Annotated in this window: 38 protein-coding genes and 2 pseudogenes; 23 read left to right on the top strand and 17 right to left on the bottom strand. The window is 73.3% G+C overall.

What is annotated here, in order from left to right:
• The coding region (locus IF83_RS32620; RefSeq protein WP_158711118.1) for a zinc ribbon domain-containing protein at positions 1 to 209 on the top strand (209 nt) is incomplete at its 5' end.
• Between the two features lie 75 nt (positions 210 to 284).
• On the opposite strand, the gene IF83_RS0127255 is transcribed toward IF83_RS32620, so the two are convergent.
• The 4 genes and pseudogenes from IF83_RS0127255 to IF83_RS0127240 all read right to left on the bottom strand — a co-directional run bounded on the left by IF83_RS0127255 (position 285) and on the right by IF83_RS0127240 (position 3,190).
• Positions 285 to 716: an ATP-binding protein gene (locus IF83_RS0127255; RefSeq protein WP_030548651.1), complete on the bottom strand. Its 432-nt coding sequence runs from the start codon at positions 714 to 716 to the stop codon at positions 285 to 287.
• A pseudogene (locus IF83_RS30740) lies at positions 716 to 1,122 on the bottom strand (pyridoxamine 5'-phosphate oxidase family protein). The gene IF83_RS0127255 and the pseudogene IF83_RS30740 overlap by 1 nt, the downstream one beginning before the upstream one ends.
• Positions 1,119 to 2,852 carry a SulP family inorganic anion transporter gene (locus tag IF83_RS0127245; RefSeq protein WP_030548649.1) on the bottom strand — a complete coding sequence of 578 codons (1,734 nt, stop codon included), beginning with the start codon at positions 2,850 to 2,852 and terminating at the stop codon, positions 1,119 to 1,121. Before IF83_RS0127245 ends, IF83_RS30740 begins: the two are co-directional and overlap by 4 nt.
• Positions 2,849 to 3,190 carry an ArsR/SmtB family transcription factor gene (locus IF83_RS0127240; RefSeq protein WP_030548647.1) on the bottom strand — a complete coding sequence of 114 codons (342 nt, stop codon included), beginning with the start codon at positions 3,188 to 3,190 and terminating at the stop codon, positions 2,849 to 2,851. The genes IF83_RS0127245 and IF83_RS0127240 overlap by 4 nt, the downstream gene beginning before the upstream one ends.
• 814 nt (positions 3,191 to 4,004) lie before the next feature.
• Between IF83_RS0127240 and IF83_RS0127235 the strand changes: the two genes are divergently transcribed.
• The 11 genes from IF83_RS0127235 to IF83_RS0127185 all read left to right on the top strand — a co-directional run bounded on the left by IF83_RS0127235 (position 4,005) and on the right by IF83_RS0127185 (position 13,346).
• On the top strand, positions 4,005 to 4,355 hold the full coding sequence (locus IF83_RS0127235) for an ArsR/SmtB family transcription factor (protein WP_030548645.1): 351 nt from the start codon (positions 4,005 to 4,007) through the stop codon (positions 4,353 to 4,355).
• A gap of 229 nt (positions 4,356 to 4,584) precedes the next feature.
• A complete protein-coding gene (locus IF83_RS0127230; protein ID WP_030548643.1) occupies positions 4,585 to 5,067 on the top strand; it encodes an NADH-quinone oxidoreductase subunit B family protein in 483 nt (160 codons plus the stop codon).
• The gene (locus tag IF83_RS0127225; RefSeq protein WP_030548641.1) at positions 5,064 to 7,109 is read left to right on the top strand and encodes a proton-conducting transporter transmembrane domain-containing protein; all 2,046 of its coding nucleotides are present in this window, start codon (positions 5,064 to 5,066) and stop codon (positions 7,107 to 7,109) included. Before IF83_RS0127230 ends, IF83_RS0127225 begins: the two co-directional genes overlap by 4 nt.
• On the top strand, positions 7,106 to 8,071 hold the full coding sequence (locus tag IF83_RS0127220; protein ID WP_030548639.1) for a respiratory chain complex I subunit 1 family protein: 966 nt from the start codon (positions 7,106 to 7,108) through the stop codon (positions 8,069 to 8,071). The genes IF83_RS0127225 and IF83_RS0127220 overlap by 4 nt, the downstream gene beginning before the upstream one ends.
• Positions 8,068 to 8,778 carry a hypothetical protein gene (locus tag IF83_RS0127215; protein ID WP_030548637.1) on the top strand — a complete coding sequence of 237 codons (711 nt, stop codon included), beginning with the start codon at positions 8,068 to 8,070 and terminating at the stop codon, positions 8,776 to 8,778. The genes IF83_RS0127220 and IF83_RS0127215 overlap by 4 nt, the downstream gene beginning before the upstream one ends.
• The gene (locus tag IF83_RS0127210; protein ID WP_037681633.1) at positions 8,778 to 10,403 is read left to right on the top strand and encodes a proton-conducting transporter transmembrane domain-containing protein; all 1,626 of its coding nucleotides are present in this window, start codon (positions 8,778 to 8,780) and stop codon (positions 10,401 to 10,403) included. The genes IF83_RS0127215 and IF83_RS0127210 overlap by 1 nt, the downstream gene beginning before the upstream one ends.
• 3 nt (positions 10,404 to 10,406) lie before the next feature.
• The gene (locus tag IF83_RS35385) at positions 10,407 to 11,882 is read left to right on the top strand and encodes a hydrogenase large subunit (protein WP_030548633.1); all 1,476 of its coding nucleotides are present in this window, start codon (positions 10,407 to 10,409) and stop codon (positions 11,880 to 11,882) included.
• A 15-nt stretch (positions 11,883 to 11,897) separates the two neighbouring features.
• Positions 11,898 to 12,278 (top strand): type 2 periplasmic-binding domain-containing protein, encoded by a 381-nt coding sequence (locus IF83_RS0127200; protein WP_030548631.1) that lies wholly within the window; start codon positions 11,898 to 11,900, stop codon positions 12,276 to 12,278.
• A 28-nt stretch (positions 12,279 to 12,306) separates the two neighbouring features.
• Positions 12,307 to 12,447, top strand: a complete 141-nt coding sequence (locus IF83_RS33905) for a hypothetical protein (protein ID WP_158711117.1) — start codon at positions 12,307 to 12,309, stop codon at positions 12,445 to 12,447.
• Positions 12,448 to 12,553: 106 nt separating this feature from the next.
• Entirely contained in the window at positions 12,554 to 13,084 is a 531-nt protein-coding gene (locus IF83_RS0127190) for a hypothetical protein (protein WP_158711116.1), read from the top strand.
• Positions 13,047 to 13,346: a hypothetical protein gene (locus IF83_RS0127185; protein ID WP_030548627.1), complete on the top strand. Its 300-nt coding sequence runs from the start codon at positions 13,047 to 13,049 to the stop codon at positions 13,344 to 13,346. The genes IF83_RS0127190 and IF83_RS0127185 overlap by 38 nt, the downstream gene beginning before the upstream one ends.
• Before the next feature lie 28 nt (positions 13,347 to 13,374).
• Here the strand turns inward: IF83_RS0127185 and IF83_RS0127180 are convergent, their stop codons facing one another.
• Positions 13,375 to 14,730 carry an amidase gene (locus IF83_RS0127180; protein ID WP_244177226.1) on the bottom strand — a complete coding sequence of 452 codons (1,356 nt, stop codon included), beginning with the start codon at positions 14,728 to 14,730 and terminating at the stop codon, positions 13,375 to 13,377.
• 215 nt (positions 14,731 to 14,945) lie between these two features.
• Positions 14,946 to 15,278, bottom strand: coding sequence for a hypothetical protein (locus IF83_RS35105; RefSeq protein ID WP_244177225.1), 333 nt, complete (start codon positions 15,276 to 15,278; stop codon positions 14,946 to 14,948).
• Positions 15,279 to 16,333: 1,055 nt separating this feature from the next.
• Between IF83_RS35105 and IF83_RS0127170 the strand changes: the two genes are divergently transcribed.
• Both IF83_RS0127170 and pulA read left to right on the top strand, forming a co-directional pair.
• Positions 16,334 to 18,058, top strand: a complete 1,725-nt coding sequence (locus tag IF83_RS0127170) for a carbohydrate-binding module family 20 domain-containing protein (RefSeq protein WP_030548623.1) — start codon at positions 16,334 to 16,336, stop codon at positions 18,056 to 18,058.
• A gap of 211 nt (positions 18,059 to 18,269) precedes the next feature.
• Complete coding sequence (gene pulA, locus IF83_RS0127165) at positions 18,270 to 23,633, top strand: pullulanase-type alpha-1,6-glucosidase (protein ID WP_030548622.1); 5,364 nt, start codon at positions 18,270 to 18,272, stop codon at positions 23,631 to 23,633.
• Positions 23,634 to 23,736: 103 nt separating this feature from the next.
• Here pulA and IF83_RS0127160 read toward each other — a convergent pair whose 3' ends face one another.
• The gene (locus IF83_RS0127160) at positions 23,737 to 24,438 is read right to left on the bottom strand and encodes a TetR/AcrR family transcriptional regulator (RefSeq protein WP_030548620.1); all 702 of its coding nucleotides are present in this window, start codon (positions 24,436 to 24,438) and stop codon (positions 23,737 to 23,739) included.
• 217 nt (positions 24,439 to 24,655) lie between these two features.
• On the opposite strand from IF83_RS0127160, the pseudogene IF83_RS35585 reads away from it, so the two are divergent.
• Positions 24,656 to 24,970: pseudogene (locus tag IF83_RS35585) on the top strand (three-helix bundle dimerization domain-containing protein); the annotation flags it as partial.
• 56 nt (positions 24,971 to 25,026) lie between these two features.
• The gene (locus IF83_RS0127155) at positions 25,027 to 25,209 is read left to right on the top strand and encodes a hypothetical protein (RefSeq protein ID WP_030548618.1); all 183 of its coding nucleotides are present in this window, start codon (positions 25,027 to 25,029) and stop codon (positions 25,207 to 25,209) included.
• Positions 25,210 to 25,337: 128 nt separating this feature from the next.
• Here the strand turns inward: IF83_RS0127155 and IF83_RS0127150 are convergent, their stop codons facing one another.
• Positions 25,338 to 28,445: an alpha-N-acetylglucosaminidase gene (locus IF83_RS0127150; RefSeq protein WP_030548616.1), complete on the bottom strand. Its 3,108-nt coding sequence runs from the start codon at positions 28,443 to 28,445 to the stop codon at positions 25,338 to 25,340.
• 171 nt (positions 28,446 to 28,616) lie between these two features.
• Between IF83_RS0127150 and IF83_RS0127145 the strand changes: the two genes are divergently transcribed.
• Positions 28,617 to 29,174, top strand: coding sequence for a hypothetical protein (locus tag IF83_RS0127145; RefSeq protein ID WP_078843930.1), 558 nt, complete (start codon positions 28,617 to 28,619; stop codon positions 29,172 to 29,174).
• Positions 29,175 to 29,373: 199 nt separating this feature from the next.
• Here the strand turns inward: IF83_RS0127145 and IF83_RS0127140 are convergent, their stop codons facing one another.
• The 3 genes from IF83_RS0127140 to IF83_RS0127130 are packed head-to-tail and all read right to left on the bottom strand — an operon-like array spanning position 29,374 to position 32,816.
• Positions 29,374 to 30,867 (bottom strand): DUF1996 domain-containing protein, encoded by a 1,494-nt coding sequence (locus IF83_RS0127140; RefSeq protein WP_030548612.1) that lies wholly within the window; start codon positions 30,865 to 30,867, stop codon positions 29,374 to 29,376.
• A 51-nt stretch (positions 30,868 to 30,918) separates the two neighbouring features.
• A complete protein-coding gene (locus tag IF83_RS0127135) occupies positions 30,919 to 31,575 on the bottom strand; it encodes a LuxR C-terminal-related transcriptional regulator (protein WP_030548611.1) in 657 nt (218 codons plus the stop codon).
• Positions 31,539 to 32,816 (bottom strand): sensor histidine kinase, encoded by a 1,278-nt coding sequence (locus tag IF83_RS0127130; protein WP_030548609.1) that lies wholly within the window; start codon positions 32,814 to 32,816, stop codon positions 31,539 to 31,541. Before IF83_RS0127130 ends, IF83_RS0127135 begins: the two co-directional genes overlap by 37 nt.
• Before the next feature lie 484 nt (positions 32,817 to 33,300).
• On the opposite strand from IF83_RS0127130, the gene IF83_RS0127125 reads away from it, so the two are divergent.
• Together IF83_RS0127125 and IF83_RS0127120 are read left to right on the top strand one after the other, a co-directional pair.
• A complete protein-coding gene (locus IF83_RS0127125; RefSeq protein ID WP_158711115.1) occupies positions 33,301 to 34,041 on the top strand; it encodes a hypothetical protein in 741 nt (246 codons plus the stop codon).
• A 439-nt stretch (positions 34,042 to 34,480) separates the two neighbouring features.
• On the top strand, positions 34,481 to 36,289 hold the full coding sequence (locus IF83_RS0127120) for a PepSY-associated TM helix domain-containing protein (protein ID WP_078843929.1): 1,809 nt from the start codon (positions 34,481 to 34,483) through the stop codon (positions 36,287 to 36,289).
• 158 nt (positions 36,290 to 36,447) lie between these two features.
• On the opposite strand, the gene glnII is transcribed toward IF83_RS0127120, so the two are convergent.
• The gene (gene glnII, locus IF83_RS0127115) at positions 36,448 to 37,467 is read right to left on the bottom strand and encodes a glutamine synthetase (RefSeq protein WP_019709377.1); all 1,020 of its coding nucleotides are present in this window, start codon (positions 37,465 to 37,467) and stop codon (positions 36,448 to 36,450) included.
• Positions 37,468 to 38,009: 542 nt separating this feature from the next.
• Here glnII and IF83_RS0127110 point away from each other — a divergent pair.
• On the top strand, positions 38,010 to 39,011 hold the full coding sequence (locus IF83_RS0127110; protein ID WP_030548603.1) for a TerC family protein: 1,002 nt from the start codon (positions 38,010 to 38,012) through the stop codon (positions 39,009 to 39,011).
• Between the two features lie 37 nt (positions 39,012 to 39,048).
• On the opposite strand, the gene IF83_RS0127105 is transcribed toward IF83_RS0127110, so the two are convergent.
• Positions 39,049 to 39,657, bottom strand: coding sequence for a class I SAM-dependent methyltransferase (locus tag IF83_RS0127105; protein ID WP_030548601.1), 609 nt, complete (start codon positions 39,655 to 39,657; stop codon positions 39,049 to 39,051).
• A 403-nt stretch (positions 39,658 to 40,060) separates the two neighbouring features.
• On the opposite strand from IF83_RS0127105, the gene IF83_RS0127100 reads away from it, so the two are divergent.
• Positions 40,061 to 40,531 carry a DUF6507 family protein gene (locus tag IF83_RS0127100; protein WP_279617235.1) on the top strand — a complete coding sequence of 157 codons (471 nt, stop codon included), beginning with the start codon at positions 40,061 to 40,063 and terminating at the stop codon, positions 40,529 to 40,531.
• On the opposite strand, the gene IF83_RS0127095 is transcribed toward IF83_RS0127100, so the two are convergent.
• Complete coding sequence (locus IF83_RS0127095; protein WP_030548597.1) at positions 40,507 to 41,325, bottom strand: SGNH/GDSL hydrolase family protein; 819 nt, start codon at positions 41,323 to 41,325, stop codon at positions 40,507 to 40,509. The two genes, IF83_RS0127100 and IF83_RS0127095, sit on opposite strands and share 25 nt — an antisense overlap.
• Positions 41,326 to 41,960: 635 nt before the next feature.
• On the opposite strand from IF83_RS0127095, the gene IF83_RS0127090 reads away from it, so the two are divergent.
• Positions 41,961 to 42,182 (top strand): hypothetical protein, encoded by a 222-nt coding sequence (locus IF83_RS0127090; protein ID WP_030548595.1) that lies wholly within the window; start codon positions 41,961 to 41,963, stop codon positions 42,180 to 42,182.
• A 231-nt stretch (positions 42,183 to 42,413) separates the two neighbouring features.
• Here IF83_RS0127090 and IF83_RS0127085 read toward each other — a convergent pair whose 3' ends face one another.
• Complete coding sequence (locus tag IF83_RS0127085) at positions 42,414 to 43,847, bottom strand: NAD(P)-binding domain-containing protein (protein WP_030548593.1); 1,434 nt, start codon at positions 43,845 to 43,847, stop codon at positions 42,414 to 42,416.
• Positions 43,848 to 44,052: 205 nt separating this feature from the next.
• On the opposite strand from IF83_RS0127085, the gene IF83_RS0127080 reads away from it, so the two are divergent.
• Complete coding sequence (locus tag IF83_RS0127080; protein WP_030548591.1) at positions 44,053 to 44,421, top strand: ArsR/SmtB family transcription factor; 369 nt, start codon at positions 44,053 to 44,055, stop codon at positions 44,419 to 44,421.
• Between the two features lie 244 nt (positions 44,422 to 44,665).
• On the opposite strand, the gene IF83_RS0127075 is transcribed toward IF83_RS0127080, so the two are convergent.
• Both IF83_RS0127075 and IF83_RS0127070 read right to left on the bottom strand, forming a co-directional pair.
• A complete protein-coding gene (locus tag IF83_RS0127075; protein WP_078843932.1) occupies positions 44,666 to 45,292 on the bottom strand; it encodes a GNAT family N-acetyltransferase in 627 nt (208 codons plus the stop codon).
• 299 nt (positions 45,293 to 45,591) lie between these two features.
• Positions 45,592 to 46,122: a DinB family protein gene (locus IF83_RS0127070; RefSeq protein ID WP_030548588.1), complete on the bottom strand. Its 531-nt coding sequence runs from the start codon at positions 46,120 to 46,122 to the stop codon at positions 45,592 to 45,594.
• Positions 46,123 to 46,348 lie beyond the last annotated feature (226 nt).

Genomic DNA, 46,348 nt, shown 5'->3' with positions numbered 1-46,348 from the left:
TGGTCTTCGTTGATCCCGCGTACACGTCGCAGACGTGCGCCGAGTGCGGCCACGTCGACAAGCGCAACCGTGTCGACCAGGGGCTTTTCATCTGCCGGGAGTGCGGGGTCGTTGCCCACGCCGACCGGAACTCTTCCCACAACACCGCCACCCGTGGCGAGACCGTGTGGAACGCGGGGCGTGAGTCACGCGTCCCTGCCACCCCATAACGGGGTGTCTGGACGGAGGAGCCAACCCAGCAGCCAGTTGGACGCTACCTCCAAGCCCGGTCCTTTAGGGCCGGGTCAAGTTGACAGGGGAAGGGTGATCCAGATGCTCTTGCCCTTGCCGTCAGCGTCGCCTCGGACGACCGCGGTGCCGCTCAGGCCGAGGGTGAGCTCCATGACGGTGGCCAGGCCGCCGCCACCGACATCGGCGACCGCGCCGTACAGCGGCGGCTGGTGGGGGTGACGGTCGTGCACGGCGAAGGCCAGACAGCCCTTGCCCGCCGCGTAGATGACGGTCACCTGCGGGGAGAGCACCGCGGCGTGCCGGACGCTGTTGGTGACCAGCTCGCTGAGGATCAGCAGAGCGGGGCCGATGGTGGGGTGGCGCGGGTCGATGCCCCACTCGGCCAGGGCCTGCTGGGCGGTCTCCCGGGCAGTGCGGACCGCGGACGGCATGGTCGGCAGGGTCAGCACGTGCCGGTGGGACAGGGCTTCGAGCCGGGCGCTCATCACCTCTCCGCGCGGGCGAGGCGGAATCCGGTCACGGACTTGGGGTGCAGACGCAGCAGCGTGTCGTGCGGGCCATGGGTCCAGCCGGCCAGGCTGCGCTGGTAGTGGGCGGCCTCGTCGGGATCGGTGATCACGTCGACGGGGCCGGCGACGGTGACCGTCCAACCGGTGCCGGTCGCCGTGCGGAGCTCGTCCACGTGGTACGTCGCGGTGGACGGCACCGCGACGGCCGGGCCGGGTGTGCCACCACCAGGCGGCCGTATTCCCATGTGTGCCAGCCGGGCCGGATGACCATCTGGTCCCGTTGCGTGTACACCAGCCGTCCCAGCGTGCTGCCCTCCAGCAGCCACAGGGCCTCTGCCCCGGAGACCTCGACCATGCGCAGCGATGCCGGCGGAGTGCTCATCCAACGGTTTCCTCTGTTTCCTCGCTGACGGGCCGCGACTTCTGGGCGGGCAGCGGCGGCATGACACCGGCGCACTCCACGTAGGTGCGCGCGCCCTGGATCGCCTCCGGCGTCGTGGCGTACTCGCGCCCCTCCAGACGCAGCAGCTCCAGCGCGCCGACGGAATCCAGGACTTGGCGCTGGCCGGCGCGTATCCCCGAGGTCATGACGACGATGCCGCGCCGGTTCAGCTTGTCCACCACGTCCTTGAGGACCAGGGCGCCAGTGGCGTCGATGGTCGTTACCCGGGACATGCGCAGGATGATCACGCGGACGTCGGCGACCTCGGCCAGCTCCAGCAGGAAGCGGTGGGCGGCGGCGAAGAACAGGGGCCCGTCGATCCGATAGGCCACGATGTGCTCGGCCAGCAGGGCATGCTCCTCGGCGCTGTGGTCACCATGGTCGAGGGGGACCTCTTCGAGACGGGCCTGCTTGGCGACCGCACGCAGGGCGAGGGCTCCCGCGACCACCAGGCCGATGATCACCGCGTACACCAGGTCGAGGGCGAGCGTCGCAACGGCGGTGAGGACGAGGACCAGCGCGTCGGAACGGGTCGCCTTCGCCATCGCCCGCAGCGAGCCGACCTCGACCATGCGGATCGCCGTGGCCAGCAGCACGCCCGCCAGCGCGGCCAGCGGGATCCTGGAGACCAGGGGCGCCGCCGCGAAGACGATCACCGCGAGGACCGCGGCGTGGACGAGGGAGGCCAGCCGGGAACTCGCGCCAGTGCGGACGTTGACCGCGGTCCGTGCGATCGCGCCGGTGGCGGGGACGCCGCCGAACAGCGGGGAGGCGATGTTGGCCAGGCCCTGCCCGAACAGCTCACGGTCCGGGTCGTGCTTCTGCCCGACCGTCATGCCATCGGCCACCGACGCCGACAGCAGCGATTCCAGGGCGGCCAAGGCCGCCACTGCGACCGCCGGGGCGAGCAGGGAGCCGAGCGCGCCCGGGTCGAAGAAGGCGAGGGACGGCGCGGGCAGGCCGGACGGCAGGTCACCGATCGGCTTCGCCGCATCCAGGCCGGCGGCCTGCGCCACGATCGTCGCCGCGATCACCGCGAGGATGGAGAAAGGGATCGTGGGCCGCAGGCGGGCGCCGATCAGCATGGTGGCGGCGACCGCCAGGGCGAAGGCGGCGGCGGTCCAGTTCGGGTTCTTCGCGAACTCATCCAGCGCGTGCCAGGTCACCACGAGGACGCGGTCCCCCTCGGGCTTGGGCACACCAAGGGCGTTCGGGATCTGCTGCAGTCCGATGACGCAGGCGATGCCGAGGGTGAAACCTTCGACGACGGGGGCAGGCACGTACCGCATGTACTTACCGGCCTTGAGCACCGCGAGCGCGACGAGCATGACGCCGGCCATCAGCCCGACGGTCAGCACCCCGCCCGGCCCGTACTCGGCGACGATCGGCACCAGCACCACCGTCATCGCGCCGGTCGGCCCGGACACCTGCAAATTCGACCCGCCGAAGATCGCGGCGAGCGCACCGGCAATGACCGCGGTCGCCAGCCCCGCCTCCGCGCCGAGCCCGGAGGAGACGCCGAAGCCGAGAGCCAGCGGCAGCGCGACGACCGCCACCGTGAGGCCGGCCAGCAGGTCCCGGCGCGGGTCCCGGCGTATCTCCGCCAGATCGGCACGGCCGGGCAGCAGCGAAGTGAACCGGGCAGCGACCCGGCCAAAGGAGATCCTCATCGCGCCGCGGCCTCGGCTTCCCGCAGTTCGGCCAGCAGCTCGTTCTGCCCGGTGAGCATCTCGGTCAGGATCCGGCGCGCGGCCACCATCAGGTCCGCGACGTCCCCGCTCGCCAGCGCGTACACCACCGTCGAGCCCTCGCGCTTCGAGCCGACGATGCCCGAGCGGCGCAGCACCGCCAGCTGCTGGGACAGGCTGGAGGGCTCCACCTCGATCGCGGCCAGCAGCTCCCGTACCGGCATCGGCCCGTCCTGCAACAACTCCAGCACCCGTATCCGCACGGGATGCCCCAGCATCCGGAAGAACTCTGCCTTGGCCTGGTACAGCGGAACCGACACGACCCCTCGACTTCCCGAACAGCGCCCCACCCCGGGGGCAAGCGAAGGCTGTGCCCGCGGCTACCTACGGACACAGCCAACACAGCATCTAACGAATTGCGAAATTTTGCAATTAAGCATTCATTTGTCGCCTGGGTGACCGGACGATGGGTATGGGACAGGGCTGCCGACGGGTGAACGGCGGTGCCCCTCACCCGTCGCGGATCAGGCTTTCTTGACCACGCTGGACTTCAGCGCGGGGCGCAACCTGCCGTCCGGCCATTGCCCGCCCCGCGGCGATCACGGCGACCGGATGCTCGGGGCTGCCGTAGCCGTGCGCGGTGAGCCAACTGCCGATCGCCGTGAACGTTGCGCAGACGGGCGCCAACCACAGCCACGCCGGGCGGAGCCGCGGCCGTGATCGCCGCGGCGTTCGGGGACGGAGGCACGAGGCGGGCGACGAAGGGCGCTCGGCGCGGGTGGGCGGGGGAAAGAGACCAGGGGCTGTCGGGCGTGACGGCACGCCGTGCGACAGCCATCCGGGCCGACGGCGGTGGGGAGGCGGCACGCGGAGCACTTGTACCAGGCGGCGCTCGCGCCGCGCAGCGGAATGATTCTCACGCAACCCTCCTCATGCCACGTATGGACTTGCTAATCTCAGCAATTGCTGAGGTCGTTACCGCTGGTTTCGGGCGGCTCGGTTCTCGTGCGCGGATTCGGCGTGACCGTCGCCGCACTTGAGGATGGGGTCCGTGTGTTTGACGAGTAGGTGGATGCGATGCGCCGGGGACCGGCCGGTGCGGCCGTGCTGCTGTGCCGGGGAGGCGACGGCGCGATGAGTACGCCGCTGTGCCAGCTGAAGGCCGAGTTCTTCAAGACGCTGGGGCATCCGGCGCGCATCCGGGTGCTGGAGCTGCTGAGCGAGCGCGAGCACGCGGTGGCGGAGATGCTGCCCGTGGTGGGTATCGAGCCGGCGCACCTGTCGCAGCAGCTTGCGGTGCTGCGGCGGGCGAATCTGGTGGTGACCCGCAAGGAGGGGCCGACCGTGTACTACGCGCTGACCAGCCCGCACATCGCCGAACTGTTCGGGGTCGCCCGCACCGTCCTGTCCGGCGTGCTCGCCGGGCAGGCCGAACTGCTGGCTGACTTACAGGCCGCCCAGGCGGAGGCGGAACCGCCGTCGTAGCGACGGCCCTCGATCGGCGGCCGTCTCCTTCAGAGTTGACAGCGCTCTGTGGTGCGGGAGGCGGCCGCCTTCACCCCGCGGATCCCGGCTCACGGGGTATACGCCCTAACCCGAACGAACGATGCAAACTCGGTAAAAAGTAGGAAAAGTAGCGTAACTCCGGCTTCGGGAAAGCCCGTTAGCCACCCTGCGGAAGCAAGTCCTCACCAGCGACAGGAGAGGGGCGGTCATGAGTCTGCTGCGCAAGATCCGCGACACCGGGCGGGTGGCCGAGCCCTCCCCACCAAAGCCGGAGGGCGAACAGCCGCCCGCAGCCGAGGAGTTCGGCGGCTCGGTGCAGGTGCGCTGTGTGGACGCCGGTTCCTGCAACGGCTGCGAGATCGAGATCGCGGGTGCTTTCAACCCGGTCTACGACGCCGAACGCTACGGTGCCCGGCTGGTCGCCTCACCCCGGCACGCGGACGTGGCCCTGGTGACCGGGCCGGTGACCCGGAACATGGCCGAGCCGCTGCGGCGCACGGTCGCCGCGATGGGTGAGCCGCGGCTGGTGGTGGCGGTCGGCGACTGCGCGATCAACTGCGGGGAGTTCGCGGGCGGGTACGGCGTCGAGGGCGCCGTCTCCGATGTCGTGCCGGTGGATCTGGCGGTGCCGGGGTGCCCGCCGGAGCCGGAGAAGATCGTCGCGGCGCTGCGGAGGGTGACCGGACGGTGAGCCTGATTCCGGCCGCCCTCGCCGCGGCCACCGCACTGGCAGTGGCGGGCGCTGCGGCCGGGCTGGTCCTGCCGCAGTGGATGCGCGGTGCGGTGGCGGGTGTCCTGACGGCGGGTGTGGGGGTGGCCGGTGGCACAGCGGGTGTGGCTGCACTGGGCGGAGGCCGGTGGTCGGCCCATGTGCCCGGGCTGATTCCGCTGACCGGGGCGCACCTGGCGGTGGACGCGCTGTCCGGACTGTTCATGGCGGTGGCCGGGGCCGTGGTGGCGGCGGTGGCGGTCTACGGCGTGGGCTATGTGGCCGGGCACGGATCGCATGGGGCGCACGGGCTCGGTTCGCGGGGCGCACAGGCGGTGCTGGCGCTGTTCGCACTGAGCCTGGTCCTGGTGCCGGCGGCGGCCTCGGTTTCGACGTTCCTGCTGTTGTGGGAGCTGATGGCGCTCACCTCGCTGCTCCTCGTCCTGGCCGAGTACCGTGCCAGGACTTCCGTGCGGGAGGCGGCCGTCTGGTACGCGGTCATGACCCACCTGGGGTTTGTCCTGCTCCTGGTCGGCTTCATGGTCTACGCCGCCCAGGCCCGCGGCGAGACCTTCGCCGCCCTGCGTTCCGGGACTGGCGCCATGTCGCCGGCCGTGCGTGGTCTGGTGTTCGTGCTCGCCGCCGTGGCGTTCACGTCGAAGGCGGGCCTGGTGCCGCTGCACGCCTGGCTACCGCGGGCGCATCCCGAAGCGCCCAGCGCCGTCTCGGCGCTCATGAGCGCGGCCATGGTCAACCTCGGGATCTACGGCCTCGTCCGCGTCGGGTTCGACCTGCTCGGCGGGGGGCCGGCCTGGTGGTGGCTGCTGGTGATGGCCATGGGCGGGCTGTCGGCGGTGTACGGGATCCTGCAGGCCGCGATGGCCTCGGACATCAAGCGGCTGCTGGCATACTCGACGAGCGAGAACATGGGGCTCGTCGTGCTCGGCGTGGGCGCGGCCGGACTGTTCCACCACGCCGGGAACAAGGCGCTGGCCGGACTCGCGCTGGCCGCCGCACTGCTGCACGTCGTCAACCACTCCGCTTTCAAGGCCCTGCTGTTCGGTGCGGCAGGCTCGGTGCTTCGCGCCACCGGAGAGCGGAACCTGGATCTCCTCGGCGGGCTGCGCGCCCGGATGCCGTTCACGGCGGGGCTGTTCGCGATCGGTGCGCTGGGCGCGGTGGCGCTGCCGCCCGGCAACGGGTTCATCAGTGAGTGGCTGCTGCTGCAGTCGATGATCCACGGGCTGGCCGTGCCCGGGGTGACCACGGCGATCGTGCTGCCCCTGGCGGTGGCGGTGATCGCCCTGTCGGCGGGCCTTGCGGCGGCGGTTTTCGTCAAGGCGCTCGGCGTGGGCTTCTTCGCCCGGCCACGCGGTGAAGGAGCCGCCGCGGCCAAGGAATCGCCCGTGCTGATGCTGGCCGGGATGGGGCTGCTCGCGGCCCTGTGCGCGGCCCTGGCCCTGGTGCCGGGCCTGCTCGGCGACGGCCTGGACCGCGCGGTCGCGGCGGTCGGGTTCGCGGGGACGCGGCCGGTGTCCGGCGGCGGGCTGCGGGTGCGGCTGGAGGAGGTGTCCGCCACGCTCTCCCCGCTGTGGGTGGTGGCGGCCCTTGTGGTCGCGCTGGGCGCGGTCATGGCGACGGCGGGCTGGGCGGCGCGGCGCCGGCAGCGGCGCAGGCAGGCAAGGCTGTGGGACTGCGGGGGCGGGGCGCCGACGCCGCGGATGGCCTATACGGCCACCTCGTTCGCAGAACCGCTGCAGCGGGTCTTCGACGACGTGCTCGCCCCGGAGCAGGACGTGGACGTCACGCCGGTGCGCGAGTCGGCGTACCTCGTGGAGCGGGTGAAGTTCCGCAACCTGGTGCCCGACCGGATCGAGCACCGCCTGTACCGGCCGGTACTCGACCTGCTGGCCGCGGCCGGGCAGTCGGCGCGGCGGCTGGCGGGCGGCAGCGTGCACGCCTATCTCGGCTACGGCTTCTTCGGGCTGGTCGCCCTGTTTGTGGTGCTGGTGGTGGGCTGGTGAACACGGTCGGATACACGGCGATCGTCCTCCAAGTGGGCGCGGTGGTGGTCGGCGCGCCTTTGCTGACCGGATTGATGCGGCAGACCCGGGCCCGCCTGGAGGGGCGGGCCGGGGCCGGGGTGCTGCAGCCGTGGCGGGACGTACGCAAACTGCTGCGCAAGGAACCGATCACCCCCGTCGGCACCGGCCCCGCCTTCCGCTGGGCGCCGCTGCTCCTGGTCGCCACCTCGCTGGTGCTGGCCGTCCTGGTGCCACTGATCTCCACCAACACGCCGGTGCGGGGGCGGGCGGATCTGATCGTGGTGGTGGCGCTGCTGGCGCTGGGCACGCTGGCGCTGGCGCTCGCGGGCCTGGACACCGGCACCGCGTTCGGCGGCATGGGCGCCTCCCGGGAGATGACCATCGCCGCGCTGGTGGAACCGACCATTCTGATGGCGGTGTTCGCGCTGTCGATACCGGCCGGGTCCACCAACCTGCCGGTCATCGTCGCCGGGGCAGCGGACCAGCCCGCCCGGCTGGCTTCCCCGGCCGGGCTGCTGGCCATCGCCGCGCTCGCCGTCGCCGTGCTGGCCGAAAGCGGCCGGCTGCCGGTGGACAACCCCTCCACCCACCTGGAGCTGACCATGGTCCACGAGGCCATGGTGCTGGAGTACGCGGGCCCGGACCTTGCGCTGGTCGAGTTCGGTGCCCAGCTGCGGCTGAGTGTGCTGCTAGGGCTGTTGGCCTCGTTGTCCGCCCCGTGGGGGATCGCCACCAGCGCCTCGCTCATGGCCGTGCTGCTGGCCCTGTCGCTGGTGGTGCTCAAGGTGATGGTCCTCGGCATGGCGCTGGCGGCGGCGGAGGTGTTCTGGGCCAAGGTGCGGCTGTTCCGCGTACCCGAACTCCTGGCCGGCTCCTTCCTGTTGGCGCTGCTCGCGGTGACCGTTTCGTACTTCCTGGGCGGAGAGGGGGGACAGTGGTGAGCGAGAGTCTGTTCACGCAGCTGCTCGATCTGGCCTGCGGGGCGTTCCTGCTGGCCGCCGTGGTGGTGCTGTGGCGGCGCGAACTCGCCGCGATCGTACGGCTCTTCGCCCTCCAGGGTGTCGCGCTCGCGGCCATCGCCCTGATCCTCGGGCTGCACGAGGACCGGTGGGGCCTGATCGTGGTGGCCATGGGGATTGGTGCCCTGCGGGCCGGCCTGCTGCCGTACCTGATCCGCCGTGCCCTGAGAGCGTTCGTCGCGGAGCGGGACGGCGGGGACGGCGGGCTCGGCAGGCACGGCGGGAGCGAGGAGGCGCGCGAGACCCAGCCGCTGGTCAACGTCGCCGCGTCCCTGCTCACCGCCGCCGCGCTGACCCTGCTCGCCTACGCCGTCGCCAGCCCCCTAGTCGAGCTCGATCCGACCCCGGCCACCCGTGCCCTGCCGGTCGGCCTGGCGGTCGTACTGATCGGCTTCTTCGTACTGGTCACCAGGCGCCGCGCACTGGCCCAGGTGGTCGGGTTCCTGCTGCTGGACAACGGCATCACCGCCACCGCGTTCCTGGCCGCCTCAGGGGTGCCGCTGATCGTCGAACTCGGCGTCTCCTTCGATGTGCTGCTCGCCGTCCTGGTCCTGCAGGTGCTCACCGTGCGGGTGCGGGAGACGTTCGGCACCACCGACATCGACGACCTGCGGGAGCTGCACGACTGATGACCTCTGCCACGACCGCGCTCCTGCTCACCGCGCCCGTCGCCGTACCGCTGGCGGTGTCCGCCGCGTACGCGCTGACCGCCCTCGTCAGGCGTGAAGTGCCTCATCCGCAGCGTGTGGAGAAACCGCGGCCGGCCAAGAAAGCCGTCGCTGTGGGAGTGGCTACGGGCCCGTCGCACACGGGGAAAGCAGCAGACGCCGGGGAGCCGCTGGTTGAGTCCCCGGCACGAAGACGCCATAGCGCCGACTGGGCCCCACTCGCCTCCCCGGCGGTGATTCTCGGCTGCGCGGCGCTGCTGGCCGGTCAGCGCGTCGACGGCGGGTCCGTGTCCGCGTACTCCGGGCTGCTGCGTGCTGATGCGCTGACGGTCTGGATGCTGCTGGTCGTCGGCGCCGTCGCCGTCGTCGCCTGTGCCTCGGCGCCCGCCCATCTGGCGGGGGAACGGGCCGCTGGGAGCGCGACGGCATGGACCGTGTGGCGTTACCACGTCCTGGTCCAGGCGTTCCTGGGCTCCATGTGCCTGGCCGTGGTGACCGCGAACCTGGGCGTGCTGTGGGTGGCGATCGAGGCGACCACCGTCGTCACGGCGTTCCTCGTCGGCCACCGCCGCACCCGTACCTCCGTCGAGGCCGCCTGGAAGTACGTGGTGATCTGCTCGGCCGGGATCGCGCTCGCCTTCCTCGGCACCGTGCTCCTCTACTATGCCGCCCGGCAGGCCGGTATCGCGGAGACGTGGGCGCTGGACTGGCCGACTCTGCTTGCCCGCGCGGACCGTTTCGATCCGGCGGTCACCCGGCTCGGCATCACCCTCGTCGTCCTCGGCTACGGTGCCAAAGCGGGCCTGGTGCCGCTGCACGCCTGGCTGCCCGATGCCCACAGCCAGGCCCCTGCCCCGGTCTCGGCGCTGATGTCCGGGGTGCTGCTGGCCGTCGCCTTCGCCGCGATCCTGCGCTACCGCGTCATCGCGGATGCCGCCCTCGGCCCGGACTTCACCCGGGTCCTGCTGGCCGGAATCGCGCTGCTCACCCTCGCGCTTGCGGCCGGGCTGCTGCTGGCCCAGCGGGACTACAAGCGGATGCTGGCCTATTCGAGCATGGAGCACATGAGCCTGGTCGCCCTGGCCGCGGCGATCGGCAGCCCGCTCGCCCTGTCCGCCGCCCTGCTGCACATCGCCGGGCACGGGCTGGCCAAGGCCACCGCGTTCTGCGCGTCGGGGCAGATCCTGTATCTGCGAGGTACGTCAAAGATCGGGCGGGTGCGCGGACTGCTCGCCCAATCACCGTGGCTGGGTGGGCTGTTCGGGCTCGCCATCGTCGCGCTGCTGGGTTTCCCGCCGTTCAGCCTCTTCGCCTCCGAACTGGGCATCGCCCGCGCCGGATTCGCGGCCGGAGCGGGACCGGGCTGGGCCACGGCCACTGCCTTGCTGCTGGTCTTGATCGCCTTCGCGGCGCTGGCCGCCCGCACCGCACGCATGCTGCTCGGAGCCGGGGAGCCGACCGGGGAAAGCCCCTCCGCCGTGTGGCCCCTCGTGATGGGTCTGGTGGCCTGCGCCGCCCTCGGTATCGCCGCCGGCCCGCTGGGCGACCTGCTCACCCAGGCCGCCGCCGTCCTCGAAAGGCCCTGAGTGATGCGCACCGTGCACGACGTCAACGCCGCCGAACTCCCCAAGCGGGCCGAGGCGCTGCTGCGCGAGGGGCACCGCCTGGCCCTGGTCGCCACCCACCACGACGCAGACGCCGTACGGATCGTGTATCTCTTCGTCTCCGGACCGCCCGACACCCGCATCGAGCTCCACGTGCGTCTCGACCCCGCCCGGCCCGAGGTGCCCAGCCTGGCCCATCTCTCCTTCCCCGCCGGCCGGTTCGAACGCGAGATGCACGACCTGCACGGCATCGTGCCCCTGGACCACCCGCAGCCCAGACGGCTCGTACGCCACTTCCACTGGCCGCGCGGCTGGTACCCGATGCACCCCGACGCCGGGGCCCCGCCGGCCTTCGGCGAGCAGGAAGGGCCCTACCCGTTCCTGGAGGTCACCGGCGACGGCGTGTACGAGATTCCCGTCGGGCCGGTGCACGCCGGGCTGATCGAACCCGGGCACTTCCGGTTCTCCGTCGTCGGCGAGACGATCCTCAAGCTCAAGGCCCGCCTGTGGTTCGTCCACAAGGGCATTGAGAAGCTCTTCCAGGGCCGCTCGGTGGCGGCCGGACTCCCGCTCGCCGAACGCATCAGCGGCGACACCGCCGTGGGCCACGCTCTCGCCTACTGCCTGGCCGTCGAGGAGGCCACCGGCGCCGTCGTCCCCGAACAGGCCCAGTGCGCCCGCGCCCTGCTGCTCGAACTCGAACGCCTCCACAACCACGTCGCCGACCTGGGCATGCTCTGCAACGACGTCGGACACGGCATCCTCAACTCCCATGCTCAGCGTGTGCGTGAACAACTCCTGCGCCTCAACCACACGGTGACCGGACACCGCCTGCTGCGCGGCGGCGTCGTCCCCGGCGGCAGCGCCCTGCACCACCTGCCCAGCCACAACCAAATGGACGCCATCGGCGCCGACATCCACGAGATCGTCCGGCTGGCGCTGGGCCACTCCACCGTCCACGACCGCTTCACCGGCACCGCGATCCTGCGCACCGAGGCCGCCCGCGACATCGGCTGCCTCGGCTATGCCGCCCGCGCCAGCGGCCTGCGCCCAGACGCTCGCATCGCTCACCCCTTCGCCCCGCACGGGCAGCCCACCCGTGTCCCCGTGCACACCACCGGCGACGTCCTGGCCCGCTTCCTGGTCCGCGCCGAGGAGATCGACGCCTCCCTCGCCCTGATCCGGGAGCTGAGCGACTGCGTCGCCACCGGCGCGGTCGGCCCCACCGCCACGCCCAAAGAAGGCCCCCGCACGGGTGTTGGCCTTGTCGAGGGCTGGCGTGGCACCATCGCCACCCGCGTCGAACTCGCCGCTGACGGCGCCCTGAAGCGGGTCAAGCCCGTCGACCCGTCCTTCTTCAACTGGCCCGCGCTGCCGGTCGCCCTGAACGACACGATCGTCCCGGACTTCCCGTTGACCAACAAGAGCTTCAATCTCTCCTACGCCGGCAACGACCTCTGAGTGTCCATGAGCCCCGTGAGCCCCCGCACCCTCGTGGAACGGCTGGAGAGCGGCGACACCCTGATCCACTGCCGGGGCACGGACGTGCCGGTGCTCGTCGCCCGCGGCATCGCCGACCTCGGTTTCACCGGCTACGACATGGCCGTCGAAGCCGCGCTCTCCACGGGCCGGGCTCTGGACATCCGGTCGCTGGCGCCCGCGCGGCCCTCCTGCGTCTGTTACGCCACGGCCCCCGGCCACACCCCGGTCCGCCGCCTCTGCACCGAGTACCCGGCGACCGCCGGACGCTGGGCGCGGGCCACCCGCGGCCCGCGGGACACCGAAGTCGTGAGCTGCACGGCTCCCTGGAGGGTGTCGTCCACTCCGATCCGGAGGCGGCCGCCTTCGTGCTCGTGACCACCGGGGAAACGCTGGACGCCACGGTTTGCTCGACCGCACCCCCATCCTCGCGACGGACTTGTGCCTGGTGCGGCGCGAGGGTGAGCAGGCGGAGTGGGGCGGTCTCCCCGTGGCGGACCTCCCCGTCCTGCCGATGCCGCGCTTCTGCCGGGAAACGGCCGCGTAGCGCGGCGCGCGGACCCATGTGGCTCCTCAGCCCGGCCAGCCGCGCCCGACTCCCGTCGGCCCGGGTCCTCGCCGCGGGGCGCAGGCAGGCCGAACGCTGCCTCGCGATGCTCGACGACGTGCGCCGCGAGAGCCCGGCGGCTCCCGCGCTCACCGGCCCCGGCACGGCGCCGGTCCGGGCCGCGGTGCGGGCCGCCGCCGTCCGTGGCAGTGTCATCGCGGTGTACCGGGAGAAGCTGCAGCAGATCTCCGCCTGGCTGGCGCTCCCCCTCTGCGCCGCGGCCGTCCTCTGGCTCGCCGGCCTGCTGCTCGGGTCCGGCGGCCCGCAGGGAACGACCGCCGCAGGGGCCGCCGCCCTCGCAGCGGGCGGCCTGCTGCTCAACGCGGTCCTGCTGATCCGGGCTGTGGCGGGCGGCCGCCCGGCTCCGCACGCGGTGGGAGCGGCGGCGGGCGCGGTCCCCGGCACGGCCGTGCCGCCGCTCCCGGACGGGCCGCCGTCGTTCGCGCTCCGGGTGCTGGTCCTGTTCCTTCGCCACCCGGCTGCGCGAGTGCAAGCGGCGCGCGGTCCTCCCGTCCGCGGACGCGCGGGAGGAACTGCCGGTGGACCTGGCCCGGTTGCTGCTCCACACCTGCCGTGAGGAGTGGGAGGACCTGCGGCCCGCCGAGCCGCCCGCACGGCTGCCGGGCCGGTGGGCGCGGCTCGCCAAGCGGCTGGCCGCCGCGCTGCTGCTGACGGTCGCGGCCTTCGCCGTGCCCGCCGTCTTCCACGCCTCGCTGCCGGAAGCGGCGGGCCGCAACGTCCGGGACCTGCTGCTCGTCTCCGCCGTCCTCTGCCTCGTTCCGGTGCGGAACGACGTGGTCAACCGGATCCCGGACACCTTCGCCGGTGCGGTGAAGTAGTGCTGCGGAGGGCCGTGCTGGTCTGCGGCTACGGGTGCGGGGAGGGGCGCTGGTGCGCGGGCCCTGCCGCCGGGCGGCTCCGGCCCCCGGCGCTCTCCTCGGCGGCCCGGATGACCTCCAGCAGCAGGGCCTCCGCGCCGTGCCGGGCGACGAGATGCAGGCCCACGGGGCAGCCGTCGGCCGTGTGGCCCGCCGGGATGCTCGCCGCCGGGTGGCCGCTGAGGTTGAACGCCCAGGTGAGCGCGGTGCTGTAGCGCTCGCCCGGACCTTCGTGGCCGTGCGGGCGGTTGGGGGTGGTCGGGGTGAGCAGCAGGTCGGCGCGGTGGAAGAAGTCCGCGAGCCGGCGGTCGTTCACGGCGCGCGGGTCATCCGGCCGGGCAGCCGGGGGCGAGGGCGGGGAGGAGGCCGGGGACGGGGACGGAGCGGTCGCGGGGGAGCGCAGGGCGAGCCAGGTGGGGGCGGGGTCCAGCAGGTGCGGGGGCTCCGCACCGGGGCCGCCGAGCCGGATGACGCCTGTCCCGGCCAGCAGCTCCGCCGCCCCTCGGGCGACGGCCGTCACCTCCGGATCGGGCTCGGCGAACCCGAGGTCGTTTGACCACGCGGCGACCGGGCGTCCCCCACCAGAGGCCTGGCCGACGTCCGGTCCGCTGATGTCGTCCGGGCCGGCGATACGGCCGCCGCCCGAGTCGGTGGCACGGCTACCGCCGGGGCCGGCGGCGCGGCTCACGTCCATGTCCGTGACGCACAGCACATACGCGGCGGTGTCGGAGGCCCACCGGGTGAGGACGCCGGGGGCGGCGAGCCCGGTGGCGTCGGCCGTGGGCAGCAGACCGTTCGTCAGCTTCAGGCCCGTCACACCGCACCACGCTGCCGGAATCCGCACCGAGCCGGCCCCGTCGCTGCCCGTGGCCAGCGGCACCATGCCCGTCGCGACCGCCACCGCCGAACCGGCCGACGAGCCGCCGGGTGAGCGATCGGCGCGCCACGGGTTGAGGGTGCGGCCCGCCCGGCCCTGCCCCCAGGTCTGCCATATGGTCCCGGGCCCGGGCACCGAGGTCGCCCCGACGGGCACGCACCCGGCCGCGACCAGCCGCCGGGCGGCCGCGGCCCGCATCCCGCCCCGGCCCTTCACGCCGAATGGCACCCCCGCGAGCGGAAGCCGTTCGCCGGCGGCGATCCGCTGGTCCACCTCGCGGGCCCGGGCGAGCGCGTCCTCGGGCCAGACGTCGAGGAACGCGCGGAACTCCGGGTCCAGCCGCTCCACCCTGCCCAGCGCGGCGGCCACCACCTCGGCCGCGCTCACCTCGCGCCGCGCGACGGCGGCGGCGATGACCGTACCCGGCAGCCGTCCACAGATGTCCTCGTCCACAGGTGTCCCGACCACCGGGTTCCTCTCCGCCGGTCTCCGGCTGTCACGCCCGACTCCTCTTCGCGCCCGCCTCGCGCAGCGGCCCGGGAACGATCTCCGGGGGTGCGGACCGGGAGGCTCGGACCGTCCCTTCCGGCTTCGGGCGCGGGCTCGCGGTGGCACGGTCCCTCCACCGGAACCCGGCCCGGCCCGGGGCGTACGCGTGCGGGAAGTCCTCGGTGGCACGCACGCTACTCGGCGGAGCCGGGCGCCGGCGCGGGTTTCCGGACGGCACGCAGCATGGCGGTGAGGACGGGCCCGTCCGCCGAAGGCCGCTGCACACTGATCTCCCGGTATCCCCAACGCTCGTACAGCGCCTTGACCTTGCCGTCGCCACTCCGCGGGTTCACCAGGAGGGAGACCTGTTTCTCCGGTCGGTGGGCCAGCAGTTCGTCGTGGATGCGGCGAGCGGTACCGGTACCGCGCCACGGCACACGCATCATGATCTCCTTGAGCGCGACTGTGGTCCGGCCGGTGGTGCCCTCCGGCAAGGGGCGTGGCCATCCGGCGCCACCAGCGGTCATCGGGGCCGATGGTGTTGACGTAGGCGTACCCCACAGGCTCGTCCCCGTCGTACCCGATGACGGCTTCCCAGCCGGGTTCGGCGGCGTGGCGCGCCAGCCGTTCCCCGTACCGCTCCACCGAGTAGTGGGGGTGGTGGAGTTGGTCGGCGCGTACTTCGGCGTAGACATCGATCAGGGTGCTCCACACGGTGCCGATGTCGGTGGCGTGGCGCAGTTCGATGCCTTCATGCGTCACAGCGGGCTCCTTCGGGAGGCGTGGGTGAACTCGTCCCAGGTGCGGGTGCGCGGTCAGGCACAGTGTGTGGCCGAAGTCGTGCGCCGGGGCGGATCGACCCCGCCCTGTGGGTGATCTGGCTCATCGCCGGGGGCCACACCGCCGGCCAGGCCGAACGCAGAGCCGCGGTACTCCCCGGTTGGCGGGAGGCTCCCCGTGCGGCCGTGGATGCCTTCGCGCGGGCGAGTGCGCGCCTGTGGCGGGCGATTGCGGGCGCGGACCCGGATCCGTGGACCGCGGGCATGGAGGCGGCGGCCAGGGCGTGGGCGGACCATCGCGGCGTCGGGGACGAGTGGCGGCCGGCGCGGTGCGGAGTGTCGCCGCGGGCCCGGCCGGGCGGAGGGCGGCCCTGGAGCGGCTGTGGCGGACAACTCCACGCCACATGGCGGCCGTTGCGGGCGGCCGCCGTCGCGCCGGCCCCTGCCCCCCTGGGACCGGCCCGGCCGGACGGGCGCGTGGGGTCCGTGGGCGGGCGGCCCGGAGGTCGGTCCCGCCTCGCGGATCCCCCGGCCGGCCGGGCCGGAGTCATCGTTGAACGTAACACTGCTGCAATACTTTGCGAAAGAGTTTGCAGGCATCCAACCTGCCTGACAGTGGCGGGATTTCGGGTCTGTAACGGGGTTGTGTCCAGGGTCTTGACCGCAGGGGCCGGGGAGCCTACCGTCCGGTATCCACAGTCTTGTTGTTTCTTGCAGCAAGAACCTTCATCGGCCTTCAGGGCATGGCGCGTTGCCGCACGAGGCTGGCTCCCCCACCCCCATTCCTCACCCAGGAGGAAGCAATGGCCCGTAGCGTCAGCAGACGCCGACCCCTGGCCGCGGCCCTCGCCCTCGTGGCGGGCGCGGCCGCCGGACTCGCCTCACCCGCCACCACCCCGGCCCAGGCGGCGCCCCCCGGCAGCAAGCAAGTGACCGCCGTGCTCTTCGAGTGGCGGTTCGACTCCGTCGCCAAGGAGTGCACCGAGACCCTCGGTCCGGCCGGTTACGGCTATGTCCAGGTCTCGCCCCCGCAGGAGCACATCCAGGGCGGGCAGTGGTGGACCTCCTACCAGCCCGTCAGCTACAAGATCGCGGGCCGGCTGGGGGACCGGGCCGCCTTCAAGAGGATGATCGACACCTGTCACGCGGCGGGCGTCAAGGTCGTCGCCGACAGCGTCATCAACCACATGTCGGCCGGCTCCGGCACCGGCACCGGCGGGTCCTCGTACACCAAGTACGACTACCCCGGCATCTACTCGGGCGCCGACATGGACGACTGCCGCTCCGAGATCAACAACTACGGTGACCGGTACAACGTCCAGCACTGCGAGCTGGTCGGGCTCGCCGACCTGGACACCGGTGAGGACTACGTCCGCGGCCGCATCGCCGCCTACCTGAACGACCTGCTCTCCCTCGGCGTGGACGGCTTCCGCATCGACGCCGCCAAGCACATGCCGGCCGCCGACCTGGCGAACATCAAGTCCCGGCTGAGCAACCCGAACGCGTACTGGAAGCAGGAGGCCATCCACGGCGCCGGCGAGGCCGTCTCGCCGAGCGAGTACCTGGGCACCGGTGACGTCCAGGAGTTCCGCTACGCCCGCGACCTCAAGCGGATGTTCAACAACGAGAGCCTCGCCCACCTCAAGAACTTCGGCGAGAGCTGGGGCTACATGGAGTCCGGCAAGTCCGCCGTCTTCGTCGACAACCACGACACCGAGCGCGTCGGCGACACCCTCAGCTACAAGGACGGCGCGAACTACACCCTGGCGAACGTCTTCATGCTGGCCTGGCCGTACGGCTCCCCCGACGTCCACTCCGGCTACGAGTGGACGAACAAGGACGCCGGTCCGCCGAGCGGCGGAACGGTGAACGCCTGCTACAGCGACGGCTGGAAGTGCCAGCACGACTGGCGCGAGATCCGGAGCATGGTGGCCTTCCGCAACACCGCCGGGAACACGGCCGTCACCAACTGGTGGGACAACGGCAACGACGCCATCGCCTTCGGGCGCGGCAGCAGCGCCTACGTCGCCATCAACCACGAGAGCGGGCCGCTCAGCCGCACCTTCCAGACCTCGCTCCCGTCCGGCGACTACTGCGACGTCCAGAGCGGCACCACGGTGACCGTCAACGGATCGGGCCAGTTCACCGCCACCCTCGGCGCCAACACCGCCCTCGCCCTGCACACCGGGGCCCGCACCTGCTCCGGCAGCACCGGCGGCGGTGGCGAGGAGCCGGCCGCGGCCGCGTCGTTCAACGTCAACGCCACCACGGTGCTCGGGCAGAACATCTACGTCACGGGCAACCGCGCCGAGCTCGGCGACTGGGACCCGGCGGCCGCGCTCAAGCTCGACCCGGCGGACTACCCGGTGTGGTCGCTGAGCGTCCCGCTGCCCGCGGGCACCTCCTTCGAGTACAAGTACCTCCGCAAGGACGCGGGCGGGAACGCCACCTGGGAGAGCGGCGCCAACCGCACCGCCACCGTCGGCGGTGACGGCAGCGTGCTGCTCAACGACACCTGGCGCGACTGACCCCTCCCACCAGCCCATCGTGGGCACAGCCGTCCGGCCCGTACTCCCCGTCGGGCCGGGCGGCCGCCCCGCCGGCCGCCGCTCCCGCCCCCGCCGTGCTCCCGCGGCCGGCCGCCGGCCCCCCTTCCGCCACCGGGTGTGCTTCGCGCGGGCCCGCACGGGCCGCGCATCCCCACCGCACCCACCGCACCATCCGCCATCCCCTGAGGAGATGTCACCCGTGACCGGAACCCCGCGTCGCAGAACGGCCGCAGCGGCCGTGGCCGCGGCGCTCTTCGCGGCGGTCCTGCCCGCGGCGCAGCCCGCGTCCGCGGCACCGCCGCCCCCGAGACCGCCCTCCGACCGGACGCTGGCGGCGCAGCCCGCGCGCCACGACCAGTCGCGCGAGCAGTTCTACTTCGTTCTGCCGGACCGGTTCGCAGGCGGGAGCCGCGCCAACGACAGGGGCGGGCTGTCCGGCGGCCGCCTCGACACCGGGTTCGACCCCTCCGACAAGGGCTTCTACCAGGGCGGTGACCTCAAGGGCCTGACGGAGAAGCTGGACTACATCAAGGGTCTCGGCACCACCGCCATCTGGCTGGCGCCGATCTTCAAGAACAAGCCGGTGCAGGGGGAGGGCGAGAACAGCTCGGCCGGCTACCACGGTTACTGGATCACCGACTTCACCCGGGTCGACCCGCACTTCGGCACCAACGCCGAGCTCACGAAGCTGATCGACAAGGCCCACGCCAAGGGCATGAAGGTCTACTTCGACGTCATCACCAACCACACCGCCGACACCGTCGACTACGCGGAGAAGAGTTACGGCTACAAGCCGAAGGCCGCCTTCCCGTACCTCGACAAGGACGGCCGCCCGTTCGACGACCGCGAGGGCATGCCGCGCAAGGGCGTCGACCTGGACGCCTTCCCCTACACGCCCGTGCCGGCCAAGGGCGAGAAGAAGGTCCCGGCCTGGCTCAACGACCCGGCGATGTACCACAACCGGGGCGACTCCGCCTTCGCCGGCGAGTCCGGCGAGTACGGCGACTTCTTCGGCCTGGACGACCTGTGGACCGAGCGCCCCGAGGTCGTGCGCGGCATGGAGAAGATCTACCAGCGCTGGGTGAAGGACTTCGGCATCGACGGCTTCCGGGTCGACACCGTGAAACACGTCGACCTGGACTTCTGGACGCAGTGGGCCACCGCCCTCGACGCCTACGCGGCGAAGCGCGGCCGTGACGACTTCTTCATGTTCGGCGAGGTCTACTCCGCCGACCCGGCCGTCACCGCCCCGTACGTCACCCGCGGCCGCCTCGACTCGACCCTCGACTTCCCCTTCCAGGAGGCGGCGCGCGCCTACGCCTCCCAGGGCGCCGAGGCGTCCAAGCTGTCGGACGTCCTCGCGCAGGACTACCGCTACACCACCGACGGCGCCAACGCGTACTCGCAGGTCACCTTCCTCGGCAACCACGACATGGGCCGCATCGGGGGCTTCCTGAAGAAGGACAACCCGGAGGCGGACGGCCGGGAGCTGCTCCGGCGGGCGAAGCTCGCCAACGAACTGATGTTCCTGACCCGCGGCAACCCGGTCGTCTACTACGGCGACGAACAGGGCTTCACCGGCCCCGGCGGCGACAAGGACGCCCGGCAGACCCTCTTCGCCTCGAAGACCGCCGACTACCTGGACGACGACCAGCTCGGCACCGGCCGCACCCACGCCGAGGACGCCTACGACACCCGGCACCCGCTCTACCGCCAGATCGCCGGCCTGTCGCGGCTCACCAAGAAGCACCCGGCGCTGCGCGACGGTATCCAGACGGAGCGTCTTGCCGACAAGTCGGTTTATGCCTTCTCGCGGACGGACGCCCGGAAGAAGACCGAGTACATCGTCGCCTTCAACAACTCCGCCAAGGCGAAGACCGCCGAGATCCCCACCGGCTCCGCCCGCATGACCTTCCGTACGATCCACGGCGGCCCCGGCGGCTACGAGGACGCGCGCGTGGTCAGCGGCGCCGACCGGAAGATCGAGGTCACCATCCCGGCGCTCTCCGCGACCGTCCTCAAGGCCGCGAAGCCGCTCGCCGCGCCCGCCGCCAAGCCCTCGCTGACCCTCACCGCCCCGGAGAAGGGCGCCACCGGCACCGTCGAAGTCACCGCGGACGTGGACGGCGGACAGCTCAACCGGGTCGTCTTCGCCGCCCAGACCGGCCGCGGGAAGTGGCGGGTGCTCGGCAGCGCCGACCACGCCCCGTACAAGGTCACCCACCACATCGACGACACCGTCCCCGCCGGAACAGCCCTGCGCTACAAGGCCGTCGTGGTGGACAGCAAGGGCCGCACCGCGAGCGCCCTCGCCTCCTCCGCCACCGGGCAGGCCCCCGCGCCCGTCAAGCCCACCGCCGTCGACCGCGACTACGCCGTCGTCCACTACCGCCGCGCCGACGGCGACTACGACGGCTGGCGGCTGAAGGCCGGCGAGCGCACCGGCGCCTTCACCGGCCGCGACGCCTACGGCGCCTTCGCCTGGATCACCCTGGGCGAGGACGAGAGCGCCGCCGAACTGAAGTTCACCGTCGAGAAGGACGGCACCGCCGACGGCCCCGAACGCACCATCGACCTGGCGAAGACCGGCGAGGTGTGGGTCGAACAGGGCGACGACGGCCTCACCGGCACCCGGCCCGCCGGGGTCTACCCGCCGCAGGACAAGACCAAGGCCGTCATCCACTACCAGCGTCCCGGCGGCGACTACGACGGCTGGGGCCTGCACACCTGGACCGGCGCGGCCGAGCCCACCGAGTGGTCGAAGCCGCTGGAGCCCGTGCGGAAGGACGCCTTCGGCGCCACCTTCGAGGTGCCCCTCGCCGAGGGCGCGACCTCCCTGTCGTACATCCTCCACAAGGGCGACGAGAAGGACCTCCCCAGCGACCAGTCCCTCGACCTCGCCGCCCACGGCCACGAGGTCTGGCTGCTCGCCGGCAGGCCGGGCCATCTGCTGCCCGCCACCGGCGGCGCCCCCGACCTCGACCTCACCAAGGCCGAGGCGCAGTGGATCGACCGCGACACCGTCGTCTGGAAGGTGAAGGCCACCGCCGCCACCAGCCAGCAGCTCGTGTACGACCCGCGGGGCGGCATCACCGCCGAGGACGGCGCCCTCTCCGAGGAGGGGCAGTGGCTGCGGCTCGCCCCCGCCGCGCTGACCGACGCCCAGAAGAAGAAGTACCCGCATCTCGCCGGGTACCCGGCCTTCCGCCTGGACGAGCGCGACCGGGACCGGGTGCGCGAGGCCCTGCGCGGCCAGCTGATCGCCACCCAGCGCTCCTCCTCCGGCGCGCTGCTCGCCGCGACCGGCGTCCAGATCCCGGGCGTCCTCGACGACCTGTACGGGGCGGAGGCCACCAAGGCGGACCTCGGTCCGGTCTTCGCGGCGGACGGCACCCCGTCGCTCTCCGTCTGGGCCCCCACGGCCCGCGAGGTCTCCCTCGAACTGGACGGTGAGACGATCGCCATGCGCCGCGACGACGCCAGCGGCGTCTGGAGCGCCGCCGGGAAGAAGAACTGGCGCGGCAAGCCGTACCGCTACGCCGTGACCGTCTGGGCGCCGAGCGTCCAGCAGCTCGTCACCAACAAGGTCACCGACCCCTACTCCACCGCCCTCACCGCCGACTCGAAGGAGAGCCTGGTCACCGACCTGGCCGACCCGGCCCTGGCACCGGAGGGCTGGGACGCGCTGAAGAAGCCGGAGGCGGTCCCGCTGCGCGACGCGCAGATCCAGGAGCTGCACGTCCGCGACTTCTCCGCCGCCGACCCGACGAACGAACACCCGGGCGAATACCTGGCCTTCACCGACCGCGACGCGGACGGCATGAAGCACCTGCGGAAGCTCGCGGACGCCGGCACCTCCTACGTCCACCTGCTGCCCGTCTTCGACATCGGGACCATCCCCGAGCGGAAGTCCGACCGCACCGAACCGGACTGCGATCTGGCCGCGCTCCCCGCCGACTCGGAGAAGCAGCAGGAGTGCGTCGGGAAGGCCGCCGCCAAGGACGGCTACAACTGGGGCTACGACCCGCTGCACTACACCGTCCCCGAGGGCGGCTACGCCAGTGACCCGGACGGCCCCGGCCGGACCGTGGAGTTCCGGAAGATGGTGCGGAGCCTCAACGAGAGCGGCCTGCGCACCGTCATGGACGTGGTCTACAACCACACCGTGGCGAGCGGCCAGGACGACAAGTCCGTCCTCGACCGCATCGTCCCCGGCTACTACCAGCGGCTGCTGGCGGACGGCTCCGTCGCCACCTCCACCTGCTGCGCCAACACCGCGCCCGAGCACGACATGATGGGCAGGCTCGTCGTGGACTCCGTCGTCACCTGGGCGAAGGAGTACAAGGTCGACGGCTTCCGCTTCGACCTGATGGGCCACCACCCCAAGGCCAACATGCTCGCCGTCCGCGAGGCGCTCGACGCGCTGACCGTCGGGAAGGACGGCGTGGACGGCAAGGAGATCATCCTCTACGGGGAGGGCTGGAACTTCGGCGAGATCGCCGACGACGCCCGCTTCGTCCAGGCCACGCAGAAGAACATGGCGGGCACCGGCATCGCCACCTTCAGCGACCGGGCCCGCGACGCGGTGCGCGGCGGCGGCCCGTTCGACGCCGACCCCGGCATCCAGGGCTTCGGCTCCGGCCTCTTCACCGAGCCCAACGGCTCGGCGGCCAACGGGAGCGAGGCGGAGCAGAAGGCGCGGCTGCTGCACTACCAGGACCTGATCAAGGTCGGGCTGAGCGGCAACCTCGCCGGCTACTCCTTCACCGACTCCTCCGGAAAGAAGGTCAAGGGCTCGGAGGTGGACTACAACGGCTCACCGGCCGGTTACGCCGCCGCCCCCGGCGAGGCCCTGGCCTACGCCGACGCCCACGACAACGAAACCCTGTACGACGCCCTGGCGTTCAAGCTGCCGGCGGACACCCCGGCGGCCGACCGGGCGAGGATGCAGGTGCTCTCCATGGCCACCGCGGCGCTCTCCCAGGGCCCGGCGCTCTCCCAGGCGGGCAGCGACCTGCTCCGCTCCAAGTCGCTGGACCGCAACTCCTACGACAGCGGGGACTGGTTCAACGTCCTGAACTGGGACTGCGAGAAGGGCAACGGCTTCGGCCGCGGCCTGCCCCCGGCCGCCGACAACAAGGACAAGTGGCCGTTCGCCAAGCCCCTGCTGACCAAGGAGCGGCTCCGGCCCGGCTGCGCGGAGATCGAGGGCGCCTCGGCCGCGTACCGGGACCTCCTGCGGATCCGCACCACCGAACCGGTGTTCAGCCTGGACACGGCGGGGGCGGTGCGGGAGCGGCTGTCCTTCCCGCTCTCCGGTACGGAGGAGACGCCGGGCGTCATCACCATGGCCCTCGGTGACCTGGTGGTCGTCTTCAACGCCACCCCGCGGGAGCAGACGCAGAAGGTGGGCCCGGCGGCCGGCCAGGGCTACGCCCTTCACCCGGTCCAGGCCGGGGGCGCGGACAGCGTGGTGAAGAAGGCCTCGTATCAGCGGGACTCGGGCACCTTCACGGTCCCGGGCCGCACGGTGGCGGTCTTCCAGCAGCGCTGATCCGGCGGCCTGTTCCACGGGCCGGACGACGCGAACGGACCACCCGGGCGTCCCCAGTGGCGGGGGCACCCGGGTGGTCCCGTGCGTGTGCCGGGCGGTGGGTTCAGGCCGTGGGCCGGGGCCCGAACTCCGCGAGCCGACCGAGGAAGTCGGCGAAGGCGCCGTCCGCCGCCTCCTCGGAGACGATCGCGCGCACCACGGCGGCGGTCTCCTCGTCGTACGCGGCCGCGACGGCCGCCAGCGCCAGGAAGTCGTGCGCGAGCTGCAACTCCAGCTCCCCGCGCGGCACATCGCAGCCGTCGAGCCAGGTGAGCGCCGTGGTCTCGGCGAGCCCGATCCAGGAGCGGACGACGAGGGCGAGGCGCGGGCCGGGCTCCTCGGTCTCCAGATGGAGGAGGATCTGCCGGTAGGCGGCCTCGCGGACGTCGTCGATGAGGGCGTTGGCCCGCTCGGGGCCGACGGCGCTGCCGCCGCGCAGCAGAGCGGCGAAGCCGGGGCCGTGGTCGTCGACGAAGTCGAAGTAGCGGTGCACGACGCGCAGCATCCGTGCCCCGAGCGGTCCTTCACGCGGCTCGGTGAAACGGTTCGCCAGTTCCTCGGCGGCCCGGCTGACCGCCGCCTCGTACAAGCTGTGCTTGCCGGGGAAGTAGTGGTAGACGAGCGGCCGCGAGATGCCGGCGGCCGTGGCGATGTCGTCGATGGACACTTCGTCGGGGGAGCGGCGGCTGAACTGCTCCAGCGCCACGGCGATCAGTTGTTCCCGCCGTTCTTCGACACCCATCCGGCGGCGTACCACGGTCGTCATGGTGGCCACCTTAACGACCGGTTATCTGCGTGTTGTGGTCACGGCGCCAGGTGTGACGGGCGGCACGGGGAGCGGACCGGTGCGGTGGCGCGTCCCGGCGCCGGTGCTACGCGTGTGACGGGAGTGGCCGGAAGGGGCGGGAGTTGCCGTACGTGCCGCTGCGGCGGCCGGTCAGGGGCCGCCGAGGTGTGGATACCCTAGGGGGTATGCTGGTCCCATGAGGGACGATCCGCGCGGCACCGCAGGGCCGGGGCGGCTGATCCGGTGGCCGGCCGCCGGTTCGCCGGCCGGTCCGGCCGCGCCGTACGTCTCGCCTGCCGGAGGCGGCGGCCACTGCCGGGACACCCGGCCCGTCGGGCCGGCGACACCGGCCGCGGAGGACCGTGCGCGCGAGGACGTCCGCGCCCGGCTGGCCCGGAGCTTCCCGGACGCACCTCCCGGGGCCGTGGACGCGGTCCTGGCGGAGGAGTTCGCCGTCTTCGCCTCCGCGCCGCTCCGGCACTACGTACCCGTCCTGGTGTTCAAACGCGCGTGCCGCCGGCTGGCCGGGGACGGCCCGGCCGGCGCGGCAGCCGGAGAGGAGCCGTCATGCGGCCCGTACCGAAGTGCGTGCTCGACCGGTCGCGGCCGTGCAACTCCTGCGTCGCCGCCGATCCCCGCAGCTGCCCCTACCCCTATCTGCTCGGGGAGAACGACCTCGGGGAGACGGAGGAGGACGAAGCGGCGGAGGCGGGCGCCGGGGAGAGCGGCGCGGCGACGGCGGCGCGGTAGCCGGGAGACCGCCTCCCGGGGTTCCCCTGCCCGCCGGACAGGGGAACCCCGGGAGGCGGGGGAGACGGCGCGGCCGTTCCCGGGCCGTCGGGGCCCGGCCGGTCCGGGAGCGGCCGGTCCGGCCCCGCTCAGCCCACGTGCCACCCGCTGAACTCGACGAGGCCGCGCCCGCCGTCACCCCCGTTGGCCGCGCTCATGAACATCCCCGCGTCCTGCGGCCCCGCGGCCGCGCCCGGCACCCGCACGGCGGCCACGGTGCGCCAGGTCGCGCCGTCGTCCGCCGAGCACTCGCCGGTGTACGCGTCCTCGCCGGTGCGGGTCAGGCGCAGCGTCACGGGGGCGGTGAGGCCCGTGACGCGGCGGTAGGTGTCAAGGGTGCCGTCGCCCGTGGTGTCGTAGGACAGCACGACGCCATTGGACGGTGTGACGGAGAGATTGAGGAAGCCGGGGGAGCCCGCCGTCTCCAGGGAGTTCCGGACGACCAGGCCCGCGCGGGCCCACGGGCCGGTGACGGCCTGGCTGTCGACGCGGACGGTCGCCGCCGTGCCCGCGGCCAGCGCGCCCGGGCGGTACAGCGCGCCGAACTCGGCCGTGGCCTTCCACAGATCGGCGCCCCCGCCCTCGATGGCCCAGCGCTCGCCGAGCTGCCCGAAGAGCGCCGCGTTGCCGTTCACCGTCCGCCATTCCGCCCCGGGCGGGCTCGCGACGTACAGCACGCCGGGATGGGCCGTGCGCACCGGCCGCTCGCCGCGCGGCCCGTAGCGCACGGCGATCTCGTACGGCAGCGGGTCCAGGGGGCGCTCCGGCGGGTGCGCGGGGGCGTTCACCCGCCAGCGGGCGCGGCCCTCGCCGCCCGCCGGGACCGGTGGCAGGGTGACGGTCTCCCCGGGTTCCGCGGCGGGGCCGGTCAGGGTGAACTCGACGGAGCCGGTGGGGGCCAGGCCGTTGGTGTTGCGGAACGCCGCGGTGAGTCCGGTGCCGCCGCCGGGCGGGATCGCCGCCGGGTCCGCGGAGACGGTGACAGTGCCCTGGTACGGGGCCCGGGCCAGCTCGTCGTGGACGCGCCGCGCGGTGCGGAAGGCGTCGGTGACGGGCCGCTCCGGGTACGCCCGGTGCTCGCGGGTCCAGGGCTCCTCGATCGCGTACCAGTCGAAGGGGCGCGGCTCGCGGTCCTCGGCGAGGGCGTTCTCCAGCTCCGTCAGATAGCTCTGCCACTGGGGGAGGTGGAAGTCGCCGATGAGGCCGTTCCAGTCGCGGTTGGCGTAGTTGGCGAGGCGGCCGCCGTCGGCGGTGGGGCGGTCGGCCCAGGTGGTGACGAGCGTGCGGGCCGTCTGTTCGAGCCGGTCGGCCTCGGCCTCGTCCGCGCCCATCCGGCGGGCGTCGGCCAGCCAGGGGCCCAGCAGGAAGCGGGGGTGGGCGCCCGTCATGGCGTCGCTGAGCCGCATTAGCCGCAGCCACAGCGCGGACAGGGCCCGGAAGGTTTCCAGGTCTCCCCGCTCGTAGGCGGTGCGGAGCTGCGGCAGGAGCTGCCAGGAGCGGTTCGCCAGGGCTTGCCGGCCGAGGTCGGTGAGGTCGTGCCGGTAGGCGTCGGAGCCGCGCAGCGCGGGCCGGACGGCGAGCAGGGCGGCGAACGCCGCGTCGAAGGCGGCGGGGTCGAAGGCCGGGACATGGGTGGCGTAGTGGGTGCCGGAGCGCGCGGTGAGGCTCGGGCGGGCGGCGAAGACGCTGTCGTGCGGGCGGCCGTCGCGGCTGCTGATCTCGTAGGCGGTGTCCCGCAGCGCGGCCAGCGCGGCCCGGGCCTCGCGGTCGCGGCCTCCGTAGCGGAAGTCGGCGTACCCGGCGAACCAGTCGGCGCGGTCCACCTTCTCCTCGCGCCAGGCGAGTTCGCTGAACAGTTCGAAGGCGGCCGGGTCGCGCTCGGCGGCCTCCGCCATATAGGCCGTGCCGGTGAGCTTGCTGCCCGGCTTGTCGCGCCAGACGGTGAACCGCTCGGTCCACTGATGGGTCTTGGCCCCGAGGGTGGTGCGCCCGCCGAAGTTGGGGATGGTGCCGAAGGCGTACGGGGTGCCGCCCCAGTCGGCCTCGCGGTCGGTCACCCGTTCCAGGTCGGAGAGCCCGTCGACGACGAGCATCCGGTCCTTGTCGAGGGCGTCGAGCAGCTCCCGGCGCGGGTTCTCCTGCCAGCCGAGGATGACCCAGACGGCGCCGGGGCGGGCGGTGCGCAGCGCGGACTCCACGGCGCGCGCCGCTTCGGGGACGGGCACGCCGCCCGGGTCGCCGCCCTCGTGCAGCAGGTCCATCTTGAAGTGGTCCGCCGCGCCGAGGAGTTCCTCCTGATGGCGGTAGAAGGACGCGGCCACCGCGCGGAAGGCGGCGGTGCGCGGGTCGAGCCAGTCGGGGCGCCTCAGGCCCGCCCAGGTGCCCTGCGGGACGGTGCGGGCCCCGTCGTTGCGCTCGGCGAAGCCGTCGGGGACGGTGCCGAAGTAGCCGGGGAGCACCGGGGACATGCCCAGCTCGCGCATCCGGTCGCAGATACGGCGGCCCAGACCGGCGCGCCGGGCGAGCAGTTCCGGGCTGACGGGGCCGCCATAGGCGCTCATGTTCTGCAGCAGCCACCACGGCTGGTGGGAGGGGGCCGGGATCCAGGCGCGGGCCTCCTCGTCGCCGTAGCCGAAGTCCTGGAGCAGCCGGTGGTAGACGGCTTCCTGGCCGGGGGTGACGAGGACCTGGTTGCAGCCGTGCAGCGCCAGGATGTCGATCAGGCGTTCCCAGCGCGGCCAGTCGGCGTACGGGGCGGTGTAGCCGTCGTGCGTGTCGTTGAGGGCGAACCGGTTCGGCACGGTCGCGGAGCGGACCAGCGGGCGGTCCGGCGCGGGCAGCCGGCGGGGCAGGTCGGTCCGGCTCCCGGACCAGCTGAGATGGGCGCGGCAGACGTATTTCAGATACCAGTTGACCCCGGTGAGCAGCACGGCGGGGCTGGTGCCCGCCACCTCGACGCGCCCCGGGGCGCCGGTGACGCGGAAGCGCTCCCGGCCGCCGGACAGGGGCCGCAGCCGGAACTGGCCGGCGTGGGAGGGCAGCAGGCGCTCCAGCGCGGCGCGGGCGGGGGCGGTGTCGAACGGGGGCCCGTCCGCCGGGGCTTCCGCGCGGGCGGACGGTGTGCGGGCGCCGAGGGCCGTGCCGATGCCCAGGGCACCGGCGGCTCCCAGCAGGACCCGTCTGGTCGGTTCGGTCACGAGCGCTCCCCACTCTGCGTAACGCGGTGGCAACAGATGCGTGAGGTGTGCACGCTAACGAGCCGGGCGGGGCCGGGCAATGAGACGCGCGACGCGGTGAGCCGTACCCGGGGACACACCGAGAAATCACCATGCCGCCCCCGGCGCGGGGCGGCACCATCCGGAGGACCGATGTCATCGAAGCGTTCGGCCGTGCGCACCGCCGCCGTCATCCCGGCCCTGGCCGGAGCCCTGCTGCTGACCGCCGGCTGTGGAGGGGAGCGCGGGGGCGGCGGGGCGGACGGCAGGGCCGCAGCCCCCGAGGCGGCGACCGGCACCGTGGAGCAGCTCGCCGGGAAGGCCGGCTGCGACAAGCCGAATCTGCAGATCGACGCCGAGGAACTGCGCCAGGGACGGTGCGGCGAGGGCGACGGCCGCTATGTGCTGGCCACCTTCGCGACCCACAAGGGGCAGCAGGACTGGCTCTCCGAGGCGGAGGGCTACGGGGGCACCTACCTGGTCGGGCCGAAGTGGGTGGCCGTGGGTTCGCCGAAGGTCGTGGCGAGCCTGCGCGGCAAGCTCGGCGGCGACATCGAGACGGGCGCCTCGCACGGTCCCGCTCACGGTGACTCGGATGGTGACGCGGACGGCGCGTCCAAGGGCTCCGGCGGGGACGGCGATCACGGGGACGCGCACGGGGGCTCCCACGGGGACGCACACCAGGGGAGCCGCAAGGGTTCGCACGGCTGACCGCGCGGCGCCGCCGCGCCCGTGAAGGCCCCGGACCGGGCGGCGCGGCGGCGGACCACGACGGCGGGGGTGCCGGTGGACTTCACCGGCACCCCCGCCCCGTTACGGCACAGGGGAGGCCGTCACGGGAGTTGGGTGACGAGGGACCGGGTCATCGGGGGCACCGAATCAGCGGTCCGGCAGGGCCCGCAGTCCACCGTCAGGTGCACTCCTGGCCGTTGTTGATGCAGTCCACCGCCTTCGACATCAGGTTCTCGGAGAACACGTTGATGAAGTCGCCGTGGTCCGTGATGGGCTTGTGGAGCTGCTCCGGGAAGGAGTCCACGGCGAAGTTGGTGCCCTCCGGCACGTCGTAGACGATCCGCTGGACGAGCTTCGGGATGGCCACGAAGCCCTCGTCGCAGGAGCCGTCCTCGTTGGCGAAGTCGACGTGCGTGCGGTGGTTGGCGCTGTCGGCGTTCTGGCCGTCCCAGCAGCTCTGGAACTCGAACTTGCGCACCACCTGGCTGCCCTCGGGGCACAGCGGGTACTTGTCCGCGATCTGCCGGTCCTCGAAGCCGGTGCAGCTCCAGGAGGAGTTGGCGTTGGCCGTACCGTTGGTGAAGGCCTTGGCGTCACCGGTGATGATGCGCAGGAAGCGCGGCATCTCCACGACCTCGCCGACCGGGCTGCCCTGGAACTCCATCGTCACCTCGGCCGGGGTGATGATCTTGCCGACGTTGCCGTCGAGGCCGCCGCCCGGGGTGTTGACGTCCGCCTCGTCACCGCCGGTCAGGTCGCGCAGGACCGGCCAGTAGTACGTGGACTGGTCCTCCTGGTTGGCGCAGGTGGTCTCTCCGTTGGCCAGGTCCTCGTCGACGGCGAAGGCGTCGTTGGCCTGGTTGCCGACGTAGTCGTGCATGTGGTGCGCGGCGTTGACGACACCGGGCGCCACGATGATGTTGTCCGAGTTGAACTTGCCGTTCTCGTTGACGCCGCAGTCGCTCTTGAACACGCCGGTGGACGCGTTCTGCTGGGCCTCGGGCTCCTGGACGTTCGGCTGGACGTCGTTGATGTCCACGAAGTCCTCGGGGGAGGGCCCGACCTGCGGCGGCGGTGCCTGGCCGCCGTCGCCCTGGCCGCCGTCGCCCTGGCCACCGTTCTGGCCGTCCTGCTGACCGCCGTCCTGGCCGTCCTGCTGGCCGCCGTCCTGACCGCCGCCCTGCTGGCCGTCGTCCGGGCGGACCGTGCCGCCGTCCTTCATGCCGCAGCGGGCGAGCTTCTCCAGGCCGGCCTGCCGCACGCCGGCCCGCTCCAGCGCGATTCTGATGCGGTCGAGGCTGGCGCGGCGCTTGCTGGCCAGCGGGTCGAGCACGGAGTTCTTGGTCCAGGACGCGTCGAGAGCCGCCGCGCGCCGGTTCTCCACGAGCCGCTTGTAGGCCGCGCCGATCTGGGCGTCGAGCCGCCCCAGCTCACGGCTGACTTCCTTCCGCGACTGCCTGGGGACCTTTTCCAGCCGGTCCACCACATCCGGACAGGCGATGGTGGAGGCCTGTTGTGCTACCGCTCCTTTCCGGCTGTCGCCATCGTTCGAGGTGCCGGCGGAGGCGTAGAAGTTCACCGCAGCGAGCCCGCCGCCTCCCAACAGGAGAGCTGCCGCCGCACCAGCCGTCCTGTTCAGCAAAGGGGAACGCTTGTGTGTCTTGGGCTTCATGGCCAGCGATACGGAGCCCGGGGCTCCCGCGTTCAAACCCGCTCCGGCCGTTCATTCCCGCGCCCCCCGGTCCAGATAGGCCAGAACCGCGAGAACCCGCCGGTTGTCGTCGTCCGACGGGGCCAGACCGAGCTTCGCGAAAATATTCGATGTGTGCTTCGCCACAGCCCGTTCCGTGACGAAGAGCTGCCCCGCGATGGCCGTGTTCGAACGGCCCTCCGCCATCAACTCCATCACCTCGCGCTCGCGCGGGGTGAGCTTCTCCATCGGCCGGTCCCGGGAACGGCGGGTGAGGAGCTGGGAGATGACCTGCGGGTCCATCGCGGTCCCGCCCGCCGCCACCCGCCGCACCGCGTCGGTGAACTGGTCGGCGTCGAACACCCGGTCCTTCAGCAGATAGCCGACCCCGCCCATGCCGTCGGCCAGCAACTCCCGCGCGTAGAGCTGCTCCACATGCTGGGAGAGCACGAGCACGGGCAGGCCGGGCGTCTCCCGGCGCGCGGCGAGCGCGCACTGCAGGCCCTCGTCCGTGAACGACGGCGGGAGCCGGACGTCGACCACCGCCACGTCCGGCTTCAGCTCCGCGAGGGCCCGGCTCAGCTCCGGGCCGCTTTCCACGGCCGCCGCGATCTCGAACCCGAACGCCTCCAGCATCCGGACCAGACCGTCCCTCAGGAGGAAGAGGTCTTCAGCGAGGACAACACGCACGGCAGCTCCATCGTCACCATGGTCGGACCGCCGGCCGGGCTGCTGACGGCCAGGATGCCGTCGAATGTACCGAGCCGGCGCTCCACCCCGGCCAGGCCCGAGCCGGCGGACGGGTCCGCCCCGCCGCGGCCGTTGTCCGTGACGGTCACCCGGAGTGTCCCGGAGGCCGCGTCATGGTGCGCGTCCAGCCACACCCGTTCGGCACCGGAGTGCTTCGCCGCGTTCGTCAGCACCTCGCTCACCGCGAAGTACGCCGCCGCCTCCACCGGCGCAGCGAACCGCCCCGGCAGATCCACCTCCACCTCCACCGGCAGCGGCATCCGCAGGGCCAGGGCCCGCACGGCGTCCCCGAGGCCGCGCTCGGCCAGCACCGGCGGGTGGATGCCCCGCACCAGGTCGCGCAGCTCCGTCAGCGCCTCGGCCGAGTCCTGCCGGGCCGCGGCGAGGAGCTTCCGCGCCTGCTCCGGATCCTTCTCGATCAGGGCCTCCACGGTGCCGAGGCTCATGCCCATCGCCACCAGCCGGGCCTGCGCCCCGTCGTGCAGGTCCCGTTCGATGCGGCGGAGTTCGGCGGCCGAGGTGTCCACCGCGTCGTGCCGGGTCTCGGCCAGCCGCTCCACGCGCCGCGCCAGCGCCTCCTTGGACGGCGAGAGCAGCGCTCCCGTCATACGGAAGTGGGCTTGCAGCAGAGCCGGGTTGACGCGGAGGGCACCCGCCAGGACCAGCAGCCCCAGCGCGCCCGCCGCGAGAGCGGTCCCCTGCCCCCGCACCGGGATGAACGCGAACCAGTAGCCGTCCCCGAGCACCCGCCACAGCCCCGCCGCGATCGCGACCCCCTCGGCGGCGAAAGCGATCAGCACGGCCGGCAGCACGGCGGTGAGGAAACCCGCCGTCATGTCGACCGGCAGCCACAGCAGATCACGCCAGGTCGCCGGGTCACGCAGCAGATGCGCGCACCGCTCCGCCCGTCCCAGCAGGCCCGCCCGCGGGGCCGGCGGGTACGGACGGTACGCGGCGGGAGTCCGCACGCCCGCCCAGTCGTACCCCAGCGTCCGCCGCCAGTTGGCGAACGACCGCACGGCGCCCAGCACCACGGGGGTCGTCAGCACCCCCACGCCGAGGCTGATGAAGCCGATCGACAGCAGCGACAGCACGAGCAGCGCGATCGAACCGGCCAGCGACACCACGGCGACGAACAGCCCCCGCCCCGCCGCCAGCAGCGCTTGCCTGAATTTCCCCATCTCGGCCCCCGGCCCCTCGTCGTTCCGTGGCCCGGCTCCCGGGCACGCCCCCAGTCTCGCCGGGCCCCGGCGCCGCGGTCACGGGGCCGCGCACCCGGACGGGGGTGCACCTGGCACCACCCCGGCGCGGTGCCGCTTGCCCTTCGGGGCCGGTCCGGCCTGCGGTCCGGTCAGGTCTGCGGTACCCGTCCGGCCTTCGGTGCCGGCTCGCCCTTGGGCGCCGGTCCGGTCTGCGGTGGCGGTTCGCCGTTCGGTGCCGGTTCGGACTGTGGTGCCGGTTCGGCCACCGGACTCCGGCTGCCGGTCGGCCCGCCGTGCGAAATCCGCAGGACCGGTGAGCCAACCGGCGCTCCCGTGCGTATCCCCCGGGAGGAACGAACCGGACTTCGGGCAGGTGGCCAGTGAACTCGCAGGGAGCGCAGGGGCGTTGGCCGGTCGTCGCCGCTGCCGCCACCCGGCGCGGCGTGGGAGCATGCATCTCACCATGACGGCGGACAGATCGTTCACGCGCCTTCTGCGGGCCGCGCTCTTCGCGGCCGTCTCCGTCATGCTCGCGGCCACCGGGCACGCGGTGATGTCCGGCCACGACATCCCGCTCCCGGCCCTGCTGGCCGCCTTCGGCACCACCGGAACCGTCGCCTGGCTGGCCGGAGGGCGGCGCCGCGGTGTCCTCTCCATCGCCGGCACCCTGCTGGCGGTCCAGACCGTCCTGCACCTGATCTTCACCGACGGCCCCGGCACCACCCCGGCCCACCGCCGGACACCGGGCGGACCCCTGCCCGAAGCCGGCGGGGCCGCCGGGACCGCCGCGAGCGGAACCGGGCACGGCGGCGGCGCGGCGGGGCAGTTCACCGGCCTCGCCGTCCCGGGCGAGCACTCCGAGCACGCCACCCTCGCCATGCTCGCCGCCCACCTCCTCGCCGCGCTCTGCTGCGCCGTCTGGCTGTGGCGCGGTGAGGCCGCCTTCTTCCGGCTGCTGCGCTGCCTGGGCTCGCTGGCGCTGATGCCGCTGCGGACGCTGCTCCGGGCCACCCGGTACGGGGCCCCGGCCGCGCCGCGCCCCGTACGGCCGCCGATGCCGTACGGGGAGGCGGCCATCCGGCTGCGGGGTGCTCTGCTGGCGCACGTCCTCTCCCGGCGCGGGCCGCCGCCCCGCGTCCGGTTCCGTCCCCACTCCACCCCGTACGCCGTCCGGTCCGCGCCCGGTATGACGCCGGCCGTCTGACGGCCGCCCGCCGCGCGGTGCCGTACCGGCGACCGCGACCGCACGGGCGCCGGAGGCCCGGCCGACGCCGGCCGTGTTCCGTCGCGACTGCCGGGTCCTCGGGGCCCGTTCCGCCGCTGGGCAGCCGCGCTGTGCCGCTGTGCCGCCGGGCCGCCGGGCCGCCGTGCGGTGGTGAGAGGTGTGGGCACGGAGCCTGCTCCGTAGTACGCGGAGCCGCCGTCCGGGCGGCCCGCGGTTCCCCGGGCAGTCCGTGACGGCACGGCGGTGGAAGACCCGCGCCGGACGACGGGCGGCCGCGCGCACCGGTGTCTCCGGCACCGGCGCGGCCGTGATCCCACCGCGCCCCTCCGGGCCGACGGCTGCCCGCCACCCGCTCCCCGCGCCGCGCCCGCGCGCCTCCGCGCGCCCGCGGCCCACCACGAAGTGAGGCCAACCCCCCATGTCCATCGACGACCCCGCCAAGCCGGCCACCGGCCGCCCCGCTCCGCCGGACACCGGCTCCGGCACCACGGCCACGGCCCCCCCGGCCACCGTGCCCACGTCCGCCACGCTCACCGGCACGGCCGCCGTACCCACCGGCGGCACTTCCACGGCCGCGCCCCCGGCAGCCGCGCAGCCGACGCCCGCTGACACGGCGGCCGGCAACGAGGCTGTCACCGTCTCAACGGCGGCCACCGCGAAGGCCGGAACCCCCGCCCCCGCCCCAACTCCCGTCGGCGCGTCCGGCGAACGCCACCGGGACGACACGGAGGCACCGGAAGCGGCGGAAGCGGCGGAGGCGGCGGAGGCGGCGGACGAACCGCCCGCACCCGGCCGACCGGGCGGCGGCAGCGCCCCGTCCCCTTCCCACGCCCCCGCCGCGTCCCGGGGCAGCCTGCGCCCGCTCGTGCTGCGGATGCACTTCTACGCGGGCATCCTCGTCGCGCCGTTCCTGCTGATCGCCGCCGTGACCGGGCTGCTGTACGCGGCCTCGTACCCGCTGGAGAAGGTGATCTACGCCGACGAGCTGACGGTCCCCGTGCCCGACGGCAAGGCCGCGCTGCCGCTGTCCCAGCAGGTCGGGGCGGCCGTCGAGGCGTACCCCGGCCGCACGCTCGCCAAGGTGTGGCCGTCCCCCGAGGCCGGGGCCACCACCCGGGTCCTGTTCGAGGCGCCGGAGCTCGGGGAGAGCAAGTCGACGGCCGTGTTCGTCGACCCGTACACCGCCGAGGTGCGCGGCGAGCTCGTCAGCTACGGCAGTTCCGGAGCGCTCCCCGTGCGCGCCTGGATATCGGAGTTCCACCGCCATCTGCACCTGGGCGAACCCGGGCGCCTCTATAGCGAACTGGCCGCGAGCTGGCTGTGGGTCGTCGCGCTCGGCGGACTGCTGCTGTGGCTGCGGCGCCGCCGTGCCACGCGCGGCGCGCGCGGTCTGCTGCTGCCCGAGCGAGGGCTGACGGGCCGGCGGCGCACGATGTCGCGGCACGGCGCGATCGGGGTCTGGTCCCTCCTGGGCCTGCTGTTCCTCTCCGCGACCGGGCTGACCTGGTCGACGTACGCGGGCGAGAACGTCGCCCTGCTGCGCGAGCAGCTGCGCGCCACCACCCCGTCGGTCGCCGCCACCGTGGACCCGGCGGCGGGCACCGGCGCGGGCGGCCACGAGGGGCACGGCGCCGCGCACGGCGACGGCGGCCACCAGCCGGGCGAGGGCGGCGACATCGGCCTGGACCGGCTCCTGGACACCGCCCGCGAGCAGGGCGTGTCGGAGTCCCTGGTGATCAGCCTGCCGGCCGACGAGAAGGCCGCCTATGTCGTCGCGGAGAACGACAAGCAGTGGCCGGTGCACTTCGACTCGGTGTCCGTGCACCCGACGACCGGTGAGGTCGTGGACACTCTGGCGTTCGCCGACTACCCGGTGCTCGCCCAGCTGACCCGGATCGGCATCGACGCCCACATGGGCCTCTTCCTCGGGCTGCCCAACCAGCTGGTGCTGATCGCCCTGATGGCCGGACTGGTCGCGCTGATCGCGTACGGCTACCGGATGTGGTGGCAGCGCCGCCCCACGCGCGGCACCACCCGCTTCGGCGCCGGCCGGCCGATGCCGCGCGGCGCCTGGCGCAAGGCGTCGCCGGGGGCGCTGGTGGCGCTGCTGGCGGCCGCGGTGCTGCTCGGCTGGTTCGTACCGCTGTTCGGGCTGGGGCTGGTGCTGTTCCTGGCGGTGGACGCGGCCCGCGGAGCGTTCACCCGGCGCCGGGCGGACGTCTCCTGACGCGCCCGTCCCGCTGACGCGCGGGGCCCCGCCCCGTACGGCCGCCCGGCGGCGGACCGTACAGGGCGGGGCCGCCGTCCGGGCAGCGCGATGGGCGCCCGCCGGTGCCTGCGGGCGCCCATCGCCGTATCCGGAGCCACGGGGAGACCGGGGAACGGTCAGACCTGGCCGGCCTTCTCCAGGGCGGTGCAGCAGGTGTCGACCATCAGCCGCGTCACCACGTACGGGTCGACGTTGGCGTTCGGGCGGCGGTCCTCGATGTACCCCTTGCGGTCCACCTCGACCTGCCAGGGGATGCGGACCGACGCGCCGCGGTCGGAGACGCCGTAGCTGTACTCGTTCCACGGCGCCGTCTCGTGCAGGCCGGTGAGCCGGGCCTCGATGCCGACGCCGTAGTGCTTGACGTGCACGGCCGGCTTGTCGCCGTCGCCCAGCGCCTCGCAGGCCGTGATGATCGGCTCGTAGCCCTCGCGCATCGCCTTGGTGGAGAAGTTGGTGTGCGCGCCCGCGCCGTTCCAGTCGCCCTTCGCCGGCTTGGCGTCCAGCGTCGCGGAGATCCCGAACTCCTCGGCCGTGCGGTAGAGCAGCCAGCGGGCCACCCACATGTGGTCCGAGACCTCCAGCGGCGACAGCGGGCCGACCTGGAACTCCCACTGGCCGGGCATGACCTCGGCGTTGATGCCGGAGATGCCCAGGCCCGCCGTCAGGCAGTTGTCCAGGTGCTTCTCGACGATCTCCCGGCCGAAGATCTCGTCGGCGCCGACACCGCAGTAATAGCCGCCCTGCGGGGCCGGGTAGCCGTTCTCGGGGAAGCCCAGGGGACGGCTGCCCTGGAAGAAGGTGTACTCCTGCTCGATCCCGAAGACCGGCTGCTGGGCGGCGAACTTCTCCGCCACCGGGCGCAGCAGCGCGCGGGTGTTCGAGGCGTGCGGGGTCAGGTCCGTGTGCAGCACCTCGCACAGGACGAGGATGTCACCGCCGCCGCGGATCGGGTCCGGGCAGGAGAAGACGGGCTGCAGGACGAGGTCCGAGGAGTGGCCCTCGGCCTGGTTGGTGCTGGACCCGTCGAAGCCCCAGACGGGCGGCTCGGCGCCGTCGGCCAGGATCTTCGTCTTCGAGCGGAGCTTGGCGGTGGGCTCGGTTCCGTCGATCCAGATGTACTCGGCCTTGAAGGTCACGTGGTCCCCCTCGTGCGGGTGCGGACGGCAGCGGGTGCGGGTCCCGGAAGCCCCAGTGCCGCGCGGCTCTGCACGGTGGTGCCCAATCCTCCGGTCCCCTCGGCGGCAGCATCGCAACGGGCCGTTTCCCGGCAGTTGCTCCGGTGTAAACCGGCTGTGTCCGCGGGGCTCCGTATGTGTCGTCCGGGCTACGAAGCGCTGCCCGTGCGGCGGGGGCGGCGGGGAGCCGGACGGGGGCGCGGCGCCCTCCCCTCGACGCCACGGGCGCCGGCGGCGCCACCGGATCCGGTGCCGCCGTGTTACGGCATCGGACGGACGGCCGGTGATCCCCCCGGGCGCCCCCGGCCCTCCGGGTGACGATGGGACCCGTCCGCCCCGGTCGCACCCGCCGGCCCCGTGCAGCCGTCCCACGCGCCCGCACGGGGCGGAAAAACCGGCAACCGGGGAATCGGGGGGAGCCCCGGGAATCCGGGGGACCCGCGACCGGGGAATACAGGACAGCCGAGGGGGACTACCGAGAGAAGCCGAGGAGACCCGACCGCATGAACGACCTGACCTTCACCGCCCCGCTGTGGGTGTGGGCCGCGCTGACCGTCGCCATCGGGGTGATGCTGGCCGTCGATCTGCTCGCGCACCGCGACAGCCATGTCATCGGTTTCCGCGAGGCCTCCCTCTGGAGCGCCGGATGGATCGCCGCGGGCCTGGCCTTCGGCCTGATCCTGTGGGCCTGGCAGGGCGGGGAGGCGGCCACCACCTACTACGCCGGCTATCTGATCGAGAAGGCCCTGTCGGTCGACAACATCTTCGTCTTCGCGCTGGTGTTCTCGTTCTTCGCGGTCCCCGAGGAGTACCAGCACAAGGTCCTGTTCTGGGGAGTGATCGGCGCGCTCGGCGCCCGTCTGGCGTTCATCTTCGTCGGCGCCGAACTGCTGCAGGTCTTCTTCTGGACCGCCTACGTGTTCGGCGCGTTCCTCATCTGGACCGGCTACAAGATGGCCGTCTCGCACAACACGGAAGTGCACCCGGACCGCAATCCCGTCGTGCGTCTCGTCCAGCGGATCGTGCCGACCGATCCCGCGTTCCACGGCGACCGGTTCGTCGTGCGCCTGAACGGCCGCCGCACCGCGACACTCCTGTTCGTCGCCCTCATCGCCATCGAGGCCACCGACCTGGTCTTCGCCATCGACTCGGTGGCCGCCATCCTCGCGATCACCACCAACACCTTCCTGGTGTGGACCGCCAACGCCTTCGCCATCCTCGGTCTGCGCAGCCTCTACTTCCTCCTCGCCGGACTGCTGCGACGCTTCCGCTATCTGCACTACGGGCTGGCCGTGCTGCTCGCCTTCGCCGGGGTCAAGCTCATCCTGTCGGAGACCCCGGTCGGCAAGCTGCCCATCCCGGTCACCCTCGGCTTCATCGTGCTGACCATCACGGTCTCGATCGTCTGGTCCCTGGCGGCGACCCGGGGCGAGACGGGGGACGACGAGACGGGCGCGCCGTCCGGCGGCGATACGGGCCGGGCGGCCGGTCCCCACGAGAGCTGACCGGCCGGCCGACCGGCTATCGGCCCCCCGTCCGCCGTCAGATCCGTTCCGCTCGCACCAGCGCGTCGATGGCGGTGCGCGGTCCCTCGTCCGTCTCCACCGGCCGGTCCACGGCCTCCGCCTTGACGATCCGCGCGGACGGCCGCCACGCCTCGGCCACCTGTTCGGCGGTGTAGAGCACGTCCGGGTCCTGCGGGCCACCGTGCCCCCGGCTGATGTTGTCGGCGTGGTGGCCGACGAGCAGCAGGGTCCCGCCGGGCCGCACGGAGGTGGCGGCCAGCCGGAGGGCCTCCTCCATCCGCGGCCAGGGCAGATGCAGATAGACGATCAGCGCCAGGTCGAAGAGGGGGGCCTGGGCGAGCACACTCCCGGCCTCCGTCACGTCGGCGCTCACGGTGCGGATCGTCACACCGCGCTCCCTGGCCATCTGCTCGGCCTTTTCCAGGGCGACTGCGGAGAAGTCCACGGCGTCCACGTCCCAGCCCTGCTCCGCCAGCCAGACGGCGTTCCGCCCCTCGCCGGCGGCCAGGTCCACCGCCCGCCCCGGCGGCAGATCCGCCAGCTCCTCCGCGACGAACCGGTTGGGCCCGGCCGACCACACCAGCTCCTTGCCGCGATACCGCTCGTCCCACGCCTCGGCGTCCACACTGGCTCCTCACTGCTCACTCGCACGCACGCGCGTCCCGCGCTACGGGCTTCATGATTCCAGGACGGACACCCCACCGCCCCGCCGACGGGGCCCGGGCGCACACCGCCCGGAGGGCCTCGGCGGGGGCCCGGCGCGCGGTGGGCAGAGGGCCGCCCGGTCGGCGGAGGTCCGTGCGACGACGCGCACGGGCACCGATGCCGCGTACGGACGCCGGCGCCGCACGGCGTGCGTCGTCCCCCTGAGGGTGAGCCGGCGTCCGCCGGGCGGCGATTTCCGGCCGCTCTCTCCACCACGCGCGCCAACTCCCCGTATCTGGCAAGCCGTTCACTACTGTGTGTGCCCGGCTGATGCGTACTCGTGTGCTGAACAGGACAGTTCGACGGGGTAGTTGGGGGACGGCATGCCCGGGTGGGACATCACTCCGTCCGGAGTGAGCTCGGTGACCGCGCTCGTGGAGACCGCGATCGAAGGGGTAGAGGAGGACCTCACCGCCTGCGGCAAGGCGGTGGAGAACGCGGCGGCCTCGGCGGGCACCATCAGCGGCGCCTACTGCGGTGAAGGGCCGCCCACCGGTGCGATCGCGCTCGCCCTGGCCCAGTTCGTGGAAGGCACCGCGGGGGACGCGGCGTTCATCGGGGCACGGGCGGTGAAGTCGGTGAACGGGGCGCGTGAGGCCACCGCGGCCTACGTCGGCGGAGACCTCGGCATGGCCGCCGAGCTGCAACGGGCCGCCGCCCGGGCCCCGGTGGTCGACCTCCCGGGCCAGGGCGCCCCCGGAGGACGGGGCGGCGCCGCCGGGCGGGACGGCAAGGGTCCGCGCCCGGCACCCCGCGAGGGCGGTCGGGATCAGCGGGCCGCGCAGCTCATCTGACTCCGGGCATCCGACTCGCTGTGGTCGGCCGGAGACTCGGAGGCCGTGGCGCACGCCTTCGCAGGCCGGTCCGCCGGGGCCGGTGTGCCGTCGCCGGCGCCGATGCTGTCCGGGACGGACAGGAGGGCCTCGTACCAGACGGTGGCCATCTTGCTGTAGCCCGTGGCGTTGGGGTGCACGCCATCGGCCAAGTCAGCCGTCGTCAGCTTGCTGTACATCTCGACCAGGTGCACGCGCTTGCCGGCGTCGGCCCTGCTCTGCACGATGCCCGGGATGGCCGCGTTGAACGTCCGCACGGTCTGGTCGCGCCAGGACAGCGGCACGATGGTCGACACGAAGAGATGCGTGTCCGGGGCCTGGGCGGTGATGCGGTCGATCAGCGCGGCCAGCCGCGCGGACGCGCTGCCCGGGTCGCCGTACATGTCGTTGGTGCCGATGTGCAGCAGGATCGTGTCCGGGGTGTAGGTCCTCAGCCAGTTGGTGATGTTGCTGTCGATCTGGGCGATGGTCCAGCCGGAGTGACCCTCGTGGTCCCGGTCGCCGAGGTTGCCGGGGCCGTTGACCTGGGAGCCGACGAAGTCGATCTCGTGGCCGCCCGCGACGAGCTTCTGCCAGAGGTCGATGCGGTACCCGCCGGGCACGTTGAAGCCATCGGTGATCGAGTCGCCGAGCGGCATGACGCGCACCGGGGCGGCGTCCGAGTCGGCGTGGGCGGTGCCGGCGGCGGAGGCCATGCCGAGGAGTAACGCGGCGAGGGCGACCAGGCCGGAGAGGAGGTGCCGGGTTCTGGACATGGGGGGTGGTCCTTTCCTGCGGGTCCTCAGGGCGCTGCGGAGGGTGTGCAGTTGACGACGTGACCTCCGCCGCCGGGGTTGCCGGCGGAAGGCGCCGGGCGGGTGTGGACGGTGCCGAAGGTGCCGTGCGCCCTCACGCGCCGGGCGGGATCCGGCCGGCCGAGAGGTGCGAACCGCCGCGCCGGGCAGGTCCGTGTGCACGGAAACGGAGGACCGTGCGCGGGATGCCGGTGGGGCGGCGTGGAGCGGCTCGGACGGTGACGCCGGGCAACGCGGGGGTGGAGAGGTGTGGGAGCGCTCCCAATGTACGGGCGGGCCCAGCGGCGCGGCAATACGGCCGGAAGGCGGTGCTCGGCTTCTTCCGGAAGCGTGCCAGCGGCGGCTGAGTTTTCGTCGTTGGAGGCAAGAGCTGTGAGCGCAGCCCGGTGGAGCTGGTGGAGGAGTACGGCGCCGAGACCCCTCAGCGGTGCAGCCGCAGTCACGGGTGCTGGTGGCTGTTGTGGCGTTCCGACGCCGGGCATGCCACGTGTCGAGCCATGCCGGCGTGTGGCCGTAACCCGGGCACCCCGGAAAACGGCTCGCGCGGAGACCGGCCGGTCGGCAGTCTGGTCCTTCATGTCGAAGAGGGGGGCCGGATGGCGGCAGCGCACGGATTCGCGTACGAGGAGCGGGGCGACGGCTCCGTGGTGATCCTGCACCACGGCCGCGTGGTGACGGTGCTGCGCGGGAGCCGGGGGGCACAGTTCGTACGGGAAGTCGCCCATGGGGATCCGCAGTTGGTGATGGCCCGCTGGACGGGTAACTACCGGCGCGGCAATGAGCGGGCGGCGCGCAGGCATCCGCGCAATGCCCGCTGACGCGCGGGGATTCCGGACGCGTTTCCAAGAGCCCGCTGGGCGGACGGTCTGCCGCGCTGTGGAGTTCGGGTGCCGTGCCGGTTCGGGGTGGCTTCGCGGGTGCCGTCCGCTCGCGGGAGCGATGACCTCCGGCGAGGGTGAGGGGAGCGGGGCGGGGCGGGGCGGCGCAAGGCCGCGACCGGTCCCCCGTGCCGGTCGCGGCCTCGTCGGCCTGCAGTCCGTCAGCTGCGGTCAGCAGCAGCCGCCGGACGGTGAGACGGCGTCAGCCGTGGCGGTGGCCGCAGCCGCAGCCGGGGCCGGGGCAGGGGGCGCAACCGGGGCAGGGGAGCCGGTGTCCGCGCCGGCCGGTGGCGCGGCGGGCGCCGGGGCGCAGCAGCCGCCGCCCTCGGCCTGGCCGGCGGCCGGGTCGTCGAAGAGGCCGGCGCCTCCGCACACCCCCGTCTCGGGGAGCGTCAGTTCGACCCGGTCGGCGGACTCCAGGTCGCCCGCGATCGCGGCGGTGACGGAGCGGACCTGCTCGTAGCCGGTCATCGCCAGGAAGGTGGGGGCGCGGCCGTAGGACTTCATGCCGACGAGGTAGACGCCCTGCTCGGGGTGGGACAGCTCGCGGTGGCCGTGCGGGTAGACGGTGCCGCAGGAGTGCTGGTTGGGGTCGATCAGCGGGGCGAGGGCGACAGGAGCCTGGAGGCGTTCGTCCAGGCCGAGGCGGATCTCGGACAGGAAGGAGAGGTCGGGGCGGAAGCCGGTCAGGACGATGACCTCGTCCACCGGGTCCAGGCGCCGGCCGTCCTCGCCGACGAGCACCAGCCGTCCGTCGCCGTCCCGTTCGACGGCCTCGGTGCGGAAACCGGTGACGGCGTCGGCGTGACCGTCGTCGACGGCGGCCTTGGCCGCGAGGCCCAGGGCGCCGCGGGCGGGAAGTTCGTCGGCCTCGCCGCCGCCGAACGTGGAACCGCTGATGCCGCGCCGCAGGACCCACACCGCGTGCGTGCCCGGCTCGTCCCGGGCGACCTCGGCGAGGGCGGCGAGCGCGGTGAAGGCGGAGGCACCGGAGCCGATGACGGCGGTGCGCTTGCCGGCGTATCTGGCCCGTGCGGACGGGTCCCTGAGGTCGGGTACGCGGTACGTCACGCGGTCGGCGGCGGCCTTCTCGCCGAGTGCGGGCAGGCCGCCGGCCCCGGCCGGGCCGGGCGCCGTCCAGGTGCCGGAGGCGTCGACGACCGCGCGGGCGAGAACGCGCTCCTCGCGGCCGCCGTCGCCGGCGAGGTGCAGGACGAAGGGCTGGGACGCGCGGTCGGCGTCGACGACGCGGTCGCGGCCGGCGCGGGAGACGCCGGTGACGCGCACCCCGTAGCGGACGCGCTCGCCCAGGGCGTCGGCCAGCGGCTGGAGGTAGTGCTCGGCCCAGTCGCCGCCGGTGGGATACGCCGCGGCGTCCGGCCGGGTCCAGCCGGTGGGGGCGAGCAGCTTCTCCGCGGCCGCGTCGATGACCTCGCCCCAGCGGGAGAACAGACGTACGTGGCTCCACTCCCGCACGGCGGAGGCGGCGGCCGGCCCGGCCTCCAGGACCAGGGGTTCGATGCCGCGCCCGACGAGGTGGGCCGCCGCGGCCAGGCCCACGGGGCCGGCTCCGATGACGACGACAGGGGGCTGCTGCTCGTTCATGGTGATGGGGCTCCTTGGGTGGATGGGGATGGCTCGTGCGCCCCGCGCCCGGGACGGACTGCGTGCCGTTCGACGGGCCGGTCCGGGGTGGTGAGGGAACAGTGGTGCGGACAAGCCGGGTCGCCACGAATCTCTGATTCGACGTTTGTCGATGTCTTGGTTCCGGAGCTTGCCATGGTGCATCGATGGATGTCAACATAGACGAATGTCGAATCCTGAGAGAGTCGAGCTGCCCGTCCTCGACGCGGGGGACGCGGTGCCGTGCTGCCCGCCGATCACCGCCGGGGAGCTGTCGCAGGAGGACGCGGAGAGGACGGCCGCGATGTTCAAGGCGCTGTCCGACCCGGTGCGGCTGCGGCTCTTCTCCAGGATCGCCTCACATCCGGGCGGCGAGGCGTGCGTCTGCGACATCTCCGACGTCGGCGTCTCCCAGCCGACCGTCTCCCACCATCTGAGGAAGCTGCGCGAAGCCGGTCTGCTCACGTCCGAGCGGCGCGGAACGTGGGTGTACTACCGGGTGGCCCCGGCGGTGGTCGCCGCGATGGCCGCCATGCTCGCCCCGCGCACCCCCTGACGGCCGCGTCCGGCGCCGGGCCTCGGAGGGGTGCCCCGCCGGGGCCCGGCGGTCGCGTCCCGGCTCGTCCGCCGCTTCGCGAGGACACGGGTGCCCCGGGAGTGACGGCCGGAGGGTCTGCGGGGACGTCACGCCACGGTGTTCGAGCCACCGTCAAGGTGTACGACGACCACAAGGGACCCTGTGGCCCGCCCGGACCGGGCGGCCGGAGGTCCTGCCGCGCACGCGCCCCCGGCGGGACGCCTCACGGCATGCGGCGAGGGTTTCGGCTGTTCCCTTCGTGCGGGTCACCGGGGCGCTGAGCCGCGGACCCGGTGGGGGCGCCGGGCGGAGGGGCCGCGTAGCAGCGCACGGTGACCGTGCCGTCCGGGGACCACCGCTGCCGGACGGCGGCCAGGAACCGCCACCCCAGCCGCTCGTACAGGGCCACGGCCCCGGTGTCGGAGGCCAGCACGTCGAGGACGGGGTGCAACCCGCGCGCACGGGCCTCCTCCACCGCCCGGCCGAGCAGCAGCGCGCCCACTCCGCGGCCGCGTGCCGCCGGGGCGACGAAGAGGCGGTTGACGACTGCCGTCGCCGAGATCTCCCGTCCAGCCCGAGCGCTCCACACCGCCGGTGCCGCGTCGTCCGTCCCGCTGCGGGAGAGGACGGCGTGTCCGGCGACGCGCCCGTCCAGCTCCGCCACCCAGGCCGTGAGCAGCGCGGGCGGTGTCAGCCAGCGGGCCGGTTCATCCGGCCAGTTGACCGGATAGCCGTCACCCGCGTGCACGTCGGCGAGAAGCCGGGCGCACGGGCCGAGGTCGGCGTCGGCCCGCGGACGGATACGGGGGAGCGGGGTCCCGCCGGGCGCCGAGCGGTGGTCGGGGCTCATCGCAGCATCGAACCACGGCCGGGGAAACCGGTGGAGCCGGGGGAGCGGCCGGGTGCCGGAGCGATCGCGCGGACAGAGCGGCCCGGTGGCCCGGGCCACTCGCGGGGCGACGGGGGCACCGGTCCGCGTCCTCCGACCCGCGTCGTGGTCCGCGTCCTCCCGTCCGCGTCCGCGTCCGCCGCCCGGCTCCCGGGCGGCACCGCTGTCCCACGTCCGGCGCGCGGAGCCGTGCCGGGGCCTCGGTCCGGCCTCCGGCACCGCCGGCCTCCGGCGGCCCTCCGCCGGGGCGTGGCGGCGGGTCAGACCCCCGTGACGCCGTCGATGCGTTCGCGGATCAGGTCGGCGTGGCCGTTGTGGCGGGCGTACTCCCCGATCAGGTGGATGTGGATCCAGCGCAGGTTGACCGGGCCCTCCACGGGGCCCGGGTTGGGCGGCAGGAAGCCGGTGTCGTCCAGGCCGTGAGCCGCGAAGATCTTCCGGCTGCTGTCGATCTCGGCGCGCCAGCGGGCGAAGACCTCGTCCCGGCCGAGCCCGTCGCTCAGGTCGAAGCCGCCGTCCATCCGGCCGGGCTCGACGGCGCCGCCGAACACGGGCGGGGCGTTCTCGCCGAGGAGGACGCGCCGGGACCAGTTGCGTTCCACCTCCGTTATGTGCCGCACCAGGCCGAGCAGCGTCAACCCCGACGGAGGCACGGCCGCCTCGCGCAACTGCTCGTCCGTCAGATCACGGCACTTGCCGGCGAGCGTTTCGCGCTGGAAGTCCAGCCAGACCTCCAGCCCGGTGCGTTCGTCGGCGGTCAGCGGCGGTATGGGACGGTCGAAGGTCGTCATACCGAGCATCCTGCCAACACGCACCGGGCTGGAGAAAGGCCCCTCCGGGAGGCGCGAGGGAGGCGAGGGGCCGGTTCCGGTGCCCCGGCGGTCACGCCGGGGCGGTGCCGCCGCCGTGTCCCAGGTTCTGTCTGGCACATAGCGCTGTCCGCCCAAAGGGCGGGCTCCGCGGCGTCTGGTGCGTGCGATCGCAAGGCGGAGGAGGAGAGCGCAGCGTGCTGCGCCG

Origin of the sequence: Streptomyces albus subsp. albus, from assembly GCF_000719865.1 — a bacterium.
Classification (GTDB): Bacteria; Actinomycetota; Actinomycetes; order Streptomycetales; family Streptomycetaceae; genus Streptomyces; species Streptomyces albus_E.
This window is presented reverse-complemented; position numbering and strand designations above follow the sequence as displayed.

Excerpts from the sequence above, each read along its gene's own strand:
- IF83_RS0127255 (WP_030548651.1), bottom strand. The coding sequence starts at position 716 with ATGAGCGCCCGGCTCGAAGCCCTGTCCCACCGGCACGTGCTGACCCTG.
- IF83_RS0127245 (WP_030548649.1), bottom strand. The coding sequence starts at position 2,852 with ATGAGGATCTCCTTTGGCCGGGTCGCTGCCCGGTTCACTTCGCTGCTG.
- IF83_RS0127235 (WP_030548645.1), top strand. The coding sequence starts at position 4,005 with ATGAGTACGCCGCTGTGCCAGCTGAAGGCCGAGTTCTTCAAGACGCTG.
- IF83_RS0127230 (WP_030548643.1), top strand. The coding sequence starts at position 4,585 with ATGAGTCTGCTGCGCAAGATCCGCGACACCGGGCGGGTGGCCGAGCCC.
- IF83_RS0127210 (WP_037681633.1), top strand. The coding sequence starts at position 8,778 with ATGACCTCTGCCACGACCGCGCTCCTGCTCACCGCGCCCGTCGCCGTA.
- IF83_RS35385 (WP_030548633.1), top strand. The coding sequence starts at position 10,407 with ATGCGCACCGTGCACGACGTCAACGCCGCCGAACTCCCCAAGCGGGCC.
- IF83_RS0127190 (WP_158711116.1), top strand. The coding sequence starts at position 12,554 with ATGCTCGACGACGTGCGCCGCGAGAGCCCGGCGGCTCCCGCGCTCACC.
- IF83_RS35105 (WP_244177225.1), bottom strand. The coding sequence starts at position 15,278 with ATGACCGCTGGTGGCGCCGGATGGCCACGCCCCTTGCCGGAGGGCACC.
- IF83_RS0127170 (WP_030548623.1), top strand. The coding sequence starts at position 16,334 with ATGGCCCGTAGCGTCAGCAGACGCCGACCCCTGGCCGCGGCCCTCGCC.
- pulA (WP_030548622.1), top strand. The coding sequence starts at position 18,270 with ATGTCACCCGTGACCGGAACCCCGCGTCGCAGAACGGCCGCAGCGGCC.
- IF83_RS0127160 (WP_030548620.1), bottom strand. The coding sequence starts at position 24,438 with ATGACGACCGTGGTACGCCGCCGGATGGGTGTCGAAGAACGGCGGGAA.
- IF83_RS0127155 (WP_030548618.1), top strand. The coding sequence starts at position 25,027 with ATGCGGCCCGTACCGAAGTGCGTGCTCGACCGGTCGCGGCCGTGCAAC.
- IF83_RS0127145 (WP_078843930.1), top strand. The coding sequence starts at position 28,617 with ATGTCATCGAAGCGTTCGGCCGTGCGCACCGCCGCCGTCATCCCGGCC.
- IF83_RS0127140 (WP_030548612.1), bottom strand. The coding sequence starts at position 30,867 with ATGAAGCCCAAGACACACAAGCGTTCCCCTTTGCTGAACAGGACGGCT.
- IF83_RS0127130 (WP_030548609.1), bottom strand. The coding sequence starts at position 32,816 with ATGGGGAAATTCAGGCAAGCGCTGCTGGCGGCGGGGCGGGGGCTGTTC.
- IF83_RS0127125 (WP_158711115.1), top strand. The coding sequence starts at position 33,301 with ATGACGGCGGACAGATCGTTCACGCGCCTTCTGCGGGCCGCGCTCTTC.
- IF83_RS0127120 (WP_078843929.1), top strand. The coding sequence starts at position 34,481 with ATGTCCATCGACGACCCCGCCAAGCCGGCCACCGGCCGCCCCGCTCCG.
- IF83_RS0127110 (WP_030548603.1), top strand. The coding sequence starts at position 38,010 with ATGAACGACCTGACCTTCACCGCCCCGCTGTGGGTGTGGGCCGCGCTG.
- IF83_RS0127100 (WP_279617235.1), top strand. The coding sequence starts at position 40,061 with ATGCCCGGGTGGGACATCACTCCGTCCGGAGTGAGCTCGGTGACCGCG.
- IF83_RS0127095 (WP_030548597.1), bottom strand. The coding sequence starts at position 41,325 with ATGTCCAGAACCCGGCACCTCCTCTCCGGCCTGGTCGCCCTCGCCGCG.
- IF83_RS0127090 (WP_030548595.1), top strand. The coding sequence starts at position 41,961 with ATGGCGGCAGCGCACGGATTCGCGTACGAGGAGCGGGGCGACGGCTCC.
- IF83_RS0127085 (WP_030548593.1), bottom strand. The coding sequence starts at position 43,847 with ATGAACGAGCAGCAGCCCCCTGTCGTCGTCATCGGAGCCGGCCCCGTG.
- IF83_RS0127080 (WP_030548591.1), top strand. The coding sequence starts at position 44,053 with ATGTCGAATCCTGAGAGAGTCGAGCTGCCCGTCCTCGACGCGGGGGAC.
- IF83_RS0127075 (WP_078843932.1), bottom strand. The coding sequence starts at position 45,292 with ATGAGCCCCGACCACCGCTCGGCGCCCGGCGGGACCCCGCTCCCCCGT.
- IF83_RS0127070 (WP_030548588.1), bottom strand. The coding sequence starts at position 46,122 with ATGACGACCTTCGACCGTCCCATACCGCCGCTGACCGCCGACGAACGC.